General features: G+C 43.9%; 34 protein-coding genes. 15 read left to right on the forward strand and 19 right to left on the reverse strand.

The window, feature by feature from the left end; translation table 11 throughout:
• Nucleotides 1-3493, reverse strand: a 3493-nt coding sequence (gene dnaE, locus ACO1R6_RS18965) for a DNA polymerase III subunit alpha (protein WP_486266650.1), incomplete at its 3' end; no start/stop codon positions are given.
• Between the two features lie 232 nt (nucleotides 3494-3725).
• On the opposite strand from dnaE, the gene ACO1R6_RS18970 reads away from it, so the two are divergent.
• Nucleotides 3726-5072: an MFS transporter gene (locus ACO1R6_RS18970; RefSeq protein ID WP_486266651.1), complete on the forward strand. Its 1347-nt coding sequence runs from the start codon at nucleotides 3726-3728 to the stop codon at nucleotides 5070-5072.
• Between the two features lie 327 nt (nucleotides 5073-5399).
• Here the strand turns inward: ACO1R6_RS18970 and ACO1R6_RS18975 are convergent, their stop codons facing one another.
• The 5 genes from ACO1R6_RS18975 to ACO1R6_RS18995 form a co-directional block, all read right to left on the reverse strand.
• Complete coding sequence (locus ACO1R6_RS18975) at nucleotides 5400-6179, reverse strand: hypothetical protein (protein WP_486266652.1); 780 nt, start codon at nucleotides 6177-6179, stop codon at nucleotides 5400-5402.
• A 510-nt stretch (nucleotides 6180-6689) separates the two neighbouring features.
• A complete protein-coding gene (locus ACO1R6_RS18980) occupies nucleotides 6690-8921 on the reverse strand; it encodes a LysM peptidoglycan-binding domain-containing protein (protein ID WP_486266653.1) in 2232 nt (743 codons plus the stop codon).
• Nucleotides 8922-9354: 433 nt separating this feature from the next.
• Complete coding sequence (locus ACO1R6_RS18985; protein WP_486266654.1) at nucleotides 9355-9999, reverse strand: O-methyltransferase; 645 nt, start codon at nucleotides 9997-9999, stop codon at nucleotides 9355-9357.
• 416 nt (nucleotides 10000-10415) lie between these two features.
• Nucleotides 10416-11654 carry a M16 family metallopeptidase gene (locus ACO1R6_RS18990; protein WP_486266655.1) on the reverse strand — a complete coding sequence of 413 codons (1239 nt, stop codon included), beginning with the start codon at nucleotides 11652-11654 and terminating at the stop codon, nucleotides 10416-10418.
• A gap of 61 nt (nucleotides 11655-11715) precedes the next feature.
• Complete coding sequence (locus ACO1R6_RS18995; RefSeq protein ID WP_486266656.1) at nucleotides 11716-12849, reverse strand: glycosyltransferase family 4 protein; 1134 nt, start codon at nucleotides 12847-12849, stop codon at nucleotides 11716-11718.
• A gap of 814 nt (nucleotides 12850-13663) precedes the next feature.
• Between ACO1R6_RS18995 and ACO1R6_RS19000 the strand changes: the two genes are divergently transcribed.
• The 10 genes from ACO1R6_RS19000 to ACO1R6_RS19045 all read left to right on the forward strand — a co-directional run bounded on the left by ACO1R6_RS19000 (nucleotide 13664) and on the right by ACO1R6_RS19045 (nucleotide 35603).
• A complete protein-coding gene (locus ACO1R6_RS19000; RefSeq protein ID WP_486266657.1) occupies nucleotides 13664-15322 on the forward strand; it encodes a fasciclin domain-containing protein in 1659 nt (552 codons plus the stop codon).
• A 53-nt stretch (nucleotides 15323-15375) separates the two neighbouring features.
• Nucleotides 15376-18690: a SusC/RagA family TonB-linked outer membrane protein gene (locus ACO1R6_RS19005; RefSeq protein WP_486266658.1), complete on the forward strand. Its 3315-nt coding sequence runs from the start codon at nucleotides 15376-15378 to the stop codon at nucleotides 18688-18690.
• 45 nt (nucleotides 18691-18735) lie between these two features.
• The gene (locus tag ACO1R6_RS19010) at nucleotides 18736-20181 is read left to right on the forward strand and encodes a RagB/SusD family nutrient uptake outer membrane protein (protein ID WP_486266659.1); all 1446 of its coding nucleotides are present in this window, start codon (nucleotides 18736-18738) and stop codon (nucleotides 20179-20181) included.
• A 44-nt stretch (nucleotides 20182-20225) separates the two neighbouring features.
• Entirely contained in the window at nucleotides 20226-21899 is a 1674-nt protein-coding gene (locus ACO1R6_RS19015) for a fasciclin domain-containing protein (RefSeq protein WP_486266660.1), read from the forward strand.
• A 222-nt stretch (nucleotides 21900-22121) separates the two neighbouring features.
• On the forward strand, nucleotides 22122-24956 hold the full coding sequence (locus ACO1R6_RS19020; RefSeq protein ID WP_486266662.1) for a SusC/RagA family TonB-linked outer membrane protein: 2835 nt from the start codon (nucleotides 22122-22124) through the stop codon (nucleotides 24954-24956).
• 36 nt (nucleotides 24957-24992) lie between these two features.
• On the forward strand, nucleotides 24993-26618 hold the full coding sequence (locus ACO1R6_RS19025) for a RagB/SusD family nutrient uptake outer membrane protein (protein WP_486266663.1): 1626 nt from the start codon (nucleotides 24993-24995) through the stop codon (nucleotides 26616-26618).
• A 143-nt stretch (nucleotides 26619-26761) separates the two neighbouring features.
• Nucleotides 26762-28051: an aminopeptidase P N-terminal domain-containing protein gene (locus ACO1R6_RS19030; RefSeq protein WP_486266665.1), complete on the forward strand. Its 1290-nt coding sequence runs from the start codon at nucleotides 26762-26764 to the stop codon at nucleotides 28049-28051.
• Nucleotides 28052-28356: 305 nt separating this feature from the next.
• Nucleotides 28357-29844: a TolC family protein gene (locus ACO1R6_RS19035; protein ID WP_486266666.1), complete on the forward strand. Its 1488-nt coding sequence runs from the start codon at nucleotides 28357-28359 to the stop codon at nucleotides 29842-29844.
• Between the two features lie 421 nt (nucleotides 29845-30265).
• Nucleotides 30266-31777, forward strand: a complete 1512-nt coding sequence (locus ACO1R6_RS19040) for an OmpA family protein (RefSeq protein ID WP_486266667.1) — start codon at nucleotides 30266-30268, stop codon at nucleotides 31775-31777.
• Between the two features lie 856 nt (nucleotides 31778-32633).
• On the forward strand, nucleotides 32634-35603 hold the full coding sequence (locus tag ACO1R6_RS19045; RefSeq protein ID WP_486266668.1) for a M16 family metallopeptidase: 2970 nt from the start codon (nucleotides 32634-32636) through the stop codon (nucleotides 35601-35603).
• Between the two features lie 224 nt (nucleotides 35604-35827).
• On the opposite strand, the gene ACO1R6_RS19050 is transcribed toward ACO1R6_RS19045, so the two are convergent.
• From ACO1R6_RS19050 to ACO1R6_RS19070, 5 genes are all read right to left on the reverse strand, one after another.
• Nucleotides 35828-36751 (reverse strand): aspartate carbamoyltransferase catalytic subunit, encoded by a 924-nt coding sequence (locus tag ACO1R6_RS19050; protein WP_486266669.1) that lies wholly within the window; start codon nucleotides 36749-36751, stop codon nucleotides 35828-35830.
• Between the two features lie 2 nt (nucleotides 36752-36753).
• Nucleotides 36754-37305, reverse strand: a complete 552-nt coding sequence (gene pyrR, locus ACO1R6_RS19055; RefSeq protein WP_486266670.1) for a bifunctional pyr operon transcriptional regulator/uracil phosphoribosyltransferase PyrR — start codon at nucleotides 37303-37305, stop codon at nucleotides 36754-36756.
• 240 nt (nucleotides 37306-37545) lie between these two features.
• Complete coding sequence (locus tag ACO1R6_RS19060; RefSeq protein WP_486266671.1) at nucleotides 37546-39135, reverse strand: hypothetical protein; 1590 nt, start codon at nucleotides 39133-39135, stop codon at nucleotides 37546-37548.
• Between the two features lie 53 nt (nucleotides 39136-39188).
• Entirely contained in the window at nucleotides 39189-39596 is a 408-nt protein-coding gene (locus ACO1R6_RS19065; protein WP_486266672.1) for an EVE domain-containing protein, read from the reverse strand.
• Nucleotides 39597-39901: 305 nt separating this feature from the next.
• On the reverse strand, nucleotides 39902-40303 hold the full coding sequence (locus tag ACO1R6_RS19070; RefSeq protein WP_486266673.1) for a hypothetical protein: 402 nt from the start codon (nucleotides 40301-40303) through the stop codon (nucleotides 39902-39904).
• 313 nt (nucleotides 40304-40616) lie between these two features.
• Between ACO1R6_RS19070 and polX the strand changes: the two genes are divergently transcribed.
• Together polX and ACO1R6_RS19080 are read left to right on the forward strand one after the other, a co-directional pair.
• A complete protein-coding gene (polX, locus tag ACO1R6_RS19075; RefSeq protein WP_486266674.1) occupies nucleotides 40617-42335 on the forward strand; it encodes a DNA polymerase/3'-5' exonuclease PolX in 1719 nt (572 codons plus the stop codon).
• Nucleotides 42332-43318, forward strand: a complete 987-nt coding sequence (locus ACO1R6_RS19080; RefSeq protein WP_486266675.1) for a glycosyltransferase family 9 protein — start codon at nucleotides 42332-42334, stop codon at nucleotides 43316-43318. The genes polX and ACO1R6_RS19080 overlap by 4 nt, the downstream gene beginning before the upstream one ends.
• A gap of 104 nt (nucleotides 43319-43422) precedes the next feature.
• Here ACO1R6_RS19080 and serS read toward each other — a convergent pair whose 3' ends face one another.
• Nucleotides 43423-44697, reverse strand: coding sequence for a serine--tRNA ligase (gene serS / locus ACO1R6_RS19085; protein ID WP_486266676.1), 1275 nt, complete (start codon nucleotides 44695-44697; stop codon nucleotides 43423-43425).
• Between the two features lie 269 nt (nucleotides 44698-44966).
• Here serS and rho point away from each other — a divergent pair, with 269 nt between their 5' ends.
• Nucleotides 44967-46889 (forward strand): transcription termination factor Rho, encoded by a 1923-nt coding sequence (rho, locus tag ACO1R6_RS19090; RefSeq protein WP_486266677.1) that lies wholly within the window; start codon nucleotides 44967-44969, stop codon nucleotides 46887-46889.
• A gap of 108 nt (nucleotides 46890-46997) precedes the next feature.
• Here the strand turns inward: rho and ACO1R6_RS19095 are convergent, their stop codons facing one another.
• Nucleotides 46998-47852, reverse strand: a complete 855-nt coding sequence (locus ACO1R6_RS19095; RefSeq protein WP_486266678.1) for a UbiA family prenyltransferase — start codon at nucleotides 47850-47852, stop codon at nucleotides 46998-47000.
• Nucleotides 47853-48029: 177 nt separating this feature from the next.
• On the reverse strand, nucleotides 48030-48812 hold the full coding sequence (locus ACO1R6_RS19100; RefSeq protein WP_486266679.1) for a class I SAM-dependent methyltransferase: 783 nt from the start codon (nucleotides 48810-48812) through the stop codon (nucleotides 48030-48032).
• A gap of 240 nt (nucleotides 48813-49052) precedes the next feature.
• Here ACO1R6_RS19100 and ACO1R6_RS19105 point away from each other — a divergent pair, with 240 nt between their 5' ends.
• Complete coding sequence (locus ACO1R6_RS19105) at nucleotides 49053-51401, forward strand: penicillin-binding protein 1A (RefSeq protein ID WP_486266680.1); 2349 nt, start codon at nucleotides 49053-49055, stop codon at nucleotides 51399-51401.
• A 190-nt stretch (nucleotides 51402-51591) separates the two neighbouring features.
• Here ACO1R6_RS19105 and ACO1R6_RS19110 read toward each other — a convergent pair whose 3' ends face one another.
• The 5 genes from ACO1R6_RS19110 to ACO1R6_RS19130 form a co-directional block, all read right to left on the reverse strand.
• Complete coding sequence (locus ACO1R6_RS19110; RefSeq protein ID WP_486266681.1) at nucleotides 51592-52509, reverse strand: TIGR01777 family oxidoreductase; 918 nt, start codon at nucleotides 52507-52509, stop codon at nucleotides 51592-51594.
• A 117-nt stretch (nucleotides 52510-52626) separates the two neighbouring features.
• A complete protein-coding gene (folE, locus tag ACO1R6_RS19115; RefSeq protein ID WP_486266682.1) occupies nucleotides 52627-53286 on the reverse strand; it encodes a GTP cyclohydrolase I FolE in 660 nt (219 codons plus the stop codon).
• Complete coding sequence (locus ACO1R6_RS19120) at nucleotides 53279-53686, reverse strand: 6-pyruvoyl trahydropterin synthase family protein (protein WP_486266683.1); 408 nt, start codon at nucleotides 53684-53686, stop codon at nucleotides 53279-53281. Before ACO1R6_RS19120 ends, folE begins: the two co-directional genes overlap by 8 nt.
• 277 nt (nucleotides 53687-53963) lie before the next feature.
• Nucleotides 53964-54569 (reverse strand): inorganic diphosphatase, encoded by a 606-nt coding sequence (locus ACO1R6_RS19125; RefSeq protein ID WP_486266684.1) that lies wholly within the window; start codon nucleotides 54567-54569, stop codon nucleotides 53964-53966.
• Nucleotides 54553-57513: a M1 family metallopeptidase gene (locus tag ACO1R6_RS19130; RefSeq protein WP_486266685.1), complete on the reverse strand. Its 2961-nt coding sequence runs from the start codon at nucleotides 57511-57513 to the stop codon at nucleotides 54553-54555. Before ACO1R6_RS19130 ends, ACO1R6_RS19125 begins: the two co-directional genes overlap by 17 nt.
• Between the last annotated feature and the right edge of the window lie 158 nt (nucleotides 57514-57671).

Genomic DNA, 57671 nt, shown 5'->3' on the forward strand with positions numbered 1-57671 from the left:
ACTTTTTCTGGCCGGGAGCGGCTAAAGCGGCTTCTTCTATGCGGTCGATGAGCAGGTCGTTCAGGGTCCGGATATCGATGTCCAGGCGCACGCCCTGGGCCAGTTTATCGGCCAGCGTATTTAGCGGCTGTATGTTAACAGGTTTTAACTCCCACTGGTCTTCGGTGTTGTAACGCAGCTGTACTTTGCCCCGGATATACACAAAATAGCCGTCTTTGATAAACCGCTCCAGGTTAAAATAATCGTCGCGGAATAGCGCCATGTTTAGCGTAGAATCATAATCTTCGAGCGTAAACAGCATAAAGGGGTTGCCTCTTTTATCGTTGCGCACCACTACGTTAGATACAATACCCGCTACATTTATGTCTTTACCTTTGTGCTCGGTTATTTTATCTAAGGGGCAGGTGCAGTACGAGTCAATTTCTAAAGAGAATTGATCGAGCGGGTGCCCCGAAATGTAAAAGCCCACTACTTCTTTTTCGCGGCGCAGCTTTTCGGTAGGAGTCCATTGCGGTACCTCCGGCACTTTGGGCAACGGAATGGCCACGGCGGCGCTTCCGCCAAACAAACTTTGCTGGGCGGCGCTTTGCTCAGCCTGGTGGTTATTCCCAAACCGGACGGCTTTTTCTATTAAGTTCTGGCTTTCGCCTTCGGCTATATCTAAATATTGGGCGCGGTGGTATTTTTCAAAAGAGTCGAAAGCACCGGCTTGGGCCATACTTTCAAAAGTTTTCTTGTTTACCGCTCGCAGGTTTACCCGTTTGGCAAAGTCAAAAATATCCTGGTAGGGGCCGTTTTTCTCCCGCTCTTCCAGAATAGCTTCTACGGCGGCTTCGCCGGTACCTTTTATGGCACCTAGCCCAAACCGGATAGCACCTTCCTGGTTTACGTTAAATTTGTAGATAGATTCGTTCACGTCCGGACCCAGTACCTGAATTTGCTGTTTGCGGGCTTCTTCGATAAAGAAAGTTACTTTCTTAATATCGTTCATGTTGTGCGTGAGCACCGAAGCCATGTATTCGGCGGGGTAGTGCGCTTTTAAATAGCCGGTTTGGTAAGCCACCACCGAGTAAGCCGCCGAGTGGGAGCGGTTAAACCCGTACTGGGCAAACTTCTCCATTACGTCAAACACTTCCGAAGCTTTTTTCTCCGGGATGTTATGAATTTCTTTGGCGCCTTTAATGAACTTCTCGCGTTCCAGGGCCATTTTTTTCATGTCCTTCTTACCCATGGCGCGGCGCAGCAAATCGGCACCACCCAGCGAGTAGCCGGCTAATATCTGGGCCGTTTGCATAATTTGCTCCTGGTACACCATAATCCCGTACGAGTAGTTCAGGATAGGTTCGAGCAAGTCGTGCGGGTATTCTACTTCTTCTTTGCCGTGTTTCCGGTTAATAAAGTTCGGGATAAACTGCATCGGGCCCGGCCGGTACAGGGCGTTCATAGCAATTAAATCTTCGATATTGGTTGGTTTTAAATCTTTCAGGTACATCCGCATCCCCTCAGATTCAAACTGGAACGTACCAATGGTGTCGCCGCGCTGGTAGAGCTCGTAGGTTTTTTCATCGTCCATCGGAATATCATCAATGTTGATGTCTACGCCGTGGTTGCGTTTTATAAGTTCTAAGGCATCTTTAATAATGGTTAGGGTTTTCAGCCCCAGAAAATCCATTTTCAGCATGCCCGCCGATTCAATTACTTTGCCGTCGAACTGCGTAACGAGCAGGTCCGAATCTTTAGAGGTAGATACCGGAATATAATTGGTAATGTCGTCGGGGGCAATAATTACCCCAGCGGCGTGAATACCGGTGTTCCGGACCGAGCCTTCCAGCTTTTCGGCCAGCTTTAAAGTTTTAGCCCGTAAATCACTCCCGTCCCGAATGGCTTTTAGATCCGGGTTTTCTTCAAAGGCTTTGGCTAAAGTAGTTCCGGGCGCATCGGGCACCATTTTGGCCAGTTCGTTGGCTTCGGAAAGGGGCAGTTCCAGGGCGCGGGCCACGTCTTTAATACTCGATTTGGCGGCCATGGTACCAAAGGTAATAATTTGGGCTACCTGCGTTTTACCGTATTTATCCACCACGTAATCGATTACCCGCTGGCGGTTTTCGTCGTCGAAGTCAATATCTATATCGGGCATACTTACCCGTTCCGGGTTCAGGAACCGCTCGAAGAGCAAAGAATATTTAATCGGGTCGATGTTGGTAATACCAATGCAGTATGCTACCGCCGAACCGGCCGCCGAACCCCGGCCCGGCCCCACGGCCACGCCCATGCTGCGGCCTTTGTTAATGAAATCCTGCACAATGAGGAAGTAACCGGCAAACCCCATGGTTTCAACAATCTGGAGCTCGTAGTTGAGTCGTTCTTCAATTTCGGGGGTAATATCGCCGTAACGTTTCTTGGCTCCTTCAAAGGTTAAGTGGCGCAAAAAAGCATCGGGCCCGGCGTGTTCCGCTGGAATCGGGAAGTTGGGTAACAAAATATCGCGCTGCAGTTTGGGCGTGGTTATTTTGTCGATAATCTCGTTCGTGTTATCAATCGCCTCCGGCACATCAATGAATAATTTATTCATTTCGGCCTGACTCTTGAAATAAAATTGATCGTTCGGGAAACCAAAGCGGGTTTTGGTACCCATTTCGTCGATGCGGTTTAAGGCGCTGCGTACAGACGCATAATTAGCATATTTGCTCCGGACGTTATCAATGGTATCGTAAATTACTTCGTTGTGGTCGGTCAGGAAGCGGTAATATTTGGTAGAGAAATCGCCTACGGGCATACTTTGGTCTTCGCCGGTGTTTACGCACAGCAAAATATCGTGCGGGCTCCAATCTTCCTGCTCTATGTAGTGCGAGTCGTTGGTGGCAATGGTTTTTACGTTGTATTTCTTCGCCCACTTCAGCAGCACCTGGTTTATGTCTTCCTGGCTTTTGCCGGTATTATCAATATTCTGCAGGCCGTGGCGCTGAATTTCGATGTAATAATCTTCGCCAAATAAATCGAGCCACCACCGGAATATTTCTTCGGCTTCTTCTTCGGTTTTCCAGAGAATAGCTTGTGGTACCTCGGCCCCGATGCAACACGAAGTAGCAATTAAACCTTTGGAATATTTCTGCAAGAGTTCTTTATCAATACGGGGCCACTTACTGTACAAACCCTCTATGTAGCTGAGCGAGCACAGTTTGGCTAAATTTTTATAACCGTCCTGGTCTTTGGCCAGCAGTAACTGGTGGAAGCGGTTGTCTTTTACTTCTTTGCTGAACTGCTTTTTAAAACGGTCTTCCACCAAATAAAATTCGCAGCCCACAATCGGCTTTACGTTGTATTTATTGGCCTCAGCTACAAAGTTAAAAGCGCCGAACATGTTACCGTGGTCGGTCATGGCTACGGCTTTCATGCCGTCAGCCTGGGCTTTCTTCATCAGACCGCTAATGCTGGCTTGTCCGTCGAGTAAAGAATATTGGGTATGGCAGTGTAAATGCGAAAAATCAGGCACGCTTCTTAAATTAAGAATTAAAAATTATGAATGATGAATTGCTTTTGGGGCAATTAAAGCTGGCTTGTAGGCAAGCTTCCGGATATTAAAATTAAGAAAAATTAGGCGTAGCCCCAAGCTAAATATTAGTTGTATCTGGCTTACAGCGATAATAAAATTTTATGTTACCAGATTTGTTTTGGCACCGTATTTACTACGCTACGGCTTATTGTTTAACAAGATTAAATTCCGGATGAGTTCCACCCTTCCTAATACCACAACCCGCCGACAGGTGCCTCTTTCAGAGATGTTCCGGGCTTTACAATACAAGAATTACCGTTTGTTTTTTAGCGGGCAAGGCATCTCGCTGATTGGTACCTGGATGCAGCAGATTGCCATGAGCTGGCTCGTGTACCGCCTCACCGATTCGGTTTTTTTATTAGGCATTCTGGGTTTTGCCAGCCAGATTCCCTCTTTTTTACTTGGTCCGTTTGCCGGCGTGGTATCCGACCGCTTTAACCGCCACCGCATTTTAATATTTACGCAAATTTTATCAATGGTGCAGGCTTCGGTGCTGGCGGCCCTGGTACTAACCGAAAGAGCCACTACGGGTTGGCTGATTTGCTTAAGTGTGTTTCTGGGTATTGTAAATGCTTTTGATGTAAGTGCCCGGCAGGCCTTTGTGGTAAGTTTAATTCCCAAGCGCGAAGACGTGAGCAATGCCATTGCCTTAAATTCTTCTATGTTTAATATGGCGCGATTGGTGGGGCCCTCTATTGCGGGAATATTAATTGCGGCCGTGGGCGAAGGCATGTGTTTTTTAATAAATGCCATTAGTTACGTAGCCGTTATTTTGTCTTTGTTATTAATTAAAGTAAGCCCACCCAAACTGCCTAAAAAAGATACCCAGGTTTGGCGTTCGTTAAAAGAAGGATTTGGTTATGCTTTTGGTTTTCCGCCGATCCGGGCCATTATTTTGTTAATTGCTTTAATTAGTTTGTTCGGGATGCCTTTTAGTGTACTAATGCCGGTTTTTGCCCGCGATATATTGCACGGTGGCGCCAATACGCTGGGTTATTTAATGGGTGCTTCCGGTATTGGCGCTTTGCTGGGCGCTTTGTATCTGGCGCAACGCTCCTCGGTAGTAGGCTTAGGTAAAATAATTATTGGGGCCACTTTACTCATGAGTGTGGGGCTGATATGCTTTTCGTTTACCCAAACGTTGGGGCTAGCCTTACTTTTTATATTTATGACCGGGTTAGGCATGATTGTGCAAATGGCGGCCAACAATACCATATTGCAAACCATTGTGGATGATGATAAACGCGGCCGGGTAATGAGTTTTTATTCGATGGCCTTTATGGGAATGGCGCCTTTTGGCAGTTTAATCGCTGGGGCGGTAGCCGATAGAATTGGCGTGGCTTATACTTTTTTAGGCTGCGGTATTATGTGCTTCCTCAGTATTATTCCGTTTGCCATTCAGTTGCCGAACTTACGGAAATTGGTAAGGCCTATTTACGAGCGCTTAGGTATATTACCCCAGGTAGCCTCCGGTCTGCAATCGGCCTCGGCTTTAACTACGCCGCCGGAAGATCAATAAATTGCTGCCAGGTTTATCAAATGATGTGATAATACGAACAAGTGCTGTTGCCAGCGTTTCGTTGGGGATTATTCCTGCCAGTATAAACAAGCAAGTTAAATATGAGTTAACAATAACGGCCAGAGGCCAGGAGAAGAAGGGGGATTGCATTTGAGCAAAATGATAAAATTCATTTACGAGCGTTTAGGCATATTGCCCCAGACTACTACCGGCGTTCAAGCTGCCACAATGCTTACCATACCACCCGGAGAAAGGTAAAAACCCTTTTTCCACCTAAATTCGGTACTTATTCTGGATAACAAGTTTTCATCAAATAGAATAAAGAATTTATTCTTTACGGGGCTGAGCGGTGCAGGTACCATCGCCAAAATTTAAAATACTGTCGTGGTTGTCGGTAGTCCGAATGCTAATTTTGCCTTGCACAGGCATAAGCCCTGTTGCTACGTGGCACGCTTTTTTTAGGGTCAAAGCATTGGTTACATCGGCCAGAAAAAGGCCTTTGTTTTTTAAAGTGATGCCGTAATTAGCTTCGTAGAGTTCTACCGCATCGTCGGTAAAATTAGTGGGCGTTTCTTGTCCGGCTTGCCAGTAACTTTTCCGGCTAAAATTATAATTTACAAAATGGCCGTTCGGCGACAATATTTTGCCATCGTTTACCACCGAATGCAAGGCAAATGTTTTACCCGGCTGGTTTAATTGCAGATAACCGTACATGCCTTCAATTTTTTGTCCGTTTACATAATAATTATCGAGGTAAACGGTGGCTTCCAAGCTGCTTTGGGTAGCTTTTTTCCGGATTATTAATTTGCCGGTCCGGGTTTTGCCGTCGGAGCAGGGAGTAGTGGCCGAGTAAGTAATGGTGGTTACCAGGTCGTCGGTTTCGTTTTGGTAAGTAACGTTGGCGCAGGCCAGGTACGTGTTGCCGTGTTCCCAAAGGCCACGCACCAAAGATTCTAATTCGCTGGCAATTTGTTCTACCTGCCAAACGGTTTGGCCGTAATCATCCAGGTTATTGGTTGGGTTTGGCTCGGGGTTATTTTCCTGGCGACAGGATAGCAAGCACGTGAGCAAGCATAAGGTGGTTAAAAGTTTAAACAAGTTTTTCATAGGTATATTTTGCGTTCTGGTAGCTGGTACCCAATCCATATAGTCGAGCGAAATTTGTACTGCCCTATAATTAATAATGCTCAAATCTGGTCGGGAAGAGCTGCCTTCGATACCCCTTTTTTAGATTTCGGTTGGCGGCCAGCTAATTCCACGCCGCAAATATGCAGGCTACGCTATAGCAGCAATAATTTTATTTACTTAAAGGCCGATTAGCTGGGCTGAATGCCCAATCCGAAAGGTTAAACGGGTGCTAAATATCCGGCCAAATTACCTTTCCGGGTATTTTTGCTCCGGAAATATGTAGATAGCTTTAAGTAAAAGAAGCAAAAAACAGATTTATTTTTCAGGCTGGAAAGAGATAATAATCGGGTAAAAGCAAGATTAGATAAAGCTATAACCTGATAAAGGGGCAGGGTAGAAGCACGAGCAAAATAGTTGGTATTTAGGCTAAAAAGAAAAGGCGAATAGTTGCCTATTCGCCGGTGTGTTTGTTGTGTGATTTAGAATATTTTAATTACGGGCAGTACCTTTAATAACCAGCTTTTCGCCGGGTTTTACATTAAAGTCAGGTTTGTTATTCCACTCCATAATGTCTTTAATAGTTACGCCGTATTTGCGCGAAATCTGGTACATCGATTCTCCGGCCGATACAGTATGCGAAACCCCGGCTGAAGTATTGGCGCTGGCCAGCATTGGGGCAGAAGAGGGTGTACGGTTTACCGTATTGGCAGCAGCAGCGGTAGGCATTCCAGCAGGAGCATTTACCTGTAAACGCTGCCCAATGGCTAGCGGGGTTTCGCCCAAATTATTCCAGTTTTTCAGGTCGGCGGGCGTTACGCCGTATTGCCGCGAAATGCTGTAAAGGGTTTCGCCTTTTATTACTTCGTGTACACCGGGGTTCTGGCGCGGCGCTCCTGCTGCCTGGCTTACCGGGGCCGTGGTGGTTTCTGTGGCTGTTGGTAAGGGTTTGGCCATGGCAGTTACGGCTTCGGTTGGCGCAGGGGTTGTTTTGGCCGGCCGGTTAGCTGCTACCGGTTCGGTGGTTTTGGTGCGCCGGTAAAGCATGGGCGTTTTGTTTTCCTTTTCTACCTGCTTGTCAATATTTTCAGAGAGGCTATCTTCCGAGGTATTTTCCTGTTCGTTGGTTTGCGAAATGGCTACGTCTACGGGGCTGTCGTAAGCGGTACTTTTGTTTGTAGTGGTATTAACTTCTAAAGTACTGCCGGCAGAGGCGGTATACTCCGGTTCTGATTCTGTTGCCAGTTCCTGTACTTTCTCGGGTTTAGGCTTTACCCCCAGCCATTTGTTTAACTTGTTTTCCAGCGAACCGGCCATCGAATGGTTCTCCTTTGTCGCGTTGGTTTGGCTGTTGGCAGTAGCCGGGTAATCGGTACCAGCATTTGGCTCGGAGGTTTCCGGGGTAGTCTGGGCCAATACTGCGGGTTGGGCCGGGGTGCTCACCGGTTCGTCTATCGGGTATTGTTTCTGGTATTCTACCGGTACGTTGTGCGGACGCTTCCGCTGCATATACAATAAACGGCCTTCTTTTAATATTTCGTTGGGCCGCATGCGGTTGTAAGAAATAAGATTGCGCATTTTTACCCCGTACTGCTGCGAAATCTGGTGAATTTGCTCGCCGGCTTTAACTACGTGAAAATCAACGTCAGCTTTGTTGTGCTTGGATTCAATATAATAAAACTCGCCCGGAACAATCGGGTCGAAGCCATACATATCATTGTAAACCAGGAATTTTCGCGGCGAAATTTTTGCAGCGGCTGCCAGTTTATCTTTATTGTCGCCGGTACCGGCAATAATTACCCGCAGGTTGTTCATTTCCCGGATTTGGTGCTTGTTATTAGCACTACGCGGTCCGTTTTGGGCAGTAGCCGCCGGTTCTTTGGGTTGGTTAGCCGCCAGTACCATCCGTTGCTCGGGATTGGTAACCGGCACCATTACGGTATAGGTTTTGTCATAAGGAATGGTGGTGCTGCTGAGCCATTTGTTGTATTTCTGCAGTTCGCCTGCATCGGTATTGGTTTCGAGGGCAATATCAAAAATGCTTTTACCGGCCGGAGCTTTTATTTCCTGCAGCATTACCGTTGGAGTAGGGTTGCGGCCTACGTAGCTGCTAAACGCCACTTTGTGTGCCAAAAAAGTAAGAATATACGGGTGGGTACGTTCGGTAACTTCCATTTCTTTTTTATTGAAATGGTCGGGCTTGGCGTAGCTTTTAGCCCCACTTAAACCCAGGTTGTACGACAACAGCGTGTTGTGCCAGTTTTTGTAATAAACATTGTTGTGCTTTACCAGATAGCGGGCCGCACTCCGGCTAGATTCAATAATGTGCTTCCGTTCGTCTACATCGCGGTTAATGGTCATGCCACAATCGGCGGCAGCTTCTTTTTTAAATTGCCAAAAGCCCACGGCATTAGAGGTAGAAACAGCATCCGACGTCAGGCCGCTTTCCTGTAAGGTTAAATATTTAAAGTCATCGGGTAAGCCTTCGGCCCGGAAGATACGCTCAATAATAGGGAAGTACGTATCGGCCCGGTCTACTTTGGCCTGAAAAAAGGTAGGGTATTTTAAGAGGGCATCTACCTGCTTCTGAATTTCCCGCCGGCCACCTTCAGATACTACCAGGTGCTGGTCGGCAAAGTAAAGATTAGCAGGAACCATTATGTTTTGGGCATGTGCCAGGAAGCAGGCAAGGCTTAACAGCAACGTGATAGTACATTTTAGCATAACAGCAGGCATTAAATTTAAAGATGCAATCGATTTATGTTCCGGCGGAACGGTTTATCCTGGAAATATTTTAGGCTTCAACCCAGGGAGGCAGCTCGGTAAAACAAAGTCTGCACCCGCCACTAAGATACTACCGGGGTATAAACGCCCGAGAACAAACCATAGCCGGAGAACAAAATAGCAGATTTAGTACCGGACTCGGAATTTTTTGGCCGAATACTTATCTACAATTTATCCACAAGTTATCCAAAGCAACCCTTTAACCTCCTTAGATCAAATGGCATAAAATGAATAAGTTGCAATAGTAGCTATTTTTTCAAAGCCGTTGAATTATGCTAAAACTTGGATAAGAATGAGTAGGGGTGTAATAAGATAAACGCCTTATTTGTTTTCTTATTTATTTCTGAACGAGCATTTTATAAAACTTATTGCCTTACTTTTTGCGCATCAGCAACAAGCCATCGCGCAGGGGCATTAATACATTTTCTACCCGCTCGTCTTGCTGTATTTTTTGGTTAAAATCCAGAATAGCCTGGGTATCTTTGTCTATTTTTTTGCCGGCCTCGGGTACCACTTTGCCACTCCACAACACATTGTCGGCCAGAATAAAACCGCCGCTTACAGTTTTATCAATTACTAAATCAAAATAAGCGCTGTAATTTTTTTTGTCGGCGTCGATAAATACCAGATCGAACGGGTAATGTAAGGTAGGAATAATATCTAAAGCATTGCCCAGGTAATATTTTATCTTACTTTCCTGGCCGGCTTCGGCAATATATTTCCGGACCATGTCTTCGAGTTCGTCGTTTACGTCCAGGGTGTGGAGGGTGCCTTCCGGGGTCAGCCCTTCGGCCAGGCATAAAGCCGAGTAGCCGGTGTAGGTACCTATTTCCAAAATTTGTTTGGGCTTAATCATGTGCGACAGCATAGCGAGTACGCGGCCCTGCAGGTGTCCGGAAAGCATCCGGGGCATTAATACTTTGGCGTGGGTTTCGCGGTTTAGCCGCCGCAGCACTTCTGGTTCGGGGCTGGTGTGCTGCTCAACATATTGCTGTAATTCGGGCGAAAGGAAGTCCATTAAATTTTCTTTTGGATTTAGATTTAAAGGTAAACTGATTTCTGTGACCGATAAATATTTCTGGAGAGAAAATTAATCTTCTTTGGACATAATCAAAGAAATAGATAGTGATGAGAAGAGGTTTGGTTGTCTTTTGCCAGATATCATCTTGCAAGACTGTGTTTCTAAAGTTTAGTCATAGCCTAAGTAAGCTCCCGGCCACGGGGGGCGTTTGGGCATTCGGGCGGCGAACTTTTCTTTCCTCCTTCGTCGGAACAAAGGCCCTCATTGCCCAAACTGCTGTACCTGTTCTTAGTTGCTGCTAATCTTTATTTAGCATTAAAGCATTCTTAAATAGTTGGTATAGCTTGATAGGTCTAATTGCCTCCAGCTTTAGCCGGAGGATTGAGGCTTCTTGGGTTTGAGAACGGGGGCTTTTAATTATTCGCCGGAATGTAATTTAAGTAGCTTAGATTATCTTCGAAGAGTACTTCGTTGGCAATATCCTGGAGTTGTTGCGCGGTTATGCCTCTAATCTGATCAAATATTTCGTTCAGGCTATCTACTGTATCCAGGTCCAGGATGCTTTTCGCCATCATCATGAGCAAGCCCATATTACTTTCTTCGGCCATGGCCAATTGCCCCATAAGTTGCTCTTTGGCGGTATGCAATTGGGTGGTGCCCAGCGGCTTTTCACGTATTTTTTTTAGTTCTTTTAAAACCAGCGCCGTAGTTTTTTTAAGCTGCTTTTTTTCGGTGCCAAAGTAAATGCCAAATAAACCGGTATCTATATAGGTGGCGTAATTGGCATCAATGGTATACACCAAACCGTGTTTTTCGCGCACCCCCAGGTTTAACCGCGAATTCATGCCTGGCCCCCCTAAAATATTGTTGAGCATAAAAAACGGAATACGTTTATCGTCGGAGAGGGCGTAAGCGGGGCAACCAATCATGCAGTGGGCCTGCGAAATGGGTTTTTCCAGGTTTACGGTAGCGGGGGTGTAGTGCGTAAAAGGCGTACGGGACCGTTGGCTATAGACAGCCGGCAAATGGGCTAAATATTTCTGGCTTAGCTTCAAAACTTTTTCAAAAGGCAAATTACTCACCGAGCAAAACACCAAACGGTCCGTACTCAGGTTATCCTGGATAAATTGCAGAAAGTCTTGCTTTTTAAAACCCGAAACGCTTTCTTTTGTACCCAGAATATTGTTGCCCAGGTTGTGGTTCTTGAATACAACGTTGTCAAATTCATCAATAACGGCATCTTCGGGCGTATCGAGGTACATGGCCATCTCTTCCAGAATAACCCCGCGTTCCTTCTCAATTTCTTTACCCGGAAAAACCGAATTAAAAGTAATATCGGTCAGGAGTTCAAAGGCTTTTTCAAAGTGGTTGTCCAGCACGGAGGCATAAAAACAAAGCTTTTCTTTGGTAGTGTAGGCATTCAGTTCGCCGCCCACAGTTTCCAGCCGGTTAAGTATATGAAAGGACTTGCGTTTTTTGGTACCTTTAAAAGCCATGTGTTCCCAGAAATGGGCAATGCCCAGTTGTTCGGGTTTTTCGTCGCGGCTACCAATATCCAGCATAAAACCGCTGTGGGCAATTTTGGTATGCGACACTTGTTTATGTAAAATACGAATGCCGTTGGGCAACGTATGCAGGTGATAATCAGGCATGCAATAATAATTTGGGACCGCAAAGGTAATAAAAATTAAGGAGAATCTGGTGCAAAGCGTTTTATTCTCCGGAGGCAAGCTCCTGGTATAACTGGTACAGCACCGGAATGGTTTTTTCGGCTCGGAAATTTTGCGCCTGCCGGAAGCCGTCTTGCACCATTTTATTTAGTAAATGCGGTTGATTGTTAACTGTTGTAAGTAAATTGGCTAATTCGTTTACATTTTCCGGATCAGCATAAAGGGCCGCCGGGCCGCCAGCTTCGGCAAAACACGAACCCGTGGACGTAATAACCGGTACACCGCTGTTTAAAGCTTCCAGAATAGGAATGCCAAAACCTTCGAACACCGACGGGTAAACAAATAGATGGGCCAACTGGTAAATGGCCGGCAATTCTTCGGTAGGAATGTAAGGCAAAAAAGTAACCTGGTTATGTAGTTGCTGCTGGTGAATAAAAGCTGCCAGTTCTTGCTTATACGCTGTAGCCCGGCCAATAAATACCACCGGCAAATGCACTGCTAATCCCGCCTGTACCCAGGCCCGGAGCAGGTGCAACTGGTTTTTCCGCGGCTCCAGGGTGCCCACGCACAAAATAAATTTATCGGGCAGTTGGTACTTAACTTTTATTGCGTTTAAGGCTGCCGGGGGTAATAATTGGTGAAAGCGTGGGTCGCAATCCTGGTAAATAACTTTTATTTTGTCGGGCGCAAGCTGGTAATAATCTATCAGGTCTTGCTTGGTTCTTTCGCTAATGGCAATTATTTTATCGGCACGCCGGCAAGCATATTTAAATTTAGCATCGTACACCAGCCGGTCTAGGGGTTTATACAAGTGCGGGTACCGCTTAAATATTAGATCGTGGATGGTAACTACTTGCTTAACCGGAGCTTTTATGCCTAGTGGCAACTCATTGCTTAAGCCATGATACACCTGAATCTTTTCTTTATAGAGCTGGGCCACCACTCCCGCCGAACGCCAGTAGCCCGCTAAAAATTTAAATACATTACCTGGTAGTCGCCGGTGTACCTGGGGCGCAGCTGCTAAAAAATTAGTGTGGGTGCCATTTACCGAAGGAGTATACAAATAGTAATTTTCTTGCGGGTAAAGCCGGTGCAAAGCGTCCAGGACAAACCGGCTGTAATTGCCTAAGCCAGAGTTATTATTAAATATTCGTTTGGCATCAAATCCTAAGCGCATACTATAAAAAGAAAGCGCTAAATTAAACACTTAGGTTGGTTATCCGGGTTTTTAGCCGAAAAATTAATCAAAAGCAGGCTAAGCACCTCGTTAAAAGGTATCTCAAATATATTCATAGAACTCTCCAAATAAATATTCATTGAGCAGCTGAGGTATAGCTCCAGACGTTCTAGCAATAGGTATTATCTTTAATAGAAGAAAAAAGAAAAGCCGAACAACGGAAAATCGTTTCTGATTTAGGCAGGTAAATCGGGGTTGTGGTATAAATTGTACTTTAGTAGGCTTGGGTGGTTGCTGAATCTGGGGCTGGCTAATACCTGGTTTTTGTTGCGATCAATTTTACTGTTTTGACCGGCAACGTTGCCGAAGTTTTTTAATTATTTGAATGTTAAAAAATTATAAGTGTAAATATTAATTATTTAGAACTTAACTATTGACCTAAGTAGTAGGCGGATAGAAAAACCTCGGTAGAATATTGAAAATTTTCTAATTGGGTTAGTAGCGTATTGATAAAATTGTAAGCCGAAAGAATTTATTCAAAAAAAATATAAAACTTTCTTCGAAAAAGTAATTTTAAGTTGGAAAGATATTGTAAAAACCTATATTTAGTAAAGCATAATCCTGAGCCAAAAACATCTTTGAACCAACTAAAATGAGAACGCTATAGATACATAAATACTTTCTACAATTGAACTTTTCTAATTTGTAAATTTCGCTCAAAAATACACTTTTAGCGAACACGATATTCTATTGCCTTTTGAAAAAAAGGATTTCCACCACTCTTAATAAAATTATATTAAACTTTTTAAGCAAAATGTTTAAAAATTACATTTCTAATCAGGCAAAGAGTAAACGAGGTTTGCTCTTACTATTATGTTTTGCGCTCTGGGGCGCAGCCGGCTGTAAAGACGGTTTTGATGAATATTGGCAATATGACAAAGCCTCGGAGGGTTTTTTAATCGCCAAACTGCAGGAAGACCCGCAGTTTAGTACGTTTGTGCGGGGGTTAGAGCGTACAGGTTTATCTAATACCCTGAATAAAGCGGGGGTTTATACCGTTTTTGCCCCTACTAACGATGCTTTTCAGGCTTATTTGAGTGCTAAAGGTAAAACCATCGAAACCATTGCGGAGGATGAACTTACCACTTTATTAAATTACCACATTGTTTATTATACGTATTACGAGTACGATTTTAAACAACGTTTTAAAACTTCGCCCAATGCTAATAGCAGTACTTACTATCTTAACCGGGCATCAAAATATTTAAGAATTACTACCCTCGACCCCGCCACCCAACAACCGGTTTTTAAGGTTAATGATGTAAATGTACTTTCAACTACAAATGGGGTAGAATTTAAGGAGGTTAAGGATTTACAAGCCGAAAATGGCGTAATTCATGGTATAACCGCGGTTTTAGCCGTGCCCAACAACATTGTTCAGATTCTGGGAAATACGCCGGAGTTTAGTACTTTTTATAAATTACTGGGCGTTTTGCGCGATTCGTTGAATGATCCTCGCAACACCTTCGATAAAAACGGCGATGGTATAATTGATTCAACCTTTTACACCATCCGGCGATATTTATCTAATAACCTAACGGTTAGTAATCCTGTTTTTCCGGATGTTGAGTTTCGGCCTACTTCCAGCGGCTCGGGCTTAGGCTCCCAGCAGTTGATTACGGTGCTGGTTCCTACCAATACGGCCTTAGACCCTATTATAAACCCCATATTACCTAAATTCCACAACCGGTACGATTCGTTACCAGTAGAGTACGTTGGCCTGTTATTGCAACACCATTTCCTGGAAAATGGGTTAAATTACAACTCCCAGCAAGTTTGGAACCCCACCAAACCACTAGATGTACTATCGGGCTTTGATCTGGCCGTGAGTGCAACCGGCGATTTAAGGCCATCTGACCGAATAGCTAATCTGGTAGATATTAAAGCCAGTAACGGTACCATTCATGGCATTAACCGGACGCTGCAATCGAGCCGGGTGATGAGTGCTACCGGAAACGCCCTGCTGGACCCCGAATTAAAATTCTTTGTGCAAGCGCTAATAAAAGCCGGCTTATTTAACAATAGCAATGATTATATGCGCTGGACCCAGACCAACACCATTTTGGCGCCTACTAACGAGGCTTTTACGAAAGCTGGGTTTAATATTCAGAAAATGACTTTAAATGGTACCACCATTACGGCCAGTACTTTAAGGGCTATTATGCAGTACCACATTATAAACTCTACCCAGAGAAAAGCTACCCTGAATGGCGTTAAAGGAACCGTGTTTAACCGGTTTAGCGTTTCGGCCGAACTGAACATTAATGTAGCCGATAATGAAATAACCGGCGAAACCAATTCGGCCAAAATCCTGAGCTATGATCTATTAGGTGCGCCTAATGCCAACGGAACCCCTAGCGGTACTGTCATTCATAAAATTGACAATGTTTTACTTCCTGATCCGGATAGATAAAATACCTGGCAAACAGACAAAATCATTCAGTTAAAATTTCAAGGTAATAAAATATGCAAAAAATTCTACGGGCAATCAGCAGGCCTATTTTCCTGCTAATGCTGCTTTGTATTTCAGATTTTGAGTCTTTCGGTCAGGCCAGTATTACCATAAAAGGTAAAGTTACGGAGCAGGGCTCGTCAGAAGGTATACCGGGGGTAACCGTGGTAGAAGTAAACGAAAATAATCGCCAGATTGGCGGTACAATTACCGATGGTGAAGGTAATTACGTGCTTAAAATTAGCGATACCAAAAATAAACTGCGTTTTTCCTTTATCAGTTATGCTACTAAAACCGAAAGTATTGGTAATCGCACCACCATTAACGTTGGCTTATCTTCCGATGCCCAATCTTTAAATGAGGTTTCGGTTACAGCACGTAAAGAAGAACCGGTAAGTACGGGTTTCTCTACTATTTCTAAACGCGATGTAATTGGGGCTATTACCTCGGTTAAGGCAGAGGTTTTTGAAAAACAACCTTCCACTTCTATCGACCAGATGTTGCAAGGTCGGGCGGCCGGGGTGCAAATTACGCCTGCTTCCGGCGACCCAGGTGCTACAGCCTCTATCCGGATACGCGGGGCAAGTTCTTTATCGGCCGGCAACGAGCCCTTGTATGTGATTGATGGTATTCCGATTATTTCTGAGCCCGCCGATAATTCGAGAGATGCCCGGGTATCGGCGCGTTCCAATCCCATTGCCGATATAAATCCGGCTGATATTGAGCGGATAGATATTTTGAAGGATGCCAATGCTACGGCCATTTACGGTGCACGGGCTTCTAATGGGGTTATTTTAATTACCACCAAGCGCGGACGCCAGGGAAAAACTACTATTAACGTTAATTCCCAGTATTCCATACAACCCATACCACGCGCTATTCCAATGCTGGATGCCGATAGTTACCGGGTTCTGCGCATAGATATGGCCCAAAACCAAGGTATTACGGATTTAAATAATGCCGATGTAAGACCATTTATTGATGATCCGACCATGCCTTTTTACAATTATTTAAATGGCTATGATACCAATTGGTTAGATTTAATTACCCAGCAAGGCAGCGGCCAAAACCATACGGTATCGTTTAATGGCGGCGGCGAAAGTACCCGTTATAACTTTAGCGTGGGGTATAAAGATTCCAAAGGCATCATGGTTAATACCGGGCACCAACGCTTATCCACGCGTTTTAACCTAGATTACCGGGTATCTAATAAATTACGTTTTGGCTCTAATATTTCGTTTACCCGGTCTAAAACTTACTCCCAGGCGGGCATCGACGAAGAACAGCGGCCGCCCTACCACTGGGGCTTGGTGCGCTCGCCAACTTTACCCGTGTACGACATAGACCCGGTAACCGGGGCGCAATTAAGTACTTACGCCAGCTTACCGCTAATTCATGCTTTCGGGGATAACCCGCTAGCGGTAGTTACTTTGGTTACAAATAATGCTTATAGCAACAACCTGAAACCCAACATTTACGGTGAGTTGGAAATTGCCAAAGGCTTAAAATTTAGAAGTAATGCTTCTATCGATTTTGTAGGCGAAACCGCGCAGTTATTTATTCCGCCCGATGCTACTGGCGAACCTTTTACGGGTTCCTTTTCGTCCAGCAGAACCGGAAATTTGTACAACAAAAACGAAAGCCGGGATTATGAGCGTTTGCAAATGATTACCGATAACCTGCTTACCTACAGTCGCTCTTTAAATAATAAACACAATGTTACCGTGCTGGTTGGGCATACCGTAAATAAATTAAATTCCAGTTCTTTAAGGGCTCAGGCGTACGGCGGTCCGCATAGAATGGAAAGTTTAACGGCGGCTGCCGGCTATCGCAATTTAAGTTCCGGCAGAACGGTAGAAGCCATTGTTTCTATGTTTGCCAAAGCCGATTATATTTATAACGATAAATATGGTATCAACTTTACAGCCCGCCGCGACGGATCTTCTAAATTCGGGGGTAACAACAAGTACGCTACTTTCCCTTCGGTAGGGGGGTACTGGCGCGTTTCCAGCGAGTCCTTTATGCAGCAGGTTCCTAAAATTACCAACCTGAAAGTACGGGCGGCCTGGGGGCAAAACGGTAACAGTGGTATTGGTAACTATGCTTATATCAGTTCCTTTACTTCTGGATCTAATTACATGGGTATTCAGGGCGTGCGGCCAGATAACGTAGAGCTAGATAACCTGAAATGGGAAACCAGTGAAACCAGTAATTTTGGTATTGACCTGGAATTATTTGAAAGCCGCTTAATTATTACAAATGAGTGGTACATCAAAAAAACCAAAGACCTGTTAGTTAGTCAGCCAGTACCGGCTTCCTCGGGTATATCGGGCGATTTAAACACCGGCTCTTTGCCCACCTTTTTAACCAATTTAGGCGATATCCGGAACCGGGGGGTAGAGTTAGATATTAATTATGATATTGTACGGGGCGATATTGATGCGGGTAAATTTAACTGGAACCTGTCTTTTAATATTGGCTCTAACGATAACCTGGTAACCAGGCTGCCATCCGGACCAATTTTAAGAACCGCAGTAAATACCGATACCCGCACCTGGGTATACCGCATACAAGAAGGAGACCCGCTGGGCACCTACCATGGATTAATTTTTAGAGGCGTTTACGCCCGCGACGAAGATGCTGTAGTCAGAGACCGCGACGGAAATGTTGTGTATAACTTAGATGGTACACCCAAAATTATGCGGGGTGGTACCGAAACCGGAGGCATATTCCAGGGCGGTGATGCCATTTATGCCGATATTAATTACGACGGCATTATTAATGATTTAGACAAGGTGCAGATAGGTAGCGCCAACCCTAAATTTTTTGGTGGCCTTAACAACTCCTTTAATTACAAAAACTTTGGTTTAAACTTCTTTATCCAGTACCAGTACGGCAACGACATAGTAAACGGGATTAAAGGCGAACTGGAAGGTATGCAGTACACCAATAATTCTTCTATAACGGTACTAAACCGCTGGCGGAAACAAGGTGATATCACCAATATTCCAAGAGCCAGCCGGGGCTTGCCCGGTGGCTTGGCCGACCGGAACTGGCATGCCAGCAACCGTTTTGTAGAAGATGGTTCTTATGCCCGCGTTAAATTTGCTACTTTAAGCTACATGGTACCCCGAACCACCATTTCTAAATACCGCCTATCTGCTTTAGAAGTATTTTTTACCGCAACCAACTTTATTACCTGGACCAGATATACCGGGGCGGATCCCGAGATATCCATTGACCAGGAAAATATTGGTTTCCCCGGTTTCGATAAGGCCTTAACTCCTCAATCCAAAACTTTTACCTTCGGAGTAAACGTTCGACTTTAAGTAAAATTAAAGTTTAGCTAAACTTTAAATTAAAAAAACGATAACATGAATTCTGTTAAAAATATAAATTGGCTGGCCGGTTTTTTATTAGCTGGTTTACTCCTGATAATGCCCGCCTGTGACTTACTTAATCAGTCGCCGCAAGACCGGCTTACCCGCGAAGAATTTTTTGAAACGGCCGCCGATGCCACCGGGTCTTTAATCTCTGTTTACGATGCTTTGCAGGCATCGGAAGGAAGAATGGCGGAACTAGGAGAGGCCCGGGCCGATTTGGTAGAGGGTTTCCCAGGCAATGAGTATCGGCTGCAATATATAAACCCCACCAGTGCCAACGCGCGCTGGACCCATTTTTACGGTATTATAAACCGGGCCAATACTACCATTAAATATGTACCCGAAATAGTAGACAAGGATCCCCGCTTTACCCAGCAAATGAGCGATGCCATAATAGCCGAAGCTTATTTTCTGCGGGCCCTGGCATATTTTTACCTGACCAGAGCCTGGAAAGATGTGCCACTGGTTTTAAACCCTTCCGACACCGATAACCAGGATTATAATATTCCGCAAACGAGCCAGGATAAAATATTAGATCTGGTAGAAGCCGACCTGGAAAAAGCACTAGAATTAAAAATACCCGTATCGTTTGCCTCTAATGATATTACCCGGGGCCGGGCTACCGTGGGGGCTGTAAATGCGCTGCAAACAGATGTGTATTTATGGCGTGGGAAATACAATGAAGCTATCCAGGCAGCCGGTAAAGTTATTAACAACACGGCTTTGTATAACCTGGTTGATGGTGATGATTGGACGGATATGTTTTTTTCCGGTAATACTTCGGAAAGCATCTTTGAAATTCAGCATAACTTTGCCCAGGATGAGCTGAATAACGCCATTTCTACTTACGGCAATAACTACAATATAAATGTATTTGGCCTTTTAGAAAAGTTTAATGTAGAAGCCGATCAAATACGCGGTCAGGCTTACCAATCGTGGGGACAGGCCCAATCTGACCTGTGGAAATTTGTAGGAAACGATGAAACCGGTACCCGGCGCCCCCGAAACGACGCCAACTGGATTGTGTATCGCTTAGCCGATGTGTACTTAATGCGCGCCGAAGCCAGAAACCGTGCGGGTGATAAACAAGGGGCTATTGAAGATTTAAATCTAATCAGGTCGCGGGCCGGTTTAACCCTGTCTATTGATGCCTCCTCTACCGACAACGAAATTGAGGATGTTATTCTGCATGAACGGGCACTGGAACTGGCTTTTGAAGGTAAACGCTGGTTTGATTTACTCCGGATTTCGAATCAACGGCAGGAAGCCCACCGGCGCCCGGATGTTTTAAGAACCTTAATCGTGAACAGCTATCCGGAGGCAACCCGCTCCCAGATGGAAGGCCGCATTAGAGACCAAAGAGGCTGGTATATGCCGGTTTCCCAAACCGAGTTACAAGCCAACAAAGCCTTGGTTCAGAATCCATATTATTTATAGGGTTACTAAACCCGGTTATTTAAGACATTCTAATAATAAATATCATGAATATACATAAAATATTAAGTTTTGGCACAATAACCAAACTTGCTACCGGAGCCGCTTGCGGTATGTTAATCTGGCTGCAGGCCTGCGTAGATGATCCGGAAGTAAAGGTTTTATACGACGATAACCAGCGCATGATTGTAGATGTTATGCGGGGCGATACTTCTTTAAGCCTGGCGGTAGAGGCTTTGGAAAAGGTCAATTTTGCGAATACCATCAATACCTACGGGCCGTTTACTTTTTTTGCTCCTAATAACCAGGCGTTTAAGAAATACCTGGCCAAAGAAGGTAAGAAAACCATTAGCGAATTAGATACCGACAAGCTACGTTCGGTGGTCCAATACCATATTATAAACAAGAAAAGAAAAGCAACTGAATTTATCGAAGGTACTTTCCCGGATAGCACCGTTAACGGCGATTATTACCAAATGGACTTGTCGGGCGGATTTACCAAAGCCATTATTAACGGCCAAGCTACCGTGTATGAAGCAGGTTTAGAATATTCTAATGGTATTGTGCATAAAATAGATGCCGTGCTGGACCCGCCGGTAAATACCCTTTGGGGCTACCTGGAAAATACGCCAAACTTAAGTATTTTAAAGAAAGGTATGGAGTTAGCCGGCTTACAAGATACCCTGAATACCATCAGATCGATAAACAGAAGGCGGGTATATGAACTACCCGGTGCTCCGGCCAAAAAACGCACGCAATTAACTTTGTTTGCCGTTACCAACGATTTATTTACCGCCGAAGGTATTACAGAAGCTACATTTACCGCAATGGCAGCTACGCCGGCCGGGGTGGCCGAACTCAGAAGGTTAATGGGGTACCATGTTATGCCGGGCGCACCTTACAGCACCTCTTATCTGCCCACTACCGATTACCGCTCTCTGGGAGTAGGACCACGGGAGAAGTACCAGACCCATGAATATGACCAATGGCGGGTATACCGGGGCGCTGGCCCCAATGTGGGTTTTTTAGATGCAAAAATGCTGCCCACCTTAACCCACAATGCTTACATTTTCTACGACAAATTAGCCGCCAATAAGCTCAACAACAAAGCCAATATTAAAAATAACCAGAAAGATATTTTCATTAAAAATGGCCTGGTACAGTACGTTGATAATTTATTGCTGACAAAATCCGGGGCAACTTTAAACACCCCAAGCCTGGATTCTTTCCGGCGGATTCCGATTGTACATGAATTTGAAGACCGTTGGTGGGCCTATGGTGCAGCAGTAAACTCTAACAGCCCCCGCGTTTTTGGTCCCGAAAGAGCTTCTGTTTACCGGCAATCATCCACTTTTGCCTTTATGGTAGCCGATAGTGGCGGCGATTCTATGGTTACGGTAATACCAGGGGTACAATCTGGTAAGTACAGAATTGAGCTTAGCTGGAAAAACGGGGGGAACCGCGCCACCATTACTACGGCAATTGAAGGCGTGGCTACGGCGGGCGGAAACTTAAATATGAATGTAAGCCCCACTTACGAGCAACGCCGGGTTATAGGTGCTACCGATGGCAACCGCGATGCCGTAAACGCCAATATTACTTCTTACACGTTTGCGAAACCAGGCGATAAAAGATTTTCCCTGCGGGCAAATGCCAACAGCGATAATCCGCCTAAATACGAGATGGCGCCGGATGTAATTGTTTTATTTCCTCTTCCTTAGTTAAGAAATAAAAAAGCATACAGGTTTACCAACAGGGTGTGCCCATCAGCAAAAAGCCGGGCATTCTATAACTCTGTTCCAGATACTATTTATTTATAAAAATTTGAATTTAAGTTACATTGTATGAAGCAAATAAAATTACCAGTTATAAGTGGTTTGCTTTTATTTATAATGATTTGTGGCTCCAGTATTGCATTAAATGCCCAATCAAAACCAGATAGCATGGCAACCCCTGTTCCGGACCAGTTAAATACGGATGCGGCAAATTTCCATTACCTTAAAAAAGCAAAGCGCGATGTGTTAGGTGCCGTTAATTATTTAAAAGAACGCACCATACAAGATCAGGCCCCGTTAGCCATCGACCCTTTGTTGCAAGGAAAAGTAGCCGGTTTGCGGGCTACAAGTTTCTCTGGCGCACCGGGTTCCGGGGCATTGGTGCATATCAGGGGTATCTCTACTATTAATGCCGGCAATGCCCCTTTGTATATTGTAGATGGCATTCCGGTTGCCTCTGCGCGGTATAAAAATACCCTTTCTAAATACGCCGACATTAACCCTTTGGCAGATATAAATATTGAAGACATTGAAAGCATAACGGTATTAAAAGATGCGCATGCTACTGCCATTTACGGAGCCAGAGGATCTAATGGGGTAGTTATTATTAAAACTACTACCGGTACAAGTGGTAAAACCTACCTCGATTTTACAGGTTTTACCGGGGTACAAACTATGCCGCGCCAGTTAGATGTTTTAGATGCAAACGGTTACCGCAACTTTATACTAGAGAAAGAAAGATTTGCCGGTGCGGGTGGCCGCGGACTTACCGAGCAGGAAGTTAATGCCCAGTTTCCCGGAATATTTAATCTAAATCCCCAACACCCGGATTTTGCCCGTTATTCAAATAATACCAACTGGCAAGAAGTTATAACCGAGCCCGGAACCATTAATAATGCTAATTTAAAGCTTAAAGGCGGCGATGCTTTGGCTAAATACGCTTTTAATGTGGGCTATTCTAAGCAAAATGGTATTATAACCGATACCAAGTTCGAACGGTTTAATACCCGATTTAACCTCGATTACAAGGTCTCGCGCAAAATGCGGTTTTATAATAGTATCTCCTACACCCGCTCCGACAGAAAAATGCAGGACGAGGGAAATACCTATAATACCAACCCACTTTTACTAAGCACCATTAAAGCGCCGTTTTTAACTACTTTCCGCAAAGACAGGGAAGGCCAGAATTTAGGCCGATTGGATAGTGTAGATTTTTTAGCCCGATCTAATCCCATGGCTTTAATTAATGGTGTAAACAGTATTAACAATACCAACCATATTCTGGGTAATATTTTTACGGAATATGAATTTATTCCGGGCCTTACGGCTAAAATTAACTTAAATGCCGATTATTTTCGGTTAAGAGAAGCCCGGTTTACGCCATCAGTAGGTATTCAGCAAGTTAAAAATGTAGTTCGTTATGCCGCCGAGAATAACAACGTAGATTTATTACTGCAAAACGAAAACACGGTAAACTTTGCCCGTACCTTTAACCAGGTACATGCCATTAACGCCGTAGTAGGCGGAGGATTGATTTTTTTAGAACGCTCAATCAAATCGGCCCGCTCCATTAATTCTCCTTCCGATGAGTTTGTAAGTATTTCCTCTTCCAACACGGCCAATATTGATACAGCCGGTAGCTTAGCGCCCAATTATAAAATGGCTTCGTTTTTTACCAGTTTAAACTATACTTACGCCGATAAATATTTATTTGGTTTAAATGTAAGAGCCGATGGCTCCAGCCGGTTTTCGGAGGATAACCGTTGGGGCTTATTCCCTTCCGTGGCGGCGGCCTGGCGGTTAAGTTCTGAGTCGTTCATGGAAAACAGCAACTTTTTTAATGATTTAAAACTAAGAATGAGTTTGGGCCGCACAGGTAACCACGAAATGGGCGACTATAGTTATAAATCTTTTATTGTGCCAGCCAACAGTAATAATTTTGCCGGCAGCCGGTTAGGTGTACTGGGCGATCCTAATTTAAAATACGAAACCACCACGCAAGTAGACGTAGGTTTTGATGCAGCTATATTAAATGGCCGCTTAAACTTTACCGCCGATTTCTACAAAAAGAAAACCGACAATTTACTTAATTATATATACCTGCCTAATGTGTCTGGTTTTACTAATTACCTCACCAATGGCGGTTCCGTTCAGAATATGGGCGTAGAGTTTGCCACCGAAGGGCAACTGGTAAGCGGCCGTAACTTTAGTTGGGTTACTAATTTTAATGTGGCTTTTAATCGTAATGAGCTGCTTTCTTTACCTAAAAACCAGGATATTGTACAAACCGGTTACGGCGAATTCCAGACCATTAACCGGGTAGGCTACGGCATTGGGGCTTTTTATGGTTACAAAGCTTTAGGTGTTTATGCGTCTGATGCCGAGGTTAATGTTAAAAATGGGGCCGATAATGTTAATCCGTTTAAAGGTGGCGATATTATATTTCAGGATGTAAACAAGGATGGCGTTATTGACGAAAGCGATAAAAAAGTTATTGGTAATTCTAATCCGGATGTTTTTGGCGGCTTTAGCAATGTCTTTGCCTATAAAAATTTCGATTTAAATATTTTCCTCGATTTCTCTTTTGGCAACCAGGTATATAACGGCCAGCGCGCGCGTTTAGAAGCTATGTCGGGTTACGATAACCAATCGGCAGTCATTGAAAACCGGTGGCAACAAGCCGGCGACCAAACCGATATGCCCCGTTTCTCGCACGGCGACCCTACGGGTAATACCCGCTTTTCGAGCCGTTGGGTAGAAGACGCTTCTTATACGCGGGTAAAAGCCCTTACTTTGGGTTACAACATGCCGGCCGGTAAAAGATTTAAATTTGTAAACAGTGCCCGCATTTATTTAACCGCTCAAAATCTTTTAACCTTTACCGATTACAAAGGCTACGATCCCGAAATAGCATCTGTAAGTTTAGGTAATTCTTATGGCGTAGACTATGGTAGCGTGCCGCAGTTGCGCTCCTTTATTCTGGGGGTAAGATTAGGTTTATAGGTAAATTATTCAGGCTAGGTTTAAATTTTTACAGATATGAAAAATATCCTTAATAAAGTTATGTTGGCGTGTGGCGTGGCTACCTTAATTATTGCCCCCGCATGTAATTTTTTAGAGCCCGAAACGAAAGACGTGGTGTTTGAAGAAGAATATTTTAGAAACTACCACGATGCAACCGCCATTGTAAATGGTGCTTACGGCGGCTTACAACAGCTAGTTGAACGAATGTTTGTGCTGGGTGAGGTGCGGGGTGAATTAGTAAAGCCGGGTGCGGGTGCTCCCGAAGAACTAATGCAGGTTTTTGAAAACCGTGTTTTACCAACTAACCGGTATACCGATTGGGGTGGTTATTACGATGTTATTAACCGGACCAATTATGTTTTGGCTAACTTAGGTAAAATAGAAAAGAGCCCGTTTTACACCGAAATTACCGAAGACCAATATATTGGCGAAATGCTTTACCTGCGGTCTTTAATGTATTACCACCTCGTTCGTAATTTTGGTGATGTGCCGCTGGTTTTAAAACCAACTACTGCTGTTGACCAGGACGTAAATTATCCGCGCGTAAGCCAAGGCATTATTTTAGATACTATTGTGGCTAACCTGGATAAAGCCGATAAAATTGCCGTAGAAGATATTACAGAGTTAAACAATAGTTTAGTAGTTACCCGCAACAATACTTTGTCGCGGACCCGAGGGGTAAGAGCGGCTGTAAATGCTTTAAGAACAGAAGTATTATTGTGGCGCTATACTTTTCACCCAACCAAAGCCGGTGATCGCAAGGATTTGGAAGCGGCCGATGCTGCCGCCCAACGCGTGTATGACGATCCCGACCAGTACCAACTACACGGTGATAATAATGCCGCCAACTGGTTTGTGCCATTCCGGACGAAATATCAGAACCGCGAATCTATCTTTGAAATTCCATTTACTTTTGCCAGCCGCGAGTCGCATAACCTGCAGCAATTAACTTCCATTCGGCCCGAAGAGGGCGGAACCGGAGCCGTACTGCCGTCGGATATTGCCTTAAATGGCTGGAAAAAACCTTTTACCACCACCACGTTTAAACATGATGCCCGGCGGGGATTTGGTGCCTCTTACGATAGCATAAGCCCAACCAGATACGAGGTTTATAAATGGGTAGGTTTAGACAGAATCACCCGGACTAAAATTCCTACTGCTCCCCAAGGGTACATTGTAAACCGGGCCGGCCGCACCAAACCTTATGAAAGCGATAAAAACTGGTTTGTATTCAGGTTTGCTAACCTGCATCTAATTCGTGCCGAAATCAGGAATTTATTAGGCGACCGGGCCAGGGCGCTGGAATATTTAAATAATTTGCATAACAACCGCGCAAGTTTAGGCAACTGGCCTAATTTCTCCACCTCAAATCCTAACTCCATTACGCAGGAACAAATGGAAGACGCAATTATGCAAGAGCGCTCCCTCGATTTGGCCTTTGAAGGCCACCGTTTCTATGATTTAATGCGGGTAGCTAAACGCCGGAATAACCCTGCATATTTAGCCGACAAAATAGCCAACCGGGTAGCAGAAACCCACCCCGGAAAAACAGAAATAGTAAGGAGCGCATTAATGAACCCCGCCAATTGGTACATTCCGATAAATGCCAACGAAATCCGGTTAAATCCTTCACTAAGATAAAACGCAGATAAATTAAAATATAAAACAGGGGCGGCTTTTAGTCGCCTTTGCTGTTTGCTGTAAATTGATGGAAATCTATTTACCTTTACAGAAAATTAGTGGGGCTTCGGTAGCAGAAGCTATTTTATTTAAGGTTTTCATATATGAGATATCAGCCAATAGTATCCGATTTATTTATTCAAAACCGGCTACATTTTACCCGGCATTTGCGCAAATGTTCGCTCGCGGTTTTTCAATCTAACGATATAATGCCTACCAACGCCGATGGCACCATGGCCTTCCGGCAAAACAACGATTTATTTTACTTGAGCGGCATTGATCAAGAAGAGAGTATTTTGCTGCTCTTTCCGGATGCCAAAGATGTCCGGAACCAGGAAATTTTATTTATCCGAGAAACCAACGATTTAATTCTGACCTGGGAAGGTTATAAGCTTACCAAAGATCAGGCCCGCCAGATTTCGGGTATTAAAACCATTTACTGGACTTCCGAATTTAAACAGGTATTTAATAGCTTAATGGCCGAAGCCGAGCACGTTTACCTGAATACCAACGAACACCTGCGCGCGGTAGTAGAAGTAGAAACCCGCGATGCCCGCTTTTTAAAATGGTGCCGCGAAACTTACCCTTTACACCAATATATGCGCAGCGCGCCCATTATGCACCAACTACGGGCCGTTAAATCTGATATTGAGGTGGAATTAATTAAAAAAGCTTGCCAGATTACCGAGCAGGGCTTTTTGCGCTTACTTAAATTTATTAAGCCGGGCGTAATGGAATACGAAATAGAGGCCGAACTGGTGCATGAGTTTTTGCGGAATCGCTCCCGGGGGCCGGCGTACAGTTCTATTATTGCCTCTGGGGCTAATGCCTGTATTTTGCACTACGTAGATAATAACCGCGAATGTAAAGATGGGGATGTGGTGCTGATGGATTTTGGAGCCGAGTACGCCAATTATGCCTCCGACCTAACCCGTACCGTGCCTGTAAATGGTACTTTTACACCCCGTCAAAAAGAGGTTTACAACGCGGTGCTGCACGTATTAAAAACTGCCCGCAACATGTTGGTGCCTGGCAATACCCTAGACCAGTACCACGCTTTTGTAGGTACCGTTATGGAAAATGAACTGATTAAACTCGGCTTACTCAATGCCGATGACGTTAAACACCAGGACCCCGACAAACCTTTATATAAAAAATATTTTATGCACGGCACCTCGCATCACCTGGGTTTAGATGTACACGATGTCGGGAATAAATATCGGCCTTTTGAAGCAGGAATGGTGTTTACCTGCGAACCCGGTATCTATATTCGCGAAGAAGGTTTGGGCATCCGGATCGAAAATGATATTCTGGTAACCCACAACGGCCCGGTAGATTTAATGAAAAATATTCCGATAGAAGCCGACGATATAGAAAGGCTCATGAAAAGCTAAGTCCATAACCAGAGCAGGCTAAAACCTGAACGGTATAGAAGTGAATTCTATACCGTTTTTTTGTGCCTTATAACTAGCTTCAGCAGATATTCTAAATTTATTATATCTACAAGATTGCTTCAGAATTGAAATCTATAATTGTATAGAAAATAAAACATTGCTTAATATCCTGAAGCATATTTTGAAACCGGGTTTAAACCGGTTGTAGAAACAAATACTAGGATTGTTTTATTCCTCCAAACATTTTAAAGAATTAGAATATCGGAATATTTTTATTGTTCAGTCGTTAATTAGATGTTAGGGAAATGAATAGATTTTTAGCGGCCTCATTTTATCTTATAATTTTTACCCTTACGGTAAAAACGGCAGTAGGGCAGGCTGTAGATAACATTCGCCTTTATACCCTAAAGGATGTTGTGCAGTTAGCCAAAGAAAATTCTCCGAGTTACCGGTACGCTACGGTTTTGCTCGAAAACCGGACTTGGCAGTATAAAACCTTTAAGGCTAATTTTTTGCCGCAACTAAATTTAAATGGCTATTTACCCGAGTATAATAAAAATATAGTACCGGTTTTGCAGCCTAATGGCAGTATTATTCCCCAGCCTAACCATAGTGCCGCCTCAGCTATGCAATTATCTTTGGGGCAGGAGGTTTGGTTTACCGGCGGCTATATTTCTATTAACAGCAATATTAATCGGTTCGACGATTTTATTGATGGCAGCGACCGAATTCCAAAACGTTATACCGCCATACCGGCAACCATTACTTTTAATCAGCCATTTTTTGGCTATCGCTGGCTTAAATGGGAAAATAAAGTACAGCCCTTGCGGTTTGAGGAAGCCAAGCGCGAATATTGGGAACGGTTAGAAGGAATTGCCGAGGAAGCCACTAGTTATTTTTTTAATTTATTGCTTAGCCAGATTAGTTACCAAATTGCCGAGAAGAATGTAAAAACAAATACTTTATTGTATAAAAATGCGCAGGAACGTTTTGCTAAAGGTACCATGCCCGAAAACGAGCTTTTGCAGATAGAACTCAGCCTGATGAACTCCCGGCAAAATCTGGAGCAGGCTACTTTAGATGTAGAAGGCAGTACTCTGCGGCTTAAAATTTATCTGGGCTTAACCGATGACGATCCTATTACATTACTGCCGCCAACCGAGATACCACAGTTTAAAGTAGACGAAAAATTCGCCTTGGAACAAGCGCATAAAAACCGGCAGCGTATGATTGGGTTTCAGCGAGAGTTAATGGAGGCCGATATGAACATGGCACGGGCTAAAGGCGAAACCGGGATAACTGCGAGTTTATTTGCCTCTTTTGGTCTTACGCAGCAGGCAAAAAGCATTACCGATGTTTACCAGGAACTCTCAGAGCAACAGCGTTTGCGCATTGGGTTTAATATACCGGTTATGGACTGGGGGCGGGCAGCCGGCCGGCTAGGTACGGCTAAGGCAAATCTAGAATTGGTACAAGCCAATGTAGAGCAGCAAAGGGTAAATTTTGATCAGGATATTTACATGAATGTAAAACGGTTTAACGTATTGCGCAACCAAATGACCGTAGCCAAAAGAACCGACGAAATAGCCGAAAAACGGTATACCATTACCCAGGAGCGGTATATGAAAAGCGAAATCGGGATTCTGGATTTGAATGTGGCTACCGAAGAAAGAGATAAAGCTACCCGTAATTACATTAGTGCGTTACGTAATTTTTGGTCGGCTTACTACAACTTGCGGCATATAACATTGTACGATTTTGAGTTAAATGCTCCCATTAGAGTAGAAAATTAAAGCTGGTTTATTTCTTGTTAGTAAGTTTTAATATTTGATTTACAGGGTGGTAGATGAGAATAATAGATACTAATGCCAGTAAAGTTTAATTTGTTATTTTAGAAGAAGTTTATGTTAAAGTTATCCAACAAGAGTAATCTTTCTATATTTGCAGCGGCTATTAAAAAGCCGGTTTTAAAAATTGTTATGACAAAAGTTGAATAATTACAACTTTTAAAAAAAAATATAGTTTATTAAAAGAAAATACTATAAAAACAGCCTTTAAGAATCAGAAAACAAGTTTAACAAATGACTAGCTCTGGCTTCGCAGGAAAAATAACATATAAAGGCAACATTTTTTTATAATTCGGGTATATACGCAAAACCTAATATTTATCTATATTTTATTTAACTTTTAAAGTAATTACACTAAACTACAACTATGAGAAAATTTCTAAACAAAACGGTAGCTATGGCTTTATTGCTAAGTTCCTTTTTGGCAACTACTACCAATGCACAAAACGCCGATAATAAATGGGGAATCTCCGGATTCGGCAGTGTTTATCAATATAAAGGAAACCTCGGTTCTGAGTGGTTTGAATTTGGCGAAGGCAGAACAGGTGGAGGTTTAAGCATTTCACGTTACATTAGCCCTTCTTTTGACTTTGTTGCCAGCTTTAGCGGTGCCCGTATCGACTATAACAACAACGTACAAGGTGGTGTTTATGCTGCCGGCCAACCAAGAAACATGTATTTCAACGGTGAAATGCGCAATGTAATTGGTGCCATTAAACTGAAAATGAACAGTGGCCTTATCCTGAAAGAAGATGCCCGCATTGCTCCTTACTTAATGTTAGGTTATGGTGCTGCATTCTCTGATGTATCAGGTAAAGGTGCGCACGGTATGTTTGGCGACGGACAGCCAGCTAATCGTGGTACTGATGGCGACTTGAGCCACGGTGTTGCTTTTGGCGCCGCTGGTATTAATTTCCGTTTATCTGAGCGGGTTGGTTTATTTGTACAAACCGGCCAGATCTATACTTTCACCGACCAGTACGATGGTTTCAAACGTCCCGGCGACGATCGTCCGGACCGTTTTTTACAACACAACTTCGGTCTTAACTTTGCCTTGGGTAAACCAAAAGATACCGATATGGATGGTGTGCCCGACAGAAAAGACAAATGTCCGGATACCCCAAGTGGCGTAAAAGTTGATGAAAATGGTTGCCCTGTTGACACTGATAAAGATGGTGTGCCAGATTATCAGGATAACTGCCCAGATGTAGCTGGTGTTGCTGCCCTGAATGGTTGCCCAGACCGCGATAACGATGGTGTAGCTGATGCACAAGACCAATGCCCAGACCAAGCTGGTACTGCTGCCCTAAACGGTTGCCCAGATGCAGATGGTGACGGTGTTGCTGACCAAAACGATACTTGCCCTAACACTCCTGCTGGTACCCAAGTAGATGCCAAAGGTTGTCCGTTAGATGCTGATGGCGACGGTGTAGCCGATGCCTTAGACAAATGCCCAGATACGCCAGCCGGTACCCAAGTAGATGCTAATGGTTGCCCATTACGTAAACCAATCCCAAGAGGCGTAGGTCGTGGTACATTAAAAGATACTACTTACATCCAGTTCGAATTCGACAAAGCAGTATTGCGTAAAGTATCTTTCAAAACCTTAGACCAAATTGTTCGGTTCCTGAAAGCTAACCCAGAATTTGATGTGAACATTTCTGGTCACGCCGATGCTACCGGTACCGACGAATACAACCAGGCCCTTTCTGAAAGAAGAGCTGCTGCTGTGGCCCGTTACTTAACTGCCAGAGGCAGATTAAACAGAGACCGCGTAACAACTGTTGGTTACGGCGAATCGCAACCACGGTCGACTAACGATACCGCTGCGGGCAGAGCCCTTAACCGCCGCGCTCAAGTTGAGTTAGTTGTAGAATAACTTTAAAATTTTAAACCTGAGGTCACATGGCCTCAGGTTTTTTTAATTAAAAGCGCTACCAGCTTAATGCTGGTAGCGCTTTTGTTTTATATAATTTTTAGAATAGGTACCAAATTTAGCCTAAAGCATTTAGTTGATACCCAATAGTAAATATTAGATTGCCTAGCAGCCAGTAAATGTTTTCGCTACATGTTATACTGTTTAGAATATTCTCACTGCTTTGGAAAACAAATAATTAACCCGCACTGGTATTGGCCTCTAATGCTTTTAGGCAGAAGTTCCTTCACAAGAACGCCTGTGAATAGGTCCATTTGTAGCTGTAAACTATCGGAGAGCTTTTATACTTGCTGGTATTATACCGGATAGTAAAAAATACCTTCCAAAAGGGAAATACAAATTATTCCCTTCCACCAGTCATTCCCGGCAGGAATTTTCTGCCTGGAAAGCGTAACAGGCAAACGCCTAGTTCTGTTTATTACCGGTTTATCCATCCCACGCAGAAGTTTCTTTTGAAATTCTTCGAATTCTACAGAACGACCGGTGGGGAAGCTATTTGCCAGGCTGCTATGGAATACACTTTTTACTATTTGGTATTAAATAGCTGGTTAACATTTAATAATTGACGCTTCTAAAAAATTAGATAATACCATTTTCTTAATTCTAGATAACTAAGCAGCAAAGTAAATTCTGTAGGCCATTCTTTTTCTATCTGTTATTTATTATATTGTTGTTATGGTAGTTAAGGTCGTTTATCTGGATGAACATTTCGCACCTTTCATCCCCTTAAACACGTCGCTTCCTTTTTTTTCTTTATACTTTTTTAAAGTAGTTGACGCATATCAAATAAGATACCGCCATGAGAAAAGGCAAGCAATGTTATATCCAAAGTAATTTCCGCTTTATCATTTTAGCGCTGGTATTTCCTTTAATACAATGCCAAAGTACAAAGCAAGGCCAAACTGCCGCTAATGTTCCCCTAAATAGCCCCCCAGCAGCCAAAACCTATCCTTACGCGGCAGTTAACAACAATTTATTGCAGGCCCGGGTTTATAAACTAGACAATGGCTTAACGGTATATTTGAGTGATAACAAAGATGCGCCGCGTATCCAGGCGTTTGTAGCCGTACGGGCCGGCAGCAAATACGACCCCGCAACTGCTACCGGTGTGGCCCATTACCTTGAGCACATACTATTTAAGGGGACCTCTCGCCTGGGTACCAAAAATTACTACCAGGAAAAAATTGAACTCGATAAAATTGAGCAGCTCTTTGAAACTTACCGCGCCGAGAAAGACCCAGCTAAACGCAAAAAAATATACCACCAGATAGACAGCCTGTCGGGCGTAGCGGCTACTTATATCATCCCGAACGAATACAAAACACTCGTGAGCCGGATAGGGACCTCATTGGTGAATGCCTATACCAGCTTGGAGCAGACCGTTTACACGAGTGAAATACCCGCCAACCAACTGGAAAAATGGGCCATGATTGAGGCAGAGCGCTTTCGCGAAATGGTTCCTCGTACCTTTCATACTGAGTTAGAAGCCGTATTTGAAGAGAAAAACCGGTCTGAGGACGATGATGCCCGCCGGATGTTTCAGGAGTTGATGAGCGCCATGTACCCGGAGCATCCTTACGGCCAGCAAACCACCATTGGTACCACCGAACATCTGAAAAACCCTTCTATAACGGCCATTAAAAAGTTTTTTGCCGACTACTACGTACCCAACAATATGGCGCTGTGCTTAAGCGGTGACTTAGATATGGATAGTACAATTAAAATAATTGATAAATATTTCGGGAAGTTGCCGCCCAAACCTTTACCCGAAAATAAAACGGTGCCATTACCGCCCATTACCCAGCCCGTGGTAAAAGAAATAACTGGCCCTTATACTACCAGCCTGCTGCTGGGCTTCCGTTTTCCGGGCGGAAATACCCGCGAGGCGCTGGTTCTTAAAATGATAAATAAAATATTATATAACGGCCAGGCCGGCCTATTCGACCAGAATCTGCGCCGGAATAAGGCGGTGTTAAATGCTTATGCCTTTGATTATCCTTTAAACGAATATGCAGTGCACGTAATTGGGGGCAGCCCCCGGCGTGGCCAGAAGCTGGAAGAGGTAAAAGACCTGCTCCTGGAGCAAATAGAAGTGGTTAAACAAGGTAAGTTCGAAGACTGGCTTCTGCCGGCTATTGCCAATAACATGGTCATTGAGCAGATGGAAGCCTATAATACAAATAAATCGCGGGTAAATGTTTTCTTGAATGCTTTTATTGCCGGCCGTGATTTAGCTGATTATATAAAACAATGGGAGGATTTTGGCCAGATTACCAAACAAGAGGTAATGGCAGTAGCAAACAAATATTACGGCCAGAATTACGCCGTTATTTACAAGCGCAAAGGCGAAACACCCCTGATAGAAGCAGTAGCAAAACCAGCCATTACTGCCCTGAATACTGACCTGGAAGCCCAATCTGATTTTTTTAAAGAAGTAATGGCTTTGCCCACTACATCAATTAATCCTGTTTTCCTGGATTATAAAAAGGAATTAACAGAACTAAAAATAAACCAGGAAGTATCGCTTTATTACAAGCAAAATCAGGAAAACGGGTTGTTTAGCCTAGAGTTGGTTTGGGATAAAGCCGATAACCCGCTTTTTGAACTGGGCTTTTTAGAAACAGATAATGATTTTAGCCGGCACATGCAGCAAGAATTGTATAAACTAGGCTGCCGCATATTCCGGCTCACCGTTATTGGTATGGATGTGAAGTTAAGTTTATCCGGCCTGGATGCCAATTTTGCGCCTGCATTGGCTTTATTTCAAAATTACCTGCAGCATAGCAAAGTAAACAAAGAAGATTTAGCCCGAAGCGTGGCCGATTTCCTGAAAGAACGGGAAAACTATAAAATAACGCGAACTTTTATCAACGCCGGAATAGGTGACTATGTCAAATACGGCCCTAGAAATCCTTTTAATAATGAGCTTTCTGATAAAGTGCTTAAAAATATTACACCCACTGAGATGGAAGCTATCCGGCAAAGCCGGCTCCGGTATAAACATGCTTTGGTATATTATGGGCCTCGCGCTGCTACAGAAGTGGTTGCTTTGTTAAACAGTTATTATAAAACCCCCAGCCCCTATAAGTATAAGCCACATACGTCGCCCAGCCGCTACCAAATACAAGCACTAAAAGAACCCAAGGTTTATTTTGTAGATGTTAACTCGGTACAAGCTGAAGTCTATTTTATTTCGCGCCCCTTAGTGTACGATAAAAGCCGGGAACCAGCCATTGCGCTTTATAACCAATATTTTGGCGAAGGAATGAGCTCTGTTTTTTACCAGGAATTGCGGGATGCCAGAGGCTTGGCGTATGCTACCAGTTCTGCTTATGGTAGTACCAAGTTTAAAGAGCAAAACGATTACATTTATTCTTACATGGGTACCCAGCCCGATAAATTGCCGGAAGCACTGGCCGCCATGCAAAACCTGCTTAACCAAGACTTACCTTATAGCCAAACTAATTTTAACGCGGCCAAAGAAAACATTCGTAATTATATTGCCTCGCAGCGTATTACCCGCAACGAAGTATTATACAATTATATTGCTGGCAAACGTTTGGGTTTAGATTACGATATCCGGCAGGATATTTACGAAAAGATAGAAGCGCTGACGCCACAAGATATTCAGCAGTTTCACCAGCAATACGTAAAAGGTAAGAACCCTATTTTGGTGGTAATCGGCTCGCGTAAAGCTATAGATTTTAAAGTGCTCCAAAAATACGGGAAGGTGCAGGAATTAACGCTAAAGGATATTTATGGTTATTAATTCTCTTAAGAATTAATATTTCGTTAGAGTTCAGGAAACCTCCTTTTATCAGTCCTGATAAATTTCTTTATCAGCTACTGTTAAAAGAAAATTAAAGGAATAAAAAGTGTAAAAAGAAATCAGCGGGCAAGTTTTAGTAGCAAGGTCAATAACCACAATAAACAAAAAGCGAAATATCGTTCTTTTAAACCACTACTAAATATGAATAAATACTAAGCCAATTACTACACCTTAGCCGCTAACAGGTACAATACCGCCATCCGGATGGCAACACCATTTTCTACCTGGTTCAGGATAATAGAATGGTTTGAGTCGGCGGCATCGCTGCTTAGCTCAACTCCGCGGTTAATGGGGCCCGGGTGCATAATGGTAATTTCTTTGTTTAAATTATCGAGCATTTTTTTATTTATGCCAAAATACAGCGTATACTCCCGCAACGACGGAAAATATTTCATTTGCTGCCGCTCAAGTTGTATGCGTAGTACATTGGCAACATCGCACCAAGCCAGGGCTTTGTTTACATCCACTTCTACCTTTACGCCCAGGTTACCAATATAACGTGGCAAAAGCGTAGCCGGACCGCAAACCATTACTTCGGCACCTAACTTTTTTAAAGCAAAAATATTAGATAATGCTACTCTTGAATGCAGAATATCGCCAATAATGGCCACTTTCCGGCCAGCCACATCGCCATATTTTTCCCGGATGGAGAAGGCATCTAACAAAGCCTGGGTGGGGTGTTCGTGCGTGCCGTCGCCGGCGTTTACAATATTGGCTTTAATATACCGGGATAAAAAATGCGGGGCACCGGCGCTGGCATGGCGCATCACAATCATATCTACCTTCATGGCCAATATGTTGTTAACGGTGTCTAGGAGGGTTTCGCCTTTTTTTACCGAACTGCCACTCGCCGAAAAATTAATAACATCCGCCGATAATCTTTTCTCGGCTAGTTCAAAAGAAAGACGGGTACGGGTAGAGTTTTCGAAGAAAACGTTGGCAATGGTAATGTCGCGCAACGAAGGTACTTTCTTAATCGTTCGGCTAAGTACTTCTTTAAAATTATCGGCGGTTTCAAAAATTAAATTAATATCGCCGGGGGTGAGATCTTTTATACCTAATAAATGCCTGACGCTTAATTCTTGCATGCTTAGAGTTCTTCGTTTTGGGTGATGAGCCAGATATTATCGGCGGGAGTTTGCGGGCTTTTCCATTCTACCAGCACCTTTTGGGTAGCTAGTGAGTTTACGTATTTGCCCACATATTTAGCCTCGATGGGTAAATGACGGGTATACCGGCGGTCTATTAACACCAGCAATTCTACGCTGGCCGGCCGGCCGTAGGCAATCATGGCGTCTAAAGCAGCCCGCACTGAGCGCCCGGTATACAAAACATCGTCTACCAGAATTACTTTTTTGTTTTCAATATGAAAATCGATGTGGGTGGCGTTGGCCATTACAGGACTTTCGCGCCGCCGAAAATCATCACGGTGGAAGGTTATATCTAACTGCCCGGTACGGATAGGAAATCCCAGTATAGCTGCTAATTTTTGGTGTAAGCGTTCGGCTACAAAAACGCCGCGCGGCTGTAAACCCAGAATAACAGAATCGGAGAAGTCTACATGGTTCTCAATCAGCTGGTGGGCCAGCCGTTGGAGCATAATATCCAACAATTGATTACTTACAATAAGTCTTTTCTGCATGGCTGTTTTCTACCGCAAATATATAGAATAGAAATTAGGCACAAAAATATTAATTAGCGGTTAGGGATTAGCTTTTTAGAATAGTTACTTTCGTCAGCCTTCATAAAATTAGCAGCTCCCAATTAATTAAATGTAAGCAAGCCAGCTATTTTGTTTACAGCCAACGCAATAAAGTTTTGCCCTAACCTATTTGTAAATAAAAATTACCAGTTTAATTCCTGCTTTAGGCAACTAAAGGGTTTAGTTGGCCAGGTCAAAAGTAACTTTATTCAGGAAAAAAACTTCGCGGGAGGCACTTTTAGGTGGTTTAAGCCGGCCAAAGCCAAAAGCTAAAAAATGGGGACCGTACCAGTGCACTAAATTTAAACCCTCCACCGAGGTTACTTTCTCTTCGGGGGTTTTGCCGGCCAGTGGTACCGATAAATCATTGTCGGAGGTGCTGTCGCGGGTAACAACTTTGTACCGGATTTCTTCTTTATAAGGGTAAGCCATAACTACTTTGTCGCCGGCAAAACCGTATTGGGTATGTTGGTCTAGTTCGTTGCGTATTACATCTTTTAAAACGTAGCTGTTATCCCAGAGTAATTTACCTTCCGGGTCAAAAACGCAAATAACCGCGTGCGAATACCGGTATTCAGGGTTAGAATTTACTGATCTGGGACCCATGGGCAACATGGGGTAATATCTGTCGAAGGAGTAAATACGGTTATAATAGCCGGGCCACCGGTTTAAAGAATTGCTGCCCTGCGAGGTAAAAACCTCGGCAAACAAATAATATTTATTGTCGCGCTGCACCAAATCATGAAACAGCAAACGATAGCGGTGCCGCAAATCCTTATCTTCACTTTTAAAGCGCTCGGCTTTTTCGTGCAGGCGGCGTTGGGCTCTTTTGCCTAGGTAATCAAAAAAATGCTTTAACTGAATAAAATCGACGTAAGCCAAAGATTTTTCGGGCGCAGCCAGGTGGCTGGTAAAAAAGCCCTGCGAAAAACGGGTATCGCGGTTGCTGTACGAGCCAATTATCAGTTTGCGCAGGCTATCGCCGGGAGTAAGTTGGGCTGTAATTAAATTACGGCCATAAGGCGGCTGAATAAGAGTGTTGCTGTATAAATCGCCGTTAGGGGTAAACCGTTTAACTTGTAAGCGGCCTTTTATGCCGTTGGTTTCCGATAAAATAAATTCGGCGCGGTTGGCCACCGTATCCATATGAAATTCTTCGAGTGCATCGAGCTGGTCGTATAAAGCCGGAATGGTTTTTATATCGTTGGTCTTTTCGTTTATATGTACCACCAGCGAGTTGCGCGTAGATGCCGCCGAAATATAAATATGGTCGCGGATTACTTTTAAATGCCCGAGCTTTATATCTGTATCTAGGTCTTGTTTTTTTAAATTGTAGTTGGTAAAAGTATGTGCCCCGGATTTGATATTAATTTTCAGGATAGAAAATTTGTAAGAAATATTAGACAGATATAGCAGGTAAATAAATTTATCGGTTTCATAAACCTGGTGAAATTCAGGCGAGTCTTCGAGAAGTAAGTTGCTGCTCCAGAGTAATTGCAGATTATGAGAATACCGCTGAAAAACATGATCTTCTTTAAAAGAACCAAAGTACGGGCGTTTGTAAACCACCAATGTGCTGTCGGCCAGCGGAAAAACGTTAATGTCTTTTTCAAACGATTTTTCTTCTATCTCTAACCGTAACTCTTGGGTAGGTTCTTGTTTGGGTGCTGATTCTGGTTCAGACTCTTGCCCGTAACCCAATACGGGCAAGAGCCCCCCTAGTACCCACAAGGTAGCTGCAAATAATTTTCTGAAAGCTAAGTTGTTCATGCCAAAAGCTTCTAATTGTAGTAAACCAGAATAAGCAGCCCTGCCTTGTGTTTTTAGTTGTTGCCCAGGCTCAGGATTATTTCAAATTCTTCTGGTTTTAACGGCATTACCGATAGCCGCGATTGTTTAAGTAACGATATATTTTCTAAACGATTATCTTTTTTTATTTGGTCGAGTTTAACCGGTGCGTTAAATGCTTTTACGGGGGCCAAATCAACGGTAAGCCATTTGGGTTCTGGCGTGGTGGTATCGGGGTAAGCTTCTTGCGCTACCTCTGCTATCCCTACAACGGCCTTTTCCGACACACTGTGGTAGAACAACACCAAATCGCCTTTTTTCATTTGTCCTAAGTTATTCCGCGCCTGAAAATTGCGTACTCCGGTCCAGGAAGTCTGACCGTCTTTCACTAAATCAGCCCAGGCGTACGCTTCTGGTTCTGATTTTACTAGCCAATATTGCATGATAAGTAATTCGGAAAAATTTAATTTAAAGTTTATAATTTATAAATATTTAATTTTAGCTAACTATTTTTTCGCTTAGCTTTTTTGACCAGGCAAATTGAGGTATAGCCAACCATTAACAACGTTTTAGCGCGAAGATATAGCCGGAAAACGAGACTTGCCGCAAAAAATTAAATATTGCAGAGTAAAGCAGGGCAGGAGAAAGAAAGCAGTAGCGCCTTAACAACTGGCTATTTTCTGCCATGCGCACCAGCTATTATCCAGAACCAGCTAAAGCTTAGCTTAAATATTGTGTATAATGAAATTTAGGGTTTGGTAACCCGGATAGTCTTAAATAAATCGGGGGTAACCGTTTTGATTCTGAAATAAAAGCTTTCGGCTTCGGTCTCCGCAAAGGTTACCCGCATTAAATCTTTTTCTACCATTTTCCAACGGCCCTGGTGTTCTTCCAAGCCATCGGTCGGGGCAATGCTTAGTAACTTAAAGTCGCCGTTGGCATCCAGGCTAAAACCAGTACGGCCGCGGGAGGGCGGAAAAGCATAAGTATTAGGCCGGTAAACCGTTACGTTGGTGCTATCTTCTTCTACGGCGTGCAACCAGGTTTTACCGTACAGAGGCGCTAAAGTATCTGGCGGGCGCTGGCAAGTAGTACCCATTAAGCCAAAGAGTAGTAAAAAGAATATTCCGTATAAATATTTTAAATGCATGAGGTTAAGTATTTACCTTTAAGCAAGGGTATTGTATTAGGGTATATCTATGTGTCCCGAACTTGAAAAATATTTGTCTCTGCTGGCTCATTTATAACTATTTACCTAGAGCAAATAAAGCTGATTTTACCAGCCACAAGCAAATTTGTACAGGCAATATACAAATATAAGCCATAATTCGCCAGGAACTGGCGTGAGCTGCTTTTAGGCCTGTTGTGCCAGTTTGCACCTGAGGCGTTGCAGTAAAGTAAAAGCTCAGAAAGCTACGCGAACCCCAGAAATACGTATCTTTGTGTAAAGAAAATTCAGATCCTTGGAAAATAAAGAAATAGTGCGGGCTTTCCGGTTAGCTACTTCGCTACTGGAACTGCACGACGAAAACCCGTTTAAAATAAGAACTTACACCAACGCCGTAGCTACCCTCGAAAGGCTCGATGCGCCTTTGGCGGGCTTAACCACCGAGCAGTTGGAACGCCTCGATGGCATTGGTAAAGCGCTGGCGAGTAAAATTGTTGAGATTTCCGAAACGGGTTCTTTCGCCGAGTTAGATAAGTTTATAGCGGCCACTCCGCCGGGCGTGGTTGATATGTTGCGGATTAAAGGCATTGGACCTAAAAAGATCCGGACGCTCTGGAAAGACCTGGGCGTTGTTACCACCGAAGCCTTACTAGAGGCCTGCGAAGCAAACCAGGTGGCGGCTTTAAAAGGGTTTGGCGCTAAAACCCAAGAAACTATCAAAAATGCTTTACTCTATACTGAACAAAGTAAAGGCAAATTATTGTATGCCGAAATAGCACCAACCGCTACCCACTTGCGGGATTATTTGCGGCAAACTTTAAAAACCGAAAAAGTAGAAATTGCCGGTGAAATACGTCGGCGTTTAGAAATAATTACCACGCTTTTAATAATCGTTGGCACCGATAAGCCATTGGCAGTACAGGCAGCGCTGGCCAATGTGCCCGAACTAACCCCCGATGAAATAAAATCCGGCCCGTTTTTATGGCGCGGGCGCGAAAATACTTCTGGTATAGCCGTAGAAGTTAAAATGGTTGCCCCAGCCAGGTTTGTGAACGAATTATTTTTACAAACTGGCTCTGAGGCCCATATTACCGGTTTATACAACGATACCGATTGCCTGGTGCAACTTACCCGCCAGGAGCAGTTTACCAGCGAAGCAGCCCTGTACGAGCGGGCCGGTTTGGCTTTTATTGAACCCGAATTACGCGAAGGCCAGCACGAATTATTACTGGCCCGCAAAAATGCTTTGCCCCAATTATTAACCGACCAGGATTTAAAAGGTATTTTGCATAACCATAGTACCTACAGCGATGGCGTGCACACCTTAGAACAAATGGCCACACACTGCCGCGACCTGGGTTACGAATATTTAGGTATTTGCGACCATTCTAAATCGGCTTTTTACGCCAATGGCTTGCAGGAATTCAGGGTAAAAGAGCAGCACCGCGAAATTGAAAAACTTAACCATGCTTTAGCTCCTTTTGTAATTTTCAAAGGCATAGAATCAGATATTCTGGCCGATGGCTCGCTCGATTACGCGGACGAGGTACTGGCTTCTTTTGATTTTGTAGTAGCCTCTATCCACAGTAATTTAAAAATGGATCAGGCAAAAGCCACTAACCGGTTAATTAATGCTATCCGCAATCCGTATACAACCATGTTGGGGCACCCCACCGGCCGGTTGCTGCTGCGCCGCGAAGGTTACCCCATCGACCACAAAGCCGTAATAGATGCCTGTGCCGAACAAGGGGTAATAATTGAAATAAATGCTAACCCTTGGCGCCTGGATTTAGATTGGCGCTGGGTAGAATATGCTTTATCAAAAGAGGTGAAGCTGAGTATTAACCCTGATGCCCACAGTATGGCCGGTTACGACGATATGCAGTATGGCGTTTTAATGGGGCGCAAAGGCGGGTTAACCAAAGAAATGACCTTTAATGCTTTTTCGGCTACCGAAGTTGCCGCTTATTTTGCCGACCGAAAAAAACGAGCCGCGGAGATTTTAGCGGTATGAAGAAAATCCTGATTCTACGTTTTTCTTCTATCGGCGATATTGTACTGACTACTCCGGTTATTCGGGCGCTAAAGCAGCAACTGCCCGGCGTACAGGTACACTATTGTACCAAGCCTAATTTTAAAGCCTTGGTAGCTACCAACCCTTACCTCGATAAAATTCATTATCTGCCAGAAAAGCTTAAAGATTTAATAAATGAATTGCGCGCCGAGCGTTTCGATTACATAATTGATTTGCATAACAACCTGCGTACCCGGCTAATCCGGTGGCAATTAGGTGTACCGGGAAAAGGATTTAATAAATTAAATCTGCAGAAATGGCTGCTGGTTAACCTAAAAATAAACCGAATGCCTGCGGTGCATATTGTAGACCGTTATTTGGCTACTGCCGCTAAACTGGGAATTAAAAACGATGGCCAGGGCTTAGATTATTTTATTCCGCCCGCCGACGAAATACACTGGGGTTCATTGCCAGCTACCCACCAAAAGGGTTACGTGGCTTTTGCCATTGGTGCCCAGCACGCCACCAAACGCTTACCCCTCGAACGCATAATAGAACTCTGTGCCCAAATAAACCGGCCCATTATTTTACTCGGAGGCAAAGAAGATGCCGCTACCGGCGAAACCATCGGGCAATATTTTCAAACAACGCACAACGCACAACGCACAACAATTTACAACGCCTGCGGCCAGTATAATTTAAACCAATCGGCCTCTTTGGTAAAGCAAGCCGAGGTGGTTTTTAGCCACGACACGGGTTTAATGCACGTTGCGGCCGCCTTTAATAAAAAAATATATAGTATCTGGGGTAACACCGTACCGGAGCTGGGCATGTACCCGTACCGCACCAATTTTGTAGTTTTAGATAACCGTGCTATCAAATGCCGGCCTTGTTCTAAAATTGGTTATGCCGGTTGCCCGCAGGGTCATTTTAAATGCATGTGGGATATTAACTTCGACACGGTAAATAGCGCTAACCTGTAAAATTTACTATTAATCTAACTCATCAATGCTAAAAATAAAGCCTCTGTAGAAATACAGAGGCTTTATTTTTTAACGGTAAAAGACCAGTCTGGTACAAAGGCCGGTTAATTAATTATATCGAAACCGCAATACGGGTGTAATACAGCCGGGATTTTAATGCCTTCTGAGGTTTGGTTGTTTTCCAGAATGGCCGCTACAATGCGGGGCAATGCCAAAGCACTGCCGTTAAGCGTGTGCAACAACTGGGTTTTGCCGTTTTCGCCTTTATAGCGCAACTTTAAGCGGTTGGCCTGGTAGGTCTCGAAATTACTGCAGGAGCTTACTTCTAACCAACGTTTCTGGGCCGCTGAGTAAACTTCCATATCGTAGGTTAGGGCCGAGGTAAAACTCATATCGCCCCCGCATAAGCGTAAAACCCGGTAAGGCAATTCTAACTTCTGGAGTAAACCTTGGATGTGCTGGCTCATTTCTTCCAGCGCTTCGTAAGATTTTTCCGGCTCCGGTATCTGTACGATTTCTACTTTATCAAACTGGTGCAACCGGTTAAGGCCGCGCACATCGGCACCCCAACTACCGGCTTCCCGCCGGAAACAGGGGGTATAAGCAGTGTTTTTTATCGGTAGTTGCTCCCTAGGAATTATTTCGTCGCGGTAGATGTTCGTGATGGGAACCTCAGCCGTGGGAATCAGGTAATAATTATCGGCGGTGGCGTGGTACATTTGTCCTTCTTTGTCGGGCAACTGCCCCGTACCATAACCAGAAGCCTCGTTTACCAGAATAGGCGGTTGCATTTCGGTGTAACCGGCGCGGGTGGCCTCGTCCAGAAAGAAATTAATTAAGGCTCTTTGTAAACGGGCCCCTTTGTTTTTGTAAACCGGAAATCCGGCCCCGGTAATTTTATTGCCCAGTTCAAAATCTATAATATCATATTTTTTAATTAAATCCCAGTGGGGCAGGGCATTTTCGGGCAAAGCAGGAAAGTCGCCGTTCTGCAGTAAAACCTCGTTGTCTTCGGCCGAGTAACAGGCCGGAACACTGGCGTGCGGTAAATTGGGTAATTTTACCAAGGCGTTTTGCAGGTCTGTTTCCAGGGTGCTTAAATCTTCTAATAACTGCTTGGCGCGGCTTTTTAAATTACCCGTTTCAGTTTTTAAAGATTCGGCCTCGGCTTTCTGGCCACTTTTCATGAGGTTACCAATTTCGCGGGCTAAATTATTTGCCTGGGCCTGTATGTCGTCGTGCTCGGCCTGCAAACTACGACGCTGTTGGTCAAGGGTTAAAATGTGCGATACTTCGGTAGCCGCGTTTTTATAATTTTTCCGGAGCAGGCCGGCTATAACCTGATCGGTTTGTTCTCTTATTACCGCTATCTGTAGCATTTTGTGAAGCTTTAAGCGTGCAAAATTATACTTTTTTTATTAGCGCTATAATTAGCGTAAAATATTATATAAAAAAATGAAACATTTTAGATAAAAATAAGCGTAATATTTGGTAATTAGGTTACGTTACCATAACATTGTATTGCTAATAGTAATCGAACCGACGTTCCAGGTTCTTCCTAACAAAATATAATCCTTTTTTCCAGAAATCGCTCCTGTTGCCTCCCGCAATCCTGAGATGCAAATATTTATAACTACCTAAATTCTGTATGTACAATATTGAAGAATTGAAAGACAGATTGCTTTCAGAACTTAAAGAAATTGCTGAAGAGCTTGGTGTAACCAATTTCAACAAACTCAGCAAACAAGACTTAATTTATAAAATCCTCGATCAACAAGCTATAACTCCTCCCGAAAAGCTCCCTAAGCGATTTCGTTCCCCAGCTCGCAAAAACCAAGCCTCCGAAGCGCCCGCTGATACTTTAGATGCACCAGTTGCGCCCGTTCAAACTTCTATGTTTGAGAGTGCCCCTGCGGCAGATAATGCCTCTGTAGCCGAGCAGTCGGCGGCGGCTCCTGCCGAAGCAACACCAGCCAGGCCAATCAGAAGAGCCGATGCCCGCCCGCAGGATACCAAAGCTTTACGGGAGCCCCGTACCCGCGAAACCCGTGAACCACAACCAGCCCGGGAGGCCCAGCCAACGAGAGAAACGCAACCGCCAAGAGAACCCCAGCCGCCACGGGAACCGCAGCAAATCCGTGAAACCCCGGCTCCACCGCGGGAAGTACCGGCGGCACCAGCCCGCGAAGCACAACCAACCAGAGAGCCGCAGCAGCCAAGAGAACCCCAGCAACAACGCGAACCGCAAACGCCACGGGATAATAACCGCGAGCAAAACCAAGCACCGCGCGAACAGAATCAACCGGCTCGGGAGCAGAACCAACAACCGCGCGACCAAAACCGGGAAGGTAATTTTCAGCAGCGCCGGCCTAACCAACCGCAGCAAAATAATGTAAGTGGTCAGTCTAATACCGGCAACAACCAGGGCGGTGGTAACGCCGCTACCTTTAAAGAATTTGATGGAATTATAGTAAACGAAGGCGTACTGGAGCTGATGCAAGATGGCTACGGTTTCCTGCGTTCTACTTATTATAATTATTTAGCCAGCCCCGACGATATTTATGTGTCGCCGTCGCAGATAAAATTATTTGCTTTAAAAACCGGTGATACGGTTAAGGGGCAAATTCGGCCGCCAAAAGAAGGCGAAAAATATTTTGCTTTGTTAAAAGTAGAATCGGTAAATGGCCGTACCACCGAAGAAATCCGGGATCGGATTCCGTTTCAGCATTTAACGCCGTTATTTCCGGAAGAGCGCTTAAACCTAAGCACCAAGTCATCGCTGTTATCTACCCGGATTCTGGATCTGTTTGCTCCCATTGGTAAAGGCCAGCGGGGTATGATTGTGGCGCAGCCTAAAACAGGTAAAACCGTTTTATTGCAGGAAATAGCCAACGCCATCTCGGAAAACCACCCCGAAGTGTATCTCATGATCTTATTAATTGATGAGCGTCCGGAAGAGGTAACTGATATGTCCAGGAACGTAAAAGCCGAGGTAATTGCCTCTACCTTCGACGAAACCGCCGAGCGCCACGTTAAAATATCGAGCATTGTTCTGGACAAAGCCAAGCGCATGGTAGAATGTGGCCACGACGTAGTAATTTTGCTCGACTCGATTACCCGGTTAGCCCGGGCATATAACACCGTGGTACCTAGTTCCGGTAAAATATTGTCGGGTGGGGTAGATGCCAACGCCCTGCACAAACCTAAGCGTTTCTTTGGTGCCGCCCGTAACGTAGAAAATGGTGGTTCTTTAACCATTATTGCTACCGCCCTGATTGATACCGGTTCTAAAATGGATGAAGTTATCTTTGAAGAATTTAAAGGTACTGGTAACATGGAATTGCAACTGGATCGGAAATTGGCTAACCGCCGTATTTATCCGGCCATTGATGTGCCGGCTTCTGGTACCCGTCGCGAAGATTTATTGATGGACAAAGACGAACTAAACCGCGTTTGGATTCTGCGTAAATTTATGTCGGACATGAATTCGATAGAAGCAATGGAGTTCCTGAAAGACCGCATGAAAGGAACAAAAGACAATGATGAATTCCTGATTTCGATGAATAGTTAATATTTAACTTTACTTATAACAGAAAGCCTGGTACTCAGTAACCGGGCTTTTTTGTTTTAATGCGGTAAGGTTATAGTTTAATTTTTAATATTTAAATTTTAAAACCAATTACAATATTATTATTAGAATAAAGGCCAAACTAATGGCTAACGACGATATTTTATTCATGCGCATGGTATTTTCGAAATTAGCTTCGGCCAGGTTTTGCCTTACTTTTAAAAACCAGCGGCTAAAGAAATACAGAATAGGGGCTGTACAGAGCAGGAATATTAAAATATTTTGCACTTGGTTGTAATTAAAATAAGCAAATAAAAGTAAACCGCTACCCAGGAGTAAACTTGTTCCTGCAAATATAAAGGTGCCTTTTATGCCCAGCAGTAAGCTAATGGTTTGGTCGCCGCGCCGGGCATCTTCGGTATGTTGGTAAACCTGGGTTAAGGGGTACGAGCCGCACAAGAACAAAGAACTGACTGTAGCTAATAAAATATTATAGGTGTTAAAAATTTGGTTAAACGATAAACCTAAGCCAACCTGCACCATAAAAAAAGTAAAAGCGCCCTGAAAAAATATTACCACCAAAGTGCTAATCACCGGGTACTTTTTCAAACGGATTTTATCGTAGCTATAGGCTTTGGAAACCAGTAAATAAATTGCAATACAAACCGCAAATGGTACCGATAAAAACAAGCTGCTGATTATGGCCAGCAAATCGAATATTACTACTAACCAAAAAAGGCTTTGGGTAACCTGAGGAGGATGTTTAAGGCCGCCTATGCTGCTTTCGTCGCGGTCGAAGTAGCAGTTGTAACCGTTGCTGGCCGGGTAAACCAAACCATGAATAATGACGAAAATGGCCACTGCTTTTATAACACTATAATCAGTTAGGGCACTCAGCGCAAACCAGAATACCGGCATCAGGTAAACCGAAAAGGGTATTCGCATTAATTTAAAAGCATCGCGCATGAACAGAGGTAGTTAACAATGAACAGTTATCAATAAACGGTAATCAATAATAGTCATTTTAAAACTAAAGTGGAATGAAGCGGCTTTAAAGCTTTCATCTGTTAAAACTTTTAGGTAGCCTAATTATTCTTTAATCAAACCCAGATAAGCTTAAATACCCATTGTTAACCAGTAAAGTTAAACTGGATAGCCAATCAGGTAAATAATTTGCAGGCCGGTTTTATGTTTTATTTTGCCGGTACGCCAGGTGTAATCTTTAACCGGTATACCCGCTGTCAGTTTGTTAAGGTGGGCAGGTGTGTAAAGCCGCAAAATAGATACACAACCATCCCAAATGGTGCACAAAGGTATTAACGGCATTAAATAAGTGAAGATAAACCGGCTTAAACGAAACGGGCGCATAAAAGGCGTCGCAAATATAAATACCAATGGAAACAGCAGAATGGCCAGCAATATTTCGAGGTAACTTTTGCTGGCCCCTTCAAAAATACCAATGGGTACTCTCTTGTGGGCTGCATCGGCCAGAATAGCCTGGGCAACGGCGGGCCGGAAATGGTGAAAAGCTGAGAATATGGTGCGGCAACCGGTAAACTGGCTGGGCACGTTGGTGGCATCTATGGGTTCCGGAGCGTAATCTATGGCACCTTTAGTTTCTTTTTTTACCAACTCAAATGCCGGAATATTGGGATATAAATCACTCAGTAGGATGGACACGGGCCGTTGCATCTGGTTAGTTAAAGCCTGGTGTACCCCAATAATGCCGCCACCACCGCCCGAACCTAAATCTAAAATTTCGGGCCGGGCCGCTTTGCTTACTAGTTCCTGTAATAAAGGCACAATGGGCTCATAAACCCGCAGCGTACTAATAGAAAACCGCAGAAAATCCATCATGTTTTGCCGCAGAAAATCCGGAAACCAAGCTTGGTCTTCAAATTCAAATAAATGATAACGTTGGGTCAAGGGAAGCAAATAAGAATAAGTTTCTGGTTTTTACGTTGATTAAGGATATTCCGGGCAAAATTTATTTAAACAAAGAGATTTTTATTTTAAATATTTTGTTAGAAAAAATACGCCTTATCTCGCAGGATAAGATATTTTATTTAAGTACATTTTACTACAAAGTAAAAACCCTTAAATTATATTTGTAAAATTTTTGAGTAAGAGCCATTCTGGTGGCTCTTTTGGGTTTAATTTGCAGGCATGTCCGTAGAAGCACCAGCTAAACAAAAAAAAGGCTACCAATCCGTAATCCGGAATATGTGGCGATTATTTGCGCTAGGTTTAGCCGCCTTATTTATTTACATATTTTGTGTTTCCACTAATTTTTTATTTTTATTTGGCGACACACCCGGTACCGAAAAACTAGAAAACCCTACCACCGAATTAGCGTCGGAATTATATACTTCAGATGGTGTACTGATAGGCAAATATTTTACAGAAAACCGGAGCCCGGTAAACTACGCTAAAATTTCGCCTATGCTAATTAAGGCTTTGGTAGCTACCGAAGATGTCCGGTTTTATGAGCATGCCGGGATAGATGCCCGGGCCCTTTTATCGGTATTTTACTTTACTGCCCGCGGCGAAAAGCGGGGTGGTAGTACCATAACTCAGCAATTAGCCAAAAACCTTTACAAAACCCGTCGTAAAGAAACCAAAGGGCTTTTGGGTTATATACCGGTAGTAAGTACCGTAATCTCTAAAACCAAAGAGTGGCTCACTGCAATCCGTTTAGAGCGTAATTACACCAAAGAAGAAATCCTAACCATGTACCTGAATACGGTAGAGTTTGGTTCGAATGCTTTTGGGGTAAAAGTGGCCGCTAAAACATTCTTTAATACCTCGCCGGACAGCCTTAAAACCGAAGAGGCCGCCATGTTGGTGGGCTTGGTAAATGCCCCGACGCGCTACAGTCCCCGGTTTCACCCAAAGGCGGCGCTCGAAAAACGTAATTTTGTTATTAGTAAATTAGCCAAGTACAACATTATTACCCAACCCCAGGCCGACTCGTTAAGCAAAATACCGATTGCGCTGCAATACCATGTAGAGAATCATTACGATGGTCCGGCAACTTATTTTAGAGGCGCAGTAAACGAATTTGTAAAACAGTGGTGCGAAAAAGAAAACGAAAGGGCCGGTTACGATAAATATGATGTATACAGCAGCGGGCTTAAAATTTATACCACCATCGATTCGCGTATGCAGGCCCTGGCCGAAGAAGCCGTTACCGAAAAAATGCGCAGTTTACAAGCCAAATTTTACCGGCACTGGAAAGGCAAAAATCCCTGGACCGACGAAAAACACAAGGAAATTCCAAATTTTATTCAAGACCGGGCCAAACGCACCGCTTATTACCAGAAGTTAAAACGTGTTTACGGCAACGACCAAGCCAAAATAGATGAGCTGATGAATACCCCCCGGAAAATGCGGGTATTTACCTGGAAAGGCGAAAAAGATACTACCTTAAGCCCCATGGATTCGCTGGCGTACTACAAGCATTTTTTACACGCCGGTATGATGAGCATGGACCCTTTTACCGGCCAGATAAAAGCCTGGGTAGGCGGCATTAACTTTAAATATTTTAAATACGATCACGTGCGGCAAGCCCGCCGGCAACCCGGTTCTACGTTTAAGCCCTTTGTGTATTTAACAGCTATTGATACCGGTTACTCGCCCTGCGACCGTATTCGCGATGAGCGGGTGACCATTAATTACGTAGAAAACGGTAAGCCCATGACCTGGCAACCCGACAACGTAACCCGCTCTTATACCGGTATAAACATGACTTTGCGGCAAGCCATGGCTCGATCAGTTAATTCGGTTACGGCCCAACTTACCGAAAGAGTAGGCTGGGAAAAAGTGGCTGAATACGCCCAAAAGTTAGGAATATCAGGCCCTTTACAAGCCGTACCGTCTATTGGTTTGGGATCGGGCGGCGACGTATCGGTGTATGATATGGTGGGCGCTTATGCTACTTTTGTAAACAATGGTTTCTGGAGCCAACCCATGTTCGTTACCCGGATAGAAGACCGGAATGGAAATATTATTCAGCAATTTGCGCCCAAACAGAAAAAAGTAATTAGTGAAGAAACGGCTTTTTTAATGGTGCACATGTTAAAAGGTGGTATGGAAGAGCCCGGCGGAACTTCGCAGGCCCTATGGGAATACGATCTCTGGAAAAAAGGCAACCAAATTGGAGGTAAAACCGGTACTACCTCTAATTACTCCGATGGCTGGTACATGGGCATTACCAAAGACTTGGTTTCGGGCGTATGGGTTGGGGGCGAAGACCGCAGTATTCACTTCCGCACATCCGATACCGGCGAAGGTTCTAAAGTGGCTTTGCCTATTTTTGGGGCATATATGGAAAAAGTTTATAAGAACCAGGATTTAGGTTATAAAATGGGCCCTTTCCCTAAAGCCGCAGTTAAAATCCGAAAGAATTATAACTGCCCAACGCCGCGCCCAATAGCTGTACCAAAACCCGATACGCTAAGAACCGATTTAATGCTGGAAGAACTAAACGACTTACCGATAGAAGGGTTACAATAATTCTAAAGTTTTAAAAAGCGCGGGCCTTACTTTCAGAAGAAAGTAAGGCCCGCGCTTTTTAGTTTGCTTGTATGGAATATTAGGAGAGATTACTGCTCAAAAAGGCTACTGTTTGTACATCAAAATTATAATTATTGCCTACCCGTGTTATTCTGTTAGCTAATCTGCCGTTTGGTTAATATTGATGTATTTAAGCGCGTTCAGAAGAATAAAATTGTTGTAAAGCTTCTTGCAAATGGTTGTATTCAAAAGTAAATCCTTGTTTTAATAATTTATCGCTGCTAACGCGCTGTCCTTCGAGTAAAACCTCACTCATTTCGCCCAGTACCATCTTTAAGCCAAAGGCCGGCACTTTTAAACCGGTAAGCGGGCGGTGCATTACCTCGGCCAGCGTTTTAGTAAATTCCTGGTTCGTAACGGGGTTGGGGGCTACGGCATTATAAACGCCCTGGTATTTAGAGTCTTCTACTGCCTGAATGATAAGCCGGCACAAGTCATCAATATGAATCCAGGAAAAATATTGCTTGCCTGAGCCTAATGGGGCACCTGCCATTAATTTTATTGGCCGGGCCATTTGGGGCAGCGCTCCGCCTCTGGTACTCAGTACAATACCAATCCGGAAAATACAAGTTCGGATATTTAATTCGTGAATTTCCCAAACCGCCGATTCCCATTGTTTTGTTACGTCGGCCAGAAAATCGTTGCCGTAATTACTTTCTTCGGTCACTACCTGGTCGCCGGTATCGCCGTAAATACCTACTGCCGAAGCCGAAATAAAGGCTTTAACGTGGTGTTGGGTTTGGTCGAGGCATTTACGCAACAAGCGGGCGCCTTTTACCCGGCTATCTATTATTTCCTTTTTCCGTTCGGGTGTCCATTTTCCACTGGCTACACTCGCGCCGGCCAGGTTTATAATGTAATCGGCGTAGTAAAGCACCTTATCATCGATAAAGTTCTTATCCAGGTCCCATTTAAAAGTTTTATAGCGGGCTTTGGTATTGGCTTGCCGACTGAGATGGGCTACTTCATAACCTTGGTCGATGAGCATTTCGGAAAGGCGGCTTCCGATTAAACCGGTTCCCCCGGTTATCAATATTCTTCCAGACATTATTTCATATTTGGTAGTAAGTATCGAAGCAACTGGTTAAAAATGCTTGTACGGCAGATATCTTTAAAAGTAAATGGAAATAATTTACGTGTTTAAGCTTGGTGCAAGGTGGTACGGCTATTTTCTAATGTAATTCAGAAACTCGTTGCGGTATTGCTCCTGCTGAAATAAACCAGAATATTCGGTGGTGATAGTACTGCTGCTTACGTCGTTTACCCCCCGGCTCATTACACACAAATGGTCGGCTTCAATAAATACGGCTACGTTATCGGTAAACAGCGTAGATTTAAGCTCATTGGCAATTTGCATGGTAAGGCGTTCCTGTACTTGCGGCCTTTTGGCGTAGTACTGCACAATGCGGTTTAGCTTAGATAAACCTACCACGTGTTTATCCGGAATATAAGCCACGTGGGCTTTGCCAATAATGGGTACAAAATGATGCTCGCAGTAAGAATAAAGCGTAATATCGCGTTCTACCAGCATTTGGTTGTATGCAAACCGGTTTTGGAAGAGTTTGGCATGCGGTTTATTTTCGGGATTCAAGCCCCTGAAAATTTCGTTTACATACATTTTAGCTACCCGGCGCGGCGTATTTTGCAGGCTGTCGTCGGTGAGGTCCAAGCCCAGAACGTACATAATTTCCCGGAAATGTTTTTCGATGAGCTCAATTTTTACGTCATCGGTCATTTTAAAAGCATCTTCGCGCAAAGGGGTATGCAACGAAGAATTAAGATGTTCGGGCGCCGTTTCGTCGGCGTCCAGATCGTATTTATCCATTATATTCTACGAAGTTTCGTTCAGTCTCAAATAAGGTTATACCTAAACTATAATCCGCGGCTATGTGGGGGCGAAGCCGGTTCCAGATAACGATGGCTATATTTTCGGCGGTTGGTATTAAATTTTTAAAATCTTCGGTATCCAGGTTTAAGTTCCGGTGGTCAAATTTATTAATAACTTCTTTGCGGATTAGGTCGCTCAATATTTTAAGGTCGTACACGTAGCCAGTATCGGGGTTTACAGTGCCCGTAAGTTTAACAATTACTTCGTAATTATGGCCGTGATAATTGGGGTAGCTGCACTTGCCGAAAAACTCGTTATTTTTAGACTGACTCCAAGCCGGATTATACAAGCGGTGGGCCGCATTAAAATGTTCTTTTCTACAAACGGTTACCTTCATAGCTTTTTAACAAGCGGGTGTGTTATAATGTTCGAATAGGGAAGTAATATAAATATTTTGTATTAAATACCGGTTTAATTCTGGTAAGTGGCCAATTTTCCTAAATTATTGTTCAGGCTTCCTATATTAATTTTATTTAAGCTGTGCTTTTTAAAACAAACCTATTCTGGTTATCAGGTTAAGCTGTTTAACAAAGATTAAGAAATACGAACTTAGAACAATTTGGTCTGATAATTCTGATTGATAACTAAGTTTAAACCGTTTTTTTATGAAATAATTATTTAAGCCAACGCCGGATTAGCTGTTCTGTTTCTTTTTGGTTTAACCATTCTACCACTTTGGCTGGCTGCGGCGGTTTAGAATAAGAAAACCATTTTTGTAAGATAGCCTGGGCGGCTGGATACTGTTGCTTTAAATCGGCTAAATCCATTACCGAAATAATTCTTTCGCTGGGGCGAGCCGGTACGGCAATTATTACGGGCACTTTTACTGATTCTGTAAATAATACTGCTGTAGCAATGGGTATTACTTCCTGTACGGTGCCGGTTGGCTGGCTTTCGGAGAGTACCAAGGCTTCCAGTAAACGGGTTTCAGTGGTATTTTCGGTGTTTTTATAAGCAGTAGACGGAATAAAGCCCAGGTTACCCGGACACGATAAAAAATCTATTTTAGCCGGTAGGCCAGCTACCTGGGCCTGGGTAAAAACTTTTTTCTGAGGATCGTAGGCCTGGAGTTGGTTGCTGCCGGCTGGCGTAAGTACTACCACTTGCAATTGTTTTTGCGCCGAAAATGCGGGTAGATTCTGGTAATCAGTTTTGCAACTGGTTAAAAGTACAAAGCAAAGCAGGAGCGGCCACGGGCGTAGATTATAAACGTAATGCATGGGTAAGTTGCCCAAAAGGGTTAAGGGTGTTTAGTTGTAACTGAAACCGGATATTATCACGGAACTGATTAAAACTGCGGGGTACCCCCTGGCTAAAATTGCTGCCGGCTACCGGTAAGTACACCTGAACCAAATTACCGCCCAGCAGTACCGTTAAACCGGTGCCGTAATATAATTTGTGGGTGTTGTAAGCAGTTCCTAAATCGAGGTAGGCGGTTAAGGGTACATACGGAATATCGCCGGTAATATTTAAACTCGTAAGCCAATGATCGGTAAAAACCGGCACGTAGTTCCGGAACCCACCATCTTTACCATCGGTTTGCCGGGCAAAAGCCTGTAACGATGATTTCCGTTGCGAACGGTCGAGGAAGATAGTCTCTTTTTTGTAGTCGAGGCTGGTGCTTAAACCTATCTGAAACCACGCCGGAATATTTTGAGAATTTCCAAAGAAGTTACCGCCAAACCACTGCACCTTAATTTTTTTATGCGCTGCGTAATAACGTTCGTAGCTAAGCATCAGTTTTCCGGCAATTACCGGGCCACCTGCTAGTTTTTCACCGTTGCGGGTAGAGTCGGTAGGCAGCACATCCAAGGTTAATACGCTATTAAATTCCTGCAAGGCATTTTTACGCTGATAACTGTAACGGATCCACGGAATAGTATACTTTAGATCGGCGTGGGCGGTAGTAGCTGGATTGGGTTCTAACGTTAATCTGGGCTCGTACAAATGAATAGCCGTTAAACCTAGCTGTAGTTGTTGTTGGCTAGCCCCGGCGCGATGCCGTGGAAAATGAAAGTTTATACCTGGTTCCATTTTTAAAAACCGCTCGAACCGTTGGGCATTTAGGTTGATTGACACCGCCTGAAAAGTTGTTTTGGGTAGTAAACGCAGGTTAACATTGGCAATGCCCCGCAAATCTTTCTGACCAAAACTATAAAGCGGCATAACCAGGTAATTAAGCTTTTTCTGAACCAATGCGCTGTTGTAAAAGGCGGCACCCAGCATTAAACGATCGTGGGTGTTATAGCCCAAAGCCGGTACAAAGTAAATTTGCTTAAAGTTTGCTTGCTCAATACCCGCCAGCAATTGTAGCCGGAGCGGTTCGGCCGATTTAATAAAACCGGCCAGGGCCAAGCGGTTATTCTGGCGGTTTAGTTCCGGTAAAAAATATCCCGGATCAACAAACACTTCATAAACGTCCTGGCGCTTAAACGTAAGCTGTTGTTCGGCCTTGCCGGGTTGCGTCCATTTTACTTCGAGTAATTTACCGGTGGCATTGCGCGTGGTAACCGGCACCGGGGCCAGCAAATTATTCTGATTTTTAACCGTTACCTGTATGTCGGTACTGGTTTGTTTTAAGTCGGTTAATTTAACTTCTACGCGTTGGGTGGTTTGCAAGATATCCCGGAAAAACCAATCGAGTTTTTCGCCGGTTGTTTCTTCAAAAACTGCTTGTAAATCTTCGGGGTAAGGGTGCTTAAACTGCCAGCGCTGGTAATAAGCTTGTATAGCGGCATCGAACCGGGCCTGGGTTAAATAATTAGCTAAATATTGCAGCACCACGCCGGTTTTCATATAAACTATGCTACCGTAGTTAGCCCCAGAATAAACTTCAGAAGGGGCATCTATGGGTTGGTCTAAGCCGCGACTGGCAGCCATTTGGTACAACAATAAATTTAGCGCCGTGCTATGAATATTCTCCAACTTAAATCTTTTAATACGACCAGGACTCAGTAAAACACCCAACTGGCCATAATTAGGGTTGGTGAGTTGCCCGAGTCGGAATTCGTAGTAAGAGTTTACGCCTTCGTCGAGCCAGGGATGTTTACGTTCGTTAGAGGCTAAAATGCCGTAAAACCAGTTATGCCCAATCTCGTGTACCAGGGCCTCCGGGTCGGTAACGGTAACCATGGGGTATTCCATGCCGGAGCCGGCACTTAGTGCACCATCTACGGCAGTAACTTCGGCGTAAGGGTAGTCGCCGTTCCAGAGCGAATAATAATATACGGCATCGCGCATGTTTTTCTGGCTCTTAACCCAAGCGGCGCCATCTTTATGCAGGAACATGAGCCAGGTAGTAACTTTCCTTTTAGACTGCGGTAATTCTACCTCGCCTTTTAATACATTAAACCGTTTATCAGCAAACCAGGCAAAATCATGAATATTATCCTGCACGTACCGTAATGTTTTGGTTTGTGCAGCAGAAGGCGGAATGGCATCATCAGCCGCCGTAAAAGAAGTTTTATTTTCGGTAAGGGACGCTAAACTATCCAGACGGTTGCGTTCGGTAATATTTTGCAGTACGCCGGTAGCCCCCACCGTGTAATTGGTTGGTAACGTAATATTTACCTCAAATTTGCCAAATTCTGAATAAAATTCACCCTGGTTCAGGTAAGGCATCGGGTGCCAGCCCTTGCGGTCGTAAACGGCCGGTTTGGGGTACCATTGGGTAATTTGGTAAGATTGCCCCACGTGGCCCAGCCGCGAAAAAGAATTTGGTATTTTAACCCGGAAGGGAGTAGTGATGGTTATTTTACCCCCACGGGGCAAGGGCTGGTTCAGGATTAATTTGCCAATATCAATATTTTGTGCATCCGGTTCAAACTTTACGGCTTGTCCGTTTACTTTAAAATCCAGGTTATCTATATAACCCCGGAGGCTGTCGAGGGCAAACTGAAAATCGCGTTTATTGTTTATTAGTTGTTGGTGCGCAAAGGCAGTGGTATTGTTTTTATACGAATTAGGCCACAGATGGAAATAAATAAAAGTAAGCTCATCTGGCGAGTTATTTATATATTCTATCTGGGCATAGGCCGCTAGGGTATGTTCTTTATCGTTTAAAGTTACATTTAGTTTATAATTTACCTCTTGTTGCCAGTAGCCCTGGGCCCGACCGGTAAAATTGAAATTAATTAAAAGTAAAACGGCGATAACGTATTTCATAAATACCGGGTAGATTAGGCCAGCTTGGAGGCCGCAAAGCCCTACGCTGATTTTAACGGAATTTAAGCACCCTGCCGGAGAAAAGCACTTTTCTGGAAAAGCTAAAATAAAGAAAAAGCCAGTCTAAATAAGACTGGCTTTTGAAAATAAGGAATATC

It is taken from the genome of Adhaeribacter sp. (genome assembly GCF_057359045.1).

Coding starts and splice junctions, on each gene's coding strand:
- ACO1R6_RS18970 (WP_486266651.1), top strand. CDS start 3,726: ATGAGTTCCACCCTTCCTAATACCACAACCCGCCGACAGGTGCCTCTT.
- ACO1R6_RS18975 (WP_486266652.1), bottom strand. CDS start 6,179: ATGAAAAACTTGTTTAAACTTTTAACCACCTTATGCTTGCTCACGTGC.
- ACO1R6_RS18980 (WP_486266653.1), bottom strand. CDS start 8,921: ATGCTAAAATGTACTATCACGTTGCTGTTAAGCCTTGCCTGCTTCCTG.
- ACO1R6_RS18985 (WP_486266654.1), bottom strand. CDS start 9,999: ATGGACTTCCTTTCGCCCGAATTACAGCAATATGTTGAGCAGCACACC.
- ACO1R6_RS18990 (WP_486266655.1), bottom strand. CDS start 11,654: ATGCCTGATTATCACCTGCATACGTTGCCCAACGGCATTCGTATTTTA.
- ACO1R6_RS18995 (WP_486266656.1), bottom strand. CDS start 12,849: ATGCGCTTAGGATTTGATGCCAAACGAATATTTAATAATAACTCTGGC.
- ACO1R6_RS19000 (WP_486266657.1), top strand. CDS start 13,664: ATGTTTAAAAATTACATTTCTAATCAGGCAAAGAGTAAACGAGGTTTG.
- ACO1R6_RS19005 (WP_486266658.1), top strand. CDS start 15,376: ATGCAAAAAATTCTACGGGCAATCAGCAGGCCTATTTTCCTGCTAATG.
- ACO1R6_RS19010 (WP_486266659.1), top strand. CDS start 18,736: ATGAATTCTGTTAAAAATATAAATTGGCTGGCCGGTTTTTTATTAGCT.
- ACO1R6_RS19015 (WP_486266660.1), top strand. CDS start 20,226: ATGAATATACATAAAATATTAAGTTTTGGCACAATAACCAAACTTGCT.
- ACO1R6_RS19020 (WP_486266662.1), top strand. CDS start 22,122: ATGGCAACCCCTGTTCCGGACCAGTTAAATACGGATGCGGCAAATTTC.
- ACO1R6_RS19025 (WP_486266663.1), top strand. CDS start 24,993: ATGAAAAATATCCTTAATAAAGTTATGTTGGCGTGTGGCGTGGCTACC.
- ACO1R6_RS19030 (WP_486266665.1), top strand. CDS start 26,762: ATGAGATATCAGCCAATAGTATCCGATTTATTTATTCAAAACCGGCTA.
- ACO1R6_RS19035 (WP_486266666.1), top strand. CDS start 28,357: ATGAATAGATTTTTAGCGGCCTCATTTTATCTTATAATTTTTACCCTT.
- ACO1R6_RS19040 (WP_486266667.1), top strand. CDS start 30,266: ATGAGAAAATTTCTAAACAAAACGGTAGCTATGGCTTTATTGCTAAGT.
- ACO1R6_RS19045 (WP_486266668.1), top strand. CDS start 32,634: ATGAGAAAAGGCAAGCAATGTTATATCCAAAGTAATTTCCGCTTTATC.
- ACO1R6_RS19050 (WP_486266669.1), bottom strand. CDS start 36,751: ATGCAAGAATTAAGCGTCAGGCATTTATTAGGTATAAAAGATCTCACC.
- pyrR (WP_486266670.1), bottom strand. CDS start 37,305: ATGCAGAAAAGACTTATTGTAAGTAATCAATTGTTGGATATTATGCTC.
- ACO1R6_RS19060 (WP_486266671.1), bottom strand. CDS start 39,135: ATGAACAACTTAGCTTTCAGAAAATTATTTGCAGCTACCTTGTGGGTA.
- ACO1R6_RS19065 (WP_486266672.1), bottom strand. CDS start 39,596: ATGCAATATTGGCTAGTAAAATCAGAACCAGAAGCGTACGCCTGGGCT.
- ACO1R6_RS19070 (WP_486266673.1), bottom strand. CDS start 40,303: ATGCATTTAAAATATTTATACGGAATATTCTTTTTACTACTCTTTGGC.
- ACO1R6_RS19080 (WP_486266675.1), top strand. CDS start 42,332: ATGAAGAAAATCCTGATTCTACGTTTTTCTTCTATCGGCGATATTGTA.
- serS (WP_486266676.1), bottom strand. CDS start 44,697: ATGCTACAGATAGCGGTAATAAGAGAACAAACCGATCAGGTTATAGCC.
- rho (WP_486266677.1), top strand. CDS start 44,967: ATGTACAATATTGAAGAATTGAAAGACAGATTGCTTTCAGAACTTAAA.
- ACO1R6_RS19095 (WP_486266678.1), bottom strand. CDS start 47,852: ATGCGCGATGCTTTTAAATTAATGCGAATACCCTTTTCGGTTTACCTG.
- ACO1R6_RS19105 (WP_486266680.1), top strand. CDS start 49,053: ATGTCCGTAGAAGCACCAGCTAAACAAAAAAAAGGCTACCAATCCGTA.
- ACO1R6_RS19110 (WP_486266681.1), bottom strand. CDS start 52,509: ATGTCTGGAAGAATATTGATAACCGGGGGAACCGGTTTAATCGGAAGC.
- folE (WP_486266682.1), bottom strand. CDS start 53,286: ATGGATAAATACGATCTGGACGCCGACGAAACGGCGCCCGAACATCTT.
- ACO1R6_RS19120 (WP_486266683.1), bottom strand. CDS start 53,686: ATGAAGGTAACCGTTTGTAGAAAAGAACATTTTAATGCGGCCCACCGC.
- ACO1R6_RS19125 (WP_486266684.1), bottom strand. CDS start 54,569: ATGCATTACGTTTATAATCTACGCCCGTGGCCGCTCCTGCTTTGCTTT.
- ACO1R6_RS19130 (WP_486266685.1), bottom strand. CDS start 57,513: ATGAAATACGTTATCGCCGTTTTACTTTTAATTAATTTCAATTTTACC.